The sequence below is a fragment of the Moraxella boevrei DSM 14165 genome, assembly GCF_000379845.1.
In the GTDB taxonomy this organism is placed as follows: domain Bacteria; phylum Pseudomonadota; class Gammaproteobacteria; order Pseudomonadales; family Moraxellaceae; genus Faucicola; species Faucicola boevrei.
In genome coordinates this window covers 1-57671 of record NZ_KB903808.1, presented here as the reverse complement: position 1 = coordinate 57671, position 57671 = coordinate 1, and the positions used below count along the sequence as shown (strand labels likewise).

The following is a 57671-nucleotide window of genomic DNA, read 5'->3' as shown; positions in this document are numbered from 1 at the left end:
AGAGCTTGATGATGGTTTGGCAAAGTTTGACGACATTGTGGAAAAAGGCGGTGAAGGCATTAACCGTTGGTATCAAGTCAAACTTAAAGAAGGGCGTAACCGTGAAGTACGTCGCCTATTTGAAAGCCAAGGACTAAAGGTCAGCCGACTATTACGAACCCGTTACGGCACGGTCAGCTTACCAAGAGAATTACGCACAGGTCGCTATATGGAACTTGACCGCAGTGAAATTGATAATCTTGCCAACCTTGTCAATCTACGCCCACGCCACGTAGCAGGGCTAAATACAGGGGCAAAACGCCGAAAAGAACGCCTAGAGAAAAAACCACTCAAAGCCCGCCGAGTTCACCGCTCACGTAAAGTGGATTAAAGCTTTTTTGCTAAAAATTGTTAAGGAAACATCATGATAACCGAGCTTCATATTAGCGACTTTATACCAAAACCTACCGATATTATTTGGGACGTGCGAGATGCCAAATCTTACCAAGAAGGGCATATTGAACACGCCAAAAATCAACCGTTGGACACGTTAAACACCGAACTTTTAGCAAATACAGACGGTACAATTTATGTGCTATGCGGTGGTGGTACAAAGGCAAGCAAGGCGGTTGCCTTGTTAAATGAACTTGACCCAAGTCGTGAAATCGTACATTTAATAGGTGGTACTCGTGGGGCAAAATCGGCAGGTATGACGATAATGGGTGAAAATCAGTAAAACATGAAAGATTTGTTAAGCCAGCTAAATTTACCCAAAAATCCAACCGATACGCCTGTTAATCTGATTTTGACAGGCGTCGCAGGTACAGGAAAAACCTATTTATTACAACAACTTGCCAAACAACACTATACTCAGACGATTGAACCGATGGATAAGCAAATTTTGTTAAATCGGTTAGTTGAGCCATTAAAATGGCAGGAAGTCATTTGTTTAATTTTTTTGCAACAAAAACAACAACAGAAAGAATTATTAAAAGTCAATGAAATTGTTAGCCATGTATTTTTTATGGCTAAAATAAATCTTTTGCAAAGAAAAGATGCCCTAGAGCAAACTGCTTGGGGAGCTTTACAAAAGTTTAGTAACCCACATTCTAAAACGGTTAAACAAAAAAACCGAGCCAGCCAAGCCTTTTTTGACAAAGATGCAGGTAGTCATTGGTTTTTACTTGATGAAAGTTTGCCTTTGTTAAACGATTTGCAAGGAAAACTGGACGATTATCAACACGCTATCCGTCAGCAACGGCAAATTGTGCAGAAAAACTACACTTTTGTTAGTTTTCATCAGGATTATAGTTACAATGAGTTTGTGGAAGGTATTCGCCCTGTCAATGACAATGGGCAGATGAGCTATGCCGTGGCAAAAGGGGCGTTTTTGCAGTTGTGCGAAAGGGCAAAAGACAACCCAAATCAGCGGTTTGCCATATTAATAGATGAAATTAACCGAGCCAATGTCAGCCGAGTGTTTGGCGAGTTGATGTCGATGATTGAGCCGAGCAAGCGAGCAGGTCAGCGTGATGAATTGGTGGTGAATTTGGCATATTCACATCAGGCGTTTAGCGTGCCGAGCAACGTGGATATTTTTGCGACTATGAACACGCAAGACCATTCGTTAGCCCCTTTGGATATGGCATTTCGGCGACGTTTTTACTTTATGGAATGTGAACCAAATTGCAAAATTTTAGACAAAATTTTGGTGGAAAATCAGTCGATAGACTTGCCAGTTTTGTTAAATAATTTAAACCAAAAAATTAGCCAAACTTTAGGAAAAAATAGCCGTCTGGGACACAGTTTTTTATTAAATGTAAACGACTTAGCAACACTTGCCGATAGATTTATCACATCTATCTTGCCACAAGTGTCAGAAAGTTGTCAACATAATGGGGCGATGCTACAGCAGATTTTTGGACAGGATTTGATAAAAATTTCACAAAATAGCCTAAGCAATTCTAATGGTTTACCGTATAATTCAATGTTTTCAGCCAATCAAGATTTTGAGATACAGGCAGATGTTTTGTTCAATATTGCGTTTTATCAAAGCATTTAATTCATGATGATAACCACCTTTGAACATGGCTGTTTAACCGAGCAAGATTTTGCGGTGGCAAGTGATTTTACTTGGCTAATGGAACAAGTTGAGCAAGATCTGCCGATTTTTAACGTGGTGCGAAAAAACGGAAAATGGCAAATCAAGGCCAAACATTACCTTGCTATGATAGGCTTGCCAAGCGGTCAGCAACTGCAAATTTTACCCAAAATTCATCATGAAAATTTAGCAGATACTGAAAAATATCTAAATTTAATGTTTCTTGATATTTTACAATCACAAACTTATGTCAATCCCAAAGTTTTACCCAATCTGACCCAAGCTAACCCAAATTTACTGTTAAAAAATCAACAAAATTTTAATTTTTTAAATATTTTACAACAACATTTTTACCAACTTTTTTTGACGTACCAAACTAATCAACAGTACCAACGGTTTGATGAAAATCAACCATTTTTACAAGGAAAATTGCTATTAAAACAACAGCTCCAATATAATCATCCGCAACATCACAAGTTTTTTAACCAAATTGAACAATTCGTCCAAGATACGGGTTGCAATCGATTGGTAAAAAGCACGGCAATTTTTTTACAATTAAATCAACTGGTTACGATGCAAAATTGGCAAAATTTAGCAAAAATTTCCAACTTGGCAAACTTATTTCAAGCCAGTTTTCAAGCAAAAATCGCTCAAGAATTAGCTTTATTAAATCCAATGCAACGCCAAATCAATGAAAAATTAATTAATTTTTGTTTATGGATTTGGCAAGCAAAAATTTATCAACAAAATTTTTCCAATAACTCACCAAATCAAAACCAATGGGCGTTGATGTGGGATATGAATGCGTTGTTTGAGTTGTGGTTATCGGTAAAATTACCGCAAGTTTTTGCTAAAACCGATAAAGATTTTGAAATTCTTTATCAACAAAATCAAGACTTTGTTTTTGATAATGAACAAAAATCGTTAAAAAACATCCGTCCAGATTTTGTCATAAAATCTGCCAAAAAAACCGTGGTGATAGATGCCAAATGGAAAAATGTGGTAAATTTTGAGCAAATCGCTATGACAGATTTGTATCAAATCATCGTATATGCTGAGCAGGTTGGGGCAGAGGAAGCGTGGCTTGTTTTCCCAACGGTAGAGCCTGGACGACAGGTGGAAGAATTTTTTGTCAAAAATCAGCAAATTCGCTTTTTTATCGTGCCGTTTGATGTGAATATGGGTCAGCTGAAAATTTAAAAATATTGAAGTTAATCTTGGGTTGCTAAGCTTAAGTAATGCTGATGCAATACAGCAAGTTGTGTGTATAGTTCGGCAACTGTGCCATTATTTACCACCACGTCATCGGCTTGTTGTAAGCGTTGTTCACGTGAGAGTTGATGATTCATGATAGCTTGGATTTGTTCAATCGTTTGCCCATCACGTTGGCTGGCTCGTTGGATTTGATTATTTTCGTCCGTATCAATCACCAAAACCCGTTGGCAAAGGCTTTTTAAACCATTTTCACCACCTTCTAATAACAAAGGCACTACCAAAATACAATAAGCGGTGGTGACTTGGGTGATTTGTTGTTTTGCTAACTCACGGATAGCAGGGTGGGTAATGTTTTGTAACGTGGTTAGAGCGTCTGGATACGTAAAAATGTAGTTACGTAAGGCTTTTCGGTTGAGTGAGCCATCGGTTTGAATGAGCCACTCACCAAAGGTATTGATAATTTGTTGTAGGGCAGGGCTGTCTTTTTCAACCACTTGGCGGGCTAAAATATCAGCATCAATAATGCCGATATTCTGTGTGGCAAACCAGTCACTTGCTTGGGTTTTGCCACTACCAATACCACCTGTTAACCCAATTACCAACATTTTAACCTGCCATACTGCCTAAATACCAGGTTAAAATTGGCTGACCGTATAACAACGCAACCATACCTGCCATGGCGATGTACGGCCCAAAGGCGAACGGTTTGCTTTCACCTGCACGTTTCATCAAAATCACGCCAACGATTGAGCCAATCATCGCGGATAAAAAGACAATTAATGGTAGTAGGCTTGGACCAAGCCATGCTCCAAGGGCGGCTAATAATTTAAAATCACCATAGCCCATACCATGTTTTTTTGTTACTAATAAAAATAGCTTGTAAACAATCCAAAGGCATAAAAAGCCAATCACATAGCCAAAAATTGCTTGGCTTGGGCTGGTAAAAATAGCAAAAGCATTGACAAATAAACCAAGTCCTGCCAAAGGCAAAGTCAGTCTATCAGGCAATAGCTGGGTGTCAAAGTCAATGCCTGTTAAAGCAATTAAAACCCAAGTTAAAACTAAACCACTAGCCCCTTGCCAAGTCACACCAAATTGTACAATCACCAAAACCGATAAAATCGCGGTAATAATCTCCACAAAAGGATAGCGAAAGCTAATAGGGTTTTTACAGCCACTGCATTTACCTTGTAAAAATAGCCAACTAAGCACAGGAACATTTTCATACCAGCGGATTTGATGATTACATTTTGGGCAGCGAGAAGGTGGAAAACTTAAGGTGATGGGAATGGGTGGTTCAACATTATCATTTGGGTGTAATAAATATTGGCATTCAGTTGTCCATTGCTGTTCAAGCATGAGCGGAGTACGGTGAATGACCACATTTAAAAAACTGCCAACACATAGGCCTAAAATAGCAAAAACAATCATCGCTGTAAGCGGTGATTGTTGTAATAATTGTATAAAAAAAAACGTATTCATTAAATAACAGAACCCATTTGGAAAATTGGTAAATACATCGCAACCACCAAGCCACCAATAACAATCCCCAAAAATGCCATAATCATCGGTTCCATAAGGCTAGTTAAACCATCGACAGCATTATCCACTTCATTTTCATAATAGGTGGCAACTTTATCGAGCATTTCTTCAAGACTACCTGCTTCTTCGCCAATCCCGACCATCTGAATCGCCATACTGGGGAATAGATTGGTAGAACGCATGGCAAATTGCATTTGTTGCCCTGTGGCGACATTCTCTTTAATTTGTTGGGTTGCATTATAATAAACCACATTGTTAGTGGCACCTGCTGTAGAGTCTAGAGCATCAATCAGCGGTACACCTGCAGCAAAGGTTGTTGATAAGGTACGAGAGAATCTTGCAATAATTGCCTGATACACAATATTACCAAAAATAGGCATTTTAAGTGCCAAACGGTCTAGAAAATCCCGAAAGGCTTTACTACGCTTTTTTGCTTCAGAAAAACTGATAGTTAGTCCAGCAATAGTAAATAATACTATCCACCACCATTTTTTCATCCATTCTGACATATTAACCACCATTTGGGTAAAAGCGGGCAATTCTGCACCAAAAGATTTAAAAACATCAGCAAAAACAGGCACAACTTTAACTAATAAGATTGTTGTTACAATAAATGCAACAGCAATAACCGCAATAGGATATTTCATGGCTTTTTTAATTTTCGCTTTTAGTAATTCACTTTTTTCTTTATAGGTCGCAACCCGCTCAAGCATGGTCTCTAACGCACCTGATTGTTCACCCGCTTCCACCAACGAACAAAACAAATCATCAAAATAACGTGGATGTTTACGTAAAGCAGAGGCGAAATTACTACCAGCTTCAATATCCGCTTTAATTTTTAATACCAATTCTTTCATATTAGGGTTTTCTAAAGCATCGGCGACAATCTCAAAAGATTGGGTTAATGGCACACCCGCTTTCATCATGGTGGCTAATTGACGCACAAAGATGGCAATATCAATCGCTTTAATCGCTTTACCCCCTTTAAACAAGGGTTTGGCTTTCTTCTTGATACTTTTAACTTGAATGCCCTGTTTACGCAGTTGGGCACGTGCTAGGTCAATATTACGGCTAGTTGCCTCACCTTTTACCTTTTCGCCACGTCTATTCGTGCCTTCATAGATAAAATCCTGTAATTGTTCGGTTTGGACTTTTGCCATACGGTTATCCTCAATGATTGGCGGTAGTTGATACCTATTTTTGTTGTTATTGGCTAATAAAAAATGTTTTGTTATTCACTTGTGACACGGTACATCTCTTGCACGCTGGTTAAGCCTTGCAAGACTTTCATAATACCTGAACGTCGTAAATCACGGAAACCTTGGGTCAAGGCAATATCTTTGATTTGAATGGCATTACCGTCTTCCATAATAATCCGTGAAATTTCTGGTGTGATTTTTAACACTTCATAGACACCGACACGCCCTTTGTAGCCTTCACGGCATTCAGAACAACCGACTGGTTCATAAATCACATTTTCAGGATTATCCAAATCTTCTTCGGTAAAGCCCATTTCTAATAAACTTTGACGTGGGGCTTCCGTTGGTTTTTTACACACTTTACACAAGCGACGTGCCAAACGCTGTGCGATGACCAAGTTGACGGAAGTGGCAATGTTAAACGATGCCACGCCCATATTTCTTAAACGTGTTAAGGTTTCAGGGGCAGAGTTGGTATGCAATGTTGATAATACCATGTGACCTGTTTGAGCGGCTTTAATCGCAATTTCGGCGGTTTCAAGGTCACGAATCTCACCCACCATGACGATGTCAGGGTCTTGACGCAAGAAGGCTTTCAACGCACTGGCAAATGTCAAACCCACTTTATTATTTACGTTGACTTGGTTAATCCCTTCAAGGTTAATCTCAACAGGGTCTTCGGCGGTAGAAATATTGGTTTCCACCGTATTTAAAATGTTTAAACCTGTATATAGCGAAACGGTTTTACCAGAACCTGTTGGACCAGTAATTAACAACATCCCTTGCGGTTTATCAAGGGCTTCCATAAATAATTTTTTCTGGTCAGGTTCATAGCCTAACGCATCAATGCCCAGCATTGCCGATGATGGGTCCAAGATACGCAGAACCAATTTTTCACCAAATAGGGTGGGACACGAGTTCACACGAAAGTCAATTGCCCGTTCTTTGGAGACTTTTAGCTTAATACGACCATCTTGCGGAATACGGCGTTCAGAAATATCCATTTGGGAAATCACTTTTAGACGGGCAGCGATTTTACTGGCTAACTGCATCGGTGGATTGGCAATTTTTTGTAACACGCCATCGACACGAAAACGTACCCGATACACCTTTTCATAAGGTTCAAAGTGTAAGTCCGATGCCCCCATACTAATGGCTTTAATCAGCATACTATTGACAAATTTTACCACAGGAGCATCATCTGTCGTATCTAGTGTGGTTTCACCACCACCATCATCAGGTTTATCTTCATCACCAAAATCAGCATCAAAATCGCCAAAACTATCCAAAGTTGATGCTGAAAACATCTTTTCAATCATGGATTTGATTTTACTATGTTCAGCAACGACAGTTTCCACCATGAGTCGTGTGCTAAATTTTAACGCATCTAAGGCATCCACACGGGTTGGGTCGCTCATCGCCACAAACAGACGATTGCCACGCTGAAAAACTGGCAAAATATCAAATTCACGGATGATTTTTTCTTCAACCGCATCTTTAGGAATATAATCAGGATTTAAGGCATCCAAATCTATCAGCGGATCGCCAAACTCACGGGCTATCAGCAAAGCCACACGGTCAGCACTCGCTACTTTGGAATCGACCAAATAGGCAATCAGATTTTTCTTTTCTTGTTGCGACTCAGTAATCGCTTTTTGCATGGCAGATTCGCTTACGATGTTCTCTTGAACTAATCGTAACGCAATGCCACCAAAATTTGGAAATGCAGACATAAATTTTCCACTTAAAATTTTGCTAAGGTAACTATCTTAACAGTTTAGCGTAAATCCACAAAAAAACAACGCTATTTGGATAAAATCCAAAATAGCACGATAAAATTACAATCTTACTTATTTTAACATAATAAAAACCAAATTTACCATGCAGAAACATTAAAAATTTGTTAAAAAAACACATCTATCGGCAAAACATAGGGCAAAATCCTGTCCATTTTTTTGTAAAACTGATGCAAAAACTCGCTCCCACGCAGGAATTTTTAATGCTTGACAAATTTTTTTAAAACTTTCGTGATGCGGTTTACCCAAACGCTGAAAGCTTTCACCTGCGACAATGGTTCTGGATTGATACGCATTATCTGGGTTCATCGCTTGCCAAAATAACGGCTGTTTTGTTGCCAAAGCCGTCACATAATCTGTATTTAACCGATACAAAGTGTGTTGATAACGCCGAATTTGTACGCCTTGCCATGCGATAATCGTTTGTTGGTCGCTATTTTTTGTTAAAATAAGTTGGTATATTTGCTCAATAATTTGCCGATTTGGGGCAAATGCTTTTTCTGCTTTTACCCAATAATGTAATAGTTGAAAAATACGAGGTTGGCTAAGTTTTTGTAATTTTTCAATATTTAAGCATTGTTGCTGACTTGTCCAACTAAAAGATTGACAAAAAGACAAATCTTGTTGATAAATTTCTTGTAAAATTTGTTCACTTTCTGCCAAGTTTTGACAAGTCCGAGCGATATTTTGACTAACTTGGTTAAAGCGTTGATTTAACACAGGAAAAACTTGATGGCGTAGCCAAGTACGTTGATTATTATTTTGCTCAGACTGATAAATATTTGTTGGGTCATCTACATAGGGAATTTGGTGCAACTTGACAAATTCATTAATCACATCACGGCTCACCGACAACAGCGGTCGCCACAGTCTAAGCGGTTTAGCAAAGGCGTGTTGCGTGCTAAATGCCGACATTCCTGATAGCCCTGTAATGCCTGTTCCTTGACAAAAGTTTGATAACACCGTTTCGGCTTGGTCTTGGGCGTGGTGGGCGGTGGCGATAATCGCATTGGTTTCGGTGAGTTCACAAAAGGCTTGATAACGAGCGGTTCTCGCTTGTTGCTCATTGACAAGCTTAGGATTTTGCCATGTTAAGCGTTGGCTTTGACAAAGGATTTGTTGTGATTGACAAAAATTCTCTACTATTATTTGCCAATCTTCATTGACCGCTTGTAATTGGTGGTTAATATGAATGGCATGAATGGGTAATTTTAGCAAATGACAGGCGTAGAGCAAGCACATAGAATCACGACCGCCACTGCAAGCGATATAAATCGGCTGATGTGGCGGAATATACTGACGATAACTTTGCCAAATGGTGTGTAACATTGGGTGCATGATAAAAACTTAAATTAGCAACAAATTGGATTATTTTAACAAAATAATCGCACGATTGTGTTAAAATAGCCGATTGATTGTATCCAATTCATTGGATTTATAGGAAAATTCATGTTAACTGCTGAAAAAATTGCCAAAAAAAACCACGCAGAAACCCAACTTTTACCGAGTTTTTTTGAAGATTTTGCTAAAAAAATCACGGTTTATCAAGATGATGATATTTGGGTGGTGGACAAACCGCATGGCTTGCTCAGCGTGGACGGACGTGAATTAAAGGTCAGTTTACAATCACGTTTGTTAAAAGTTGAGCCAAATTTAAAGCTCATTCATCGGCTAGATATGGACACGTCAGGGCTGATTATTTTTGCCAAAAATGCCGAAGCACAGAGCCATATTTGCAAACAATTTATCGACCGATTGCCACAAAAAGAATACCAAGCCTTGGTATTTGGCACGTTGCCACAGTCGGGCGAAGTCAGCGTGCCCGTCCGCTACGAGCCAAGTACTAAGCCACGTCATATTGTGGATATGAATTGGCATAAACACGCCTTGACTAAATTTGAAAGCCTGCACCACGAACTGCGTCAAGATGTGCCGATTACTCGCGTGGCGTTGCATCCCATCACAGGACGCAGTCATCAATTACGCGTGCATATGGTACATTTGGGTCATGTCATGTTGGGCGACCCAATTTATGCAGACGGCGTAGCGTTGGCGTTATCGCCAAGGCTTTGTCTGCACGCTCACAAATTACGCCTAAAACACCCAAATTCTGGTGTTTGGCTCAACTGGGAAAGCGATGTGCCATTTTGATTTTCTTACAAGATTGTTAAATAAAAAAGACCTATAGTAAGGTCTTTTTTAAAACACTTTTGCCATAATTTTTATCAAATTAAATTAAGGTTGGCTTACCACCACATTTTGGTCGGTGTTGATATAAATCTCTGATGGACCATCCACCACAAGGCGAACTTGGTTGTTATGCACTTGTTGTGATTTGTAGTAGGCATCTTGGGCTGGCGTGCAACCTAGGCAACGGTCTAAGGCTTGGATAGGCTCATCAATTAACACACGTTTAGAATTGGCAACATCACCTGTAAAAAAGGTAAAAGGCAAGCTGGCTACAAAAGCGGCAGTACCACCAACAACCGTGGCTAACTGTAAAGGTTTGCCACCAACGGTATCGGCAACCATTGAGCCATAAGTTGGACCAAAGTTATCCTCGTCAATCTCAGTCGCTGCAAAACTTGGGCTCACACACGCCACGCTTAACGCACCAACCATCGCCAATTTACGCAATGTTTTCATAACAAACTCCTAAAACTTGGACAAAAACCGATAAAAATAGGTTAGCCAATGAATGAATTAAAATTTAAAGCTACATTACACCAATTTTTACGCAATTTAGCAAGTAAAATTCTACATTTTTAGCATTTTTTTCGGATTAACGGTTAAATTTTGTTGTATGTTGGCAAAATACACGAGGTTAACTGATTAAATTAGTCGGCAAAGGTTGGCAGTTTGGACAAAACGTGCTGGCTCGTTGGGCAATTTTTACATTGTCAATCGGCGTTTGACAAATCGGACAAGGCTCGCCTTTATGTCCATACACGTTTAAAGTTTGTTGAAAATAACCTGTTTTGCCTGCACCCACGGTAAAATCTTTGAGCGTTGAGCCACCTTTTTTAATTGCTGTTTGTAAAATTTGGCGAATATGTTTTACCAAATCTGATAATTGTTGATAGTTTAACAAATGGGCAGGCGTCAATGGATGAATTTTGGACAAAAACAAGCTTTCTGTCGCATAAATATTGCCAACACCAACCACAATCGTTTGTTCCATAATCACCGCTTTAATCGGTCGGCTAATCGGTTGCTTGCGTTGATGAATGAGGTTGTATAGATAAACGGTGGTAAAATCATCACTGAGCGGTTCAACGCCCAAGTGATGAAGCAATTTATCGGCAAACATGTCATACCATAGCACCGCACCAAAACGACGTGGGTCATGATAATGCAACTGGGTAGTTTTTGCAAAATCATCAATAAAATCAATGATTAAATGGTCGTGTTTTCGCACGGCAAAATCATGGGGATGTTGTTGTAAACTACCTGACATGCCTAGATGAATAATTAATTTTTTTTCAATGCTTTTTTTAACAAAGGTTAAAATTAAATATTTTGCACGTCTTTCAACATGGTTTAATTCAAAACTTAGTAACGTTGCCAAATCGTCAGGCACTTGCCAACGTAGTTTGGGTTGAAAAATGCGAATATTGGCAACTTTTTGTCCAATTAAGGGCGTTAAACTCGTGGCAGTGGTCTGTACTTCGGGTAATTCTGGCATTGTTTGCGTTATCCTTTTTTCTGAACTTTTTTAACACCAATGGATTTGCTAGGTTAGGCATTTTTTGGGGAATTGGTAATGACCCGTCTGGCTAAAATAATGCCGTGTTGTTGTTCTAGTTTTGCCAAAAGCTTGGATAATTGCCCAAGCCCTGTTACTTCGATACTAAAGTTGAGTCTTGCAATATCTTCCACGTCGCTTAGGGTATCCACTCGGCGAATGTTGGCATTTTCTTGGTCCATGATATAGGTTAAATCTCGCAATAAACCTCGTCTGTCATAGGCTTCAAGGTAGATTTGTACCAGTTGTGATTTGCCTTTATTGCCATACCAAACGGCACTAATTGCCCGTTCTGGTTCTTTGTGGATAAGGCGTTCATATTCTGGGCAGTCCACGTGATGAATGCTCACGCCGTGCGACTGAGTGATAAATCCTGCAATTAGCTCACCTTGCACAGGGCTACAGCAACCTGCTAGTTTGATATCAATATTGTCCAAACCGTCTACTTCAATTTTATAAGCGTCCAGTTTGCCTGTGGCTTTTGGGTGTATACTAGGTACAAGCTCAGCTTCTACCACATCAGGTTCAAGGTCAAGATGACGGCTGATTTGGGCGGTTAAATCGGGTAGTTCCACATTACCATTGACCAAGCCAACTAAAATATCATCAGCGTTGCGTGCGTTAAAAAATTTCACATAATCATGTAAATCAATGCTGTTTGGATGCACGGATAAGCGTGATAATTCTTTGTTAAGAATGTGTTTACCTGTTTCAATGTTTTTATCACGGTCTTGTTTGTTAAACCATTGGCGTAATTTTGCCCTTGCTCGTGCGGTATTGATGTAACCGAGTGATGCCACCAGCCAATCACGGTTTGGCTCTCGTGATTGTTTGGTGATGATTTCTACTTGTTCGCCTGTTTTGGGTTGATAGGTGAGTGGCACATAGCGTTGATTAACACGAGCGGCTTGAGCACGGTTGCCAACTTGGGTATGCACATAATAGGCAAAATCCAGTACGGTTGAACCTTTTGGTAACTCAATGATATCGCCATCCTTACTAAATACATAAATCCGTTCAAACTCACTAAAATCCAAATCCGCATCTTCATCTTGAACGGATTGAGTTTGGATAGATTTTATCGGTTCGGTTTTGTTAATGTCATTTGGTTGAGTAACGTCTTTTGTATCTTGATTTAATAGAATTTGGCGTAATGAGCTGATTTTTTTGGTTAAATAATCATCTTGTTTGTTTTTTGTCCCTTCTTTATAACTGACGTGCGAACACACGCCAAGCTCGGCTTCATAGTGCATACCAAAGGTACGAATTTGCACTTCTAAGGACTTATTTTGTGCAATCACCGCTGTGTGTAGTGAACGATAGCCGTTCGGTTTTGGATTGGTAATATAATCATCAAACTGTTCAGGAATGTGTCGCCATAGCCCATGTACCAAGCCCATGACGTGATAACATTCTGCCGTTGTATTCACCAATACTCGCAATGCACGAATATCATATAACTGGTCAAATGACAACGATTTGAGCTTCATTTTACGATAAATAGAGTAAATATGTTTTACACGTCCAGAAATTTCACCTTGAATGCCATGTTCTGCTAAGGCTTGTTGTAATTGAGCGGACACATTTTGAATATAGCTTTCTCGCTCACTGCGTTTTTCATTAAGCAATTTGGCAATTTCTTTATAACGGTCAGGGGCAAGATAACGAAAGGATAAATCTTCTAACTCCCATTTTAATTGAGCAATACCCAACCGATGGGCAAGCGGTGCATAAATTGTCATAACCTCACGAGCCACACGCTGTTGACGTTCAGGCGTGGCAAAGGATAATTCACGCATCGCAAATGTACGCTCTGCTAGTTTTATCAGCACCACACGCACGTCATTAGTAACCGAAATTAGCATATTGTAAATCCCTGCTAAACGGTCTTTTTGGTTATTATTAAAATGGTCTTCTAAGCGTTTATTATTTTCAATCAAATCCGACAAACGTCCCATTTTTAGCGTTTCTTGTACCAAATCTGCCACTTCATTACCAAATTCTGCTCGGATTTGTCTTTCGCTCAACACGTCTTTTCGCACCGCACGGTACAGCATTGCTGACACTAACGCATCTTCATCTTGATACAAATATGCCAAAATATCCGCCATACCAACCCCTGTCAAAAAGGCATTGGAACGCTTTGAAGGTGTAGATAAATCTTGAGTCTTGAGTAGTTCGCAGGCTTTGATGAGCTTTGGTAGGCTCGGTTGATTGGCACGTTTTGCCATGGATTTTAACCATGCGTCCGTGTCTATTGTATGCTCATCAATGATTTTACTCGCTGAGTCCGAAATAATCGGCAAATCCGTATGACTAAAATGGTGTTGTGCGGTAATACTTGCTAGCATACTTGCACTATCATGGTTGGCATCTGAACCGTCTAACAACGGCAAACTTTCACGAATTTTTACCATCTTTTACTCCAACTTTTTATGCCAAAGTTATTGTTTTTATCAATTTTTAAACAACGTTTAAGGTTGTAAATACAACAATATTGCAACGATTAATTAACATTTTTCCACTATAATGAACAAGAGAACTGTCAATTTAAGTTTTGTCAATGACAACCTTTTTACTAGCAACAAGATGCCCTTAGTATAGGTTATTTTTATGAAATTACCACTATTTTTTGTTAAAAAAAACCACTATTTTTTAACGTTAACTATACCGTGTTTTTTGTTGACAGGTTGCGACAAAATCAAAGGTCTAATTCAAGCCGAAACGCCAACACCTACCTACACCGCCGAACAAATTGCTAAATTTATGCCAAACCGTCACCAAGACAAACAAGCGTGGGCAAATGATATTTATGCAATTTTTAACACCTTAGATATTGAACGCAATGCTAATAATATCTGCTCTGTGATTGCGGTGATTGACCAAGAGTCTAACTTTCAAGCCGACCCACCTGTCAAAAACTTAGGCAAAACTAGTTTAAACGCACTCAACGAAAAATTAGACGAAAAACTTGGCAAAAACATTGCCCCATTTTTTAGAAAAATGTTAAAAGAACAACCGAGCGTGCAAAATAGTTTTGAAAAACAAATTTTGGCGGTAAAAACTGAACAACAGTTAGATAAAATTTATTATCAAATGTTTCAATATTTTAGCGAAAAATATTATGCCAACAAAATTACCCAACTCACCAAACTCGTAGGCAAAGATATCGCCGAAAAGCTTGACCCGATTACCACGCTTGGCAGTATGCAGGTGCATATCAATTATGCCCGTGATAACCGCCGAAATGACGGCGACAATCAAACATTACGCCAAGATTTGTACAGTCAATATGGCGGGTTATATTACGGCATTCACCGCCTAATGCGATACCAAACCGACTATCAAAATCCGATTTATCGTTTTGCCGATTACAATTCAGGCATGTACTCTAGTCGTAATGCTGGCTTTCAAAAAATGCTCGCTGAATTAAGCAAGCAAAACATTGATTTTGACGGTGATTTGCTGATTTATAAAAGTGGCACAACTATCAGCGATATGCCTAGCCAAAGTGAAAAAGCCTTACAAAGTATGGCAAATCAAGGTTTTTTAAAACTAACGCCACGCCAAATTCGCAATGACTTAAGCAAAGAAAAATCACGAAAATTTGCCGATACCGAAACTTATCGCACCATTGCTAGCTTATATAAAATGAAAACAGACAAAGACCCAATTGGTGAAATGATGCCCCAAGTCGTCATTTCTGGGGCAAAACTCAGCAAAGACTACAACACCAAGTGGTACGCCGACAATGTTAACCGCCGTTATCAAGCCTGTATGCAAAAAATTTAAATCCTGTGTATAAATTGCATAAGTGATTGTTTATCAATGCAAAAATATAAAGTCCAAATTTTTAACCGATAAAAAAATGAAAAAAATAAAAAAAAGTGTTGACAACAAGGTGGGGCTACTATAAAATACGCACCACTTAAGCAACGATGTTGAATAAAACATCCTATAAAAATTCGGGGCGTAGCTCAGCTTGGTAGAGCACCTGGTTTGGGACCAGGGGGTCGTAGGTTCGAATCCTGTCGCCCCGACCATTTATTTAATTCATTTTAATAAATTAAATAAATAGAAGCCTTAAATGAAAAAGGCTTTTTTTATTGCTAAAATTTGCACCACTAGAGCGCCTGTAGCTCAGTTGGATAGAGCATCTGCCTTCTAAGCAGGTGGTCACAGGTTCGAATCCTGTCAGGCGCGCCATTTGCGTGTCAACACATATTATGGTGGATGTAGCTCAGTTGGTAGAGCCCTGGATTGTGATTCCAGTTGTCGCGGGTTCAAGTCCCGTCATTCACCCCATATTCTAAAAATCCTTTAATAGCCTATTCAGCGTGGTTGTTAAAGGATTTTTTATTGCGTCTAAATATTGCATTTAACAAAATTTTTGCGAAAGTTTTTAGCGTGTTTTTGCCAAAATATGCTATAATAAAGCGTTTTTTTACCATAAAATCAATCATAACATTGTCATTAACAATATAACGAATAGTATAATTTGGGTGATGTATGAACCAATCTAATCATGCTAAACAAACGTGGGTCGTGGCAAACTGGAAAATGAACCCTGTGTCATCGGCACAAGTTACTGATTTAATGCAAGGTCTGGCTCAAAATTTGCAACGACAAGAAATCATAGCGGATAATAGCCATGTGGTAATTGCCCCAAGTTTGGTGCATTTAAGCCAAGTGATTGATTTTGTTGATAATCATGCGTTGTCAATGCACATTTCTGCCCAAAATGTGTGTGCCAATCATGCCGAAAATGGGGCGTTTACAGGTGAAATTTCTGCATCTATGCTCAAAGAATTGGGGGTGAAATCGGTTATTATCGGACATTCGGAACGCCGTCAATATTATGGTGAAACAGATGAAAGTTTAACGGCTAAAATTCAAAATGCGTTTAACGCAAACTTGTCAGTGATTTATTGCATTGGTGAAACCAAAGATGAATACGATAATGGCGAAACTGAAACGGTTTTGCAACGTCAATTAGCGTTATTAGCAAGTTTTGCCAAAAATATTTCGTTAGTAGAAAATCCGAGTTTCCCAAAATTGATTGTTGCTTATGAGCCTGTTTGGGCAATTGGCACAGGCTTGACACCGACGTTTGATGAAGTTGCAAACGTGCATCATTTTATTAGTGAACTATTGTCTACGTTTAAAATGCCTGCACCGATTTTGTACGGTGGTAGCGTGAATGATAAAAATGCCAATGATTTGGCAAAAATCCCATTGGTGGACGGGGTGTTGGTGGGTGGGGCATCGCTAAAGGTGGACAGCTTTTGTGAAATTATTACCGCTTTTGCCAAAAAATAAGGTACAATAGACCTATTTATTTTGATTGAGTGAACTATGTATAACGTAATTTTAACACTTCATATCGTGGTGGCGATTGCCATGATCGGCTTGATTTTAATCCAACACGGCAAAGGGGCTGATGCGGGGGCTTCGTTTGGGGCAGGGACCTCGGGGACGGTGTTTGGGGCCTCAGGTTCGGCGAATTTTTTGACCAGAAGTACGGCGGTGTTGACAGCGATTTTCTTTGTTACGAGTATTACTCTTGCGGTGTTTGCCAAACAGCAAGCGATTGATAATCATACGTTAGATGTCAGTGGTGTGACAACGCCTACAACCACACTGCCTGCCCCGACTGCTCCTGCAAAATAGGAAAGCTGTAAATTTAGCTTGCTATTTTGATAGGATATGTTAGAATATTAAGCCTAATTTTTGCGAACGTGGTGGAATTGGTAGACACGCTATCTTGAGGGGGTAGTGCTTCACGGCGTGAGGGTTCAAGTCCCTCCGTTCGCACCAAATACGACTATTAATTCATTGAAAAATATACCTACTAGTAATCCTTATAATTTATGATATATCATAAATGTAATACTTTTTTTAAAAAGTCTAATAATAAATTTTAACCAATATTGAAAAAAGAAAAAACCATTTCTACGGAAGTGGTTTTTTTATGCCAAAAATTTACCAAATCAAACAATTTTACGAAAAAAAGCAAATATTCTTGTCAAAATGTGTTAGGATAAAACTTTTAACAAGATTGATAAAATGATGACGAATTTAAGTGTAAAATTTTGTGGCTTTACCCGAGCCGATGAGATAAAAAAAGCGGTAAGCCTTGGTGTAGATGCGATTGGTTTGGTGTTTTATCCGCCAAGCCCACGCCACGTCAGCTTTGATGAGGCGATGACTTTAGCAAAATCTGTCCCTGCTTTTACGAGCATTGTTGCTCTTGTGGTGAATATGCCAGAGCAGGATTTGGTAGCCTTGTCACATTATGTGCCGTTTGATGTGGTGCAGTTTCATGGCGATGAGTCTGCTCGTGAATGTGGGCTAATGGCTCAGCGTGTTTGCAAACGCTGGATAAAAGCCATTCGTGTTAAGCCTTGTGATGATAGCGACAGTATTTTAAATCAAATCCAAGCATTGGCAGATTGTGGGGCAAGTGGGGTGATTTTGGATACTTTTAACGACAAAACCTTTGGCGGTACAGGGCAAAGATTTGATTGGGATAAAATTCCTGACAATTCGCCATTGCCCATTTATTTGGCAGGCGGACTAAATTCTAATAACATTGGCGATGTTGTGGGTAATAAAAGTTTAATGAGCAAAATTAAAGGCGTTGATGTGAGTGGAGGGATTGAAAAAGAAAAGGGGGTGAAGTGCGGGGAGAGAATGTTTCAATTTATCAATAATTTGAGAATTTAAAATGAGTATAGGAATTATTCAATTTTGGAATGATGAAAAAGGTTTTGGTTTTATTAAATCTGATGATTTTGATAAAAAAATCTTTGTGCATATTTCCGATTTTCAAAATAAATATAAACGCCCAAATATTGGCGATGAAGTTGTATTTTTTGTTAAAGACACGCCAAAAGGAAAGCAAGCCTACAAGGTTAATTTTAAAAATGAACCACAAAAACCAATTCGCCAAAATTATCGCCAAGATGATGAGAATGGTGGTGGTACATTATCTAAAATTATTGGTGTATTTGTATTGGTCAGTATTGGATATTTCGTTTATGGGAATTTTATTAAAAGTACAGAACCTGAATTTACGCCCATTCAAACAGTTGTAAGTACACCAATTCAAAAACCAGCCCAAACAATTTCAAAGCCGAAAAAATCATATGTTTGTGACGGTCGTCAGCATTGTAGCCAAATGACCTCAAAAGAAGAAGCTCAATATTTCTTAAAGCATTGTCCAGATGTCAAAATGGACGGCGATAGGGACGGCGATGCGTGCGAAGATCAATTTGGTCGCAAAGGCTTATTTTAGGAGTATTACATATGAGCAAAGGCGTAATCAGTCGTTGGAATGGCGATAAAGGATTTGGTTTTATAAAATCTGATGAGTTTGAAAAAGAAGTTTTTGTGCATATTTCAGCATTTCCCAAAGGTTCTTTGCACCCAAGAATTTGGGATAGGGTAATATTTCAAACTAAGCGAACACCAAAAGGCATTAGTGTTGATAGGGTGCGTTATGACAATATCGACAGAGAGCCTAATCAATCAAATCGTAATAATTCAATTCAAGATTATGAAATTAATTTGGAATTGTTGCAAGATGATTAAGTAATCTAGAATAAATAACCTAGAAAAGGAAAAATCTATGAACATTCTAATCACAGGCGTAACATCAGGTTTTGGCAAACAAATTGCCATTGATTGTATTAAAAACGGCTTTACCGTTATTGGCACAGGTCGCCGTCAAAATAAACTTGATGAATTAAAAAACGAGCTTGGTGATAATTTTATTCCGCTGTGCTTTGATATTGGCGACATATCCGTCACAAAAATGGCTTTGCAAACTTTGCCTAATGACATTTTGGCAAATATTGATGTGCTTATCAATAATGCAGGATTGGCATTGGGTTTGGAATCTGCCGATAAAGCGGATATTAACGATTGGCAAACAATGATAAATACCAATACGCTTGGGCTTGTTAATATTACGCACGAGATTTTGCCATTTATGGTTGCCAAAAATGACGGCTATGTCATCAATATCTCATCAACGGCAGGCAATTATCCGTATTTTGGGGCGAATGTCTATGGGGCGACTAAGGCATTTGTTACGCAGTTTAGTCTAAATTTGCGAGCCGATTTGATTGGCAAAAAAGTGCGAGTTACCAACATAGAACCTGGTTTGTGCGGCGGCACAGAATTTAGTAACGTACGTTTTCATGGTGATGATGAGAAAGCGGGGAGGGTTTATGAAAATGTGGAATTTATTCGCCCCGAAGACATTAGTAATATGGTATTATGGCTTATCAATCAGCCCAAACATATTAACATTAACCGACTAGAAGTCATGCCAACCGCTCAGACCTTTGCAGGATTGACGGTGGTTAAAGATTTATAGGATTTTTTATGAAGACTTTGACTTTAACCGCAGAAAATCATATTGTAGATAGCATTTTGGCTGTGATTGCCAATTTCCCTAAAAAAGAGATTATCTCTGTTAAAACAAATGTGCAAGATGAATTGCAACCTTTACCAGAGGTTAACTCCATTGAAGATTTGGCAGGAATTTTGTCGCCTTATACTAATGGCTATATTTCTGATGAAGAAATGGATAATGCCATTACAGATGCCATTTGTGAAAGAGCAATGATGTCATGACTGATATTTATATTATTGACACCAATGTTTTAATGCGATATTTATTAAAAGATGATGACAATCAGTTTGTTATTGCAAAATCTTATTTAACCAATCCAAATTATCAGTTATATCTACCCATTCAGACATTGTGTGAAATGGTTTGGATTATGAAAAAGAAACTAAAATTTCCTAATGCTTATATTGTAAAAGTATTAAAGGGAATTTTGACACAATCCCATATTGATTTTGATAAAGAAGTGGTTAATTTTTCAATGGAATTTTTGAAAAATAATGGTGATTTTGCGGATGGTGTGATTGCTTATTCTACAACAAAATTTCAGCATTCTCATTTATTAACTTTTGACAAGAAGTTACATAAACTTTGTCAAAAATTTGATATAGCACATATTCCCTTAAACAAATAATTCAAAAGGCAAAAACTTATGACAGACTACACCCAATTCCCTAATACCACAGGGCATTTTGACATTCATGGCGGACGTTTTGTTTCCGAAACCTTGATGAGTGCGTTAGAAGAGCTAGAACGCATTTATTTATCGGTCAAAAATAACCCAGAATTTTGGAAAGAATATAATGACGATTTGGTGAATTATGTGGGTCGTCCCACACCTTTGTATTTTGCCAAACGCTTAACAGCAAAGACAGGCGGGGCAAAAATTTATCTTAAACGAGAAGATTTAAACCACACAGGCGCACACAAGGTCAATAACACCATTGGGCAAGCACTTTTGGCCAAACTGGTCGGTAAAAGGCGTATCATCGCTGAGACAGGGGCAGGGCAACACGGCGTGGCAACCGCTACGATTGCGGCACGGCTTGGACTAGAATGTGTGGTCTATATGGGGGCGGACGATGTAGAACGCCAAAAAATGAATGTCTATCGTATGAAACTTTTGGGGGCGACAGTCGTGCCTGTAACAAGTGGTTCTCGCACGCTCAAAGACGCGATGAATGAGGCGATGCGAGACTGGGTAACCAATGTGGACGACACTTATTATGTGATTGGCACGGTGGCAGGCCCGCACCCGTATCCGATGCTGGTGCGTGATTTTCAGGCGATTATTGGGCGTGAGGCTCGTTTGCAACACCTTGAATTTGAAGACAAATTGCCTGACGCACTGGTGGCGTGTGTAGGCGGTGGCTCAAATGCAATGGGGCTATTTTATGAGTTTTTGAACGATAAAGATGTGCAGATGTATGGCGTGGAAGCAGGCGGACACGGCATTGAGACGGGCAAGCATTCGGCTCCGTTAAATGCAGGGCGTGTGGGCGTGTTGCACGGCAATCGCACCTACCTTATGGCGGACGATGAAGGGCAAGTCATTGAAACGCATAGCATTTCTGCGGGGCTTGACTACCCAGGGGTCGGGCCTGAACACAGCTTTTTAAAGGATATGGGGCGTGTGCAGTATGTGGTGATTGACGATGATGAGGCGTTAGAAGCCTTTCGTATTTTGACCAAAACCGAAGGCATTATCCCTGCCCTAGAAAGCTCGCACGCTGTTGCCTATGGGCTAAAACTTGCCAAAACGCTCGGCAAGGACAAATCCATCATCATCAATTTATCAGGTCGCGGCGATAAAGATTTGCATACGGTGATGACAGTAGATGGGATTGAAATGGATTGATATTGAGGTAATAAGGGTTTGAAATGAATATCGAAAATCTAAATGAGCTAATCAATTTTTGTGAAAACAAAACAAATAATAGCTTTTTATTTGATTATAAATTTAAAGGATTAAATGTTAGAGGTATTTTCTTTGCTAATTCAAAATCAATCATTATTGGGCTTGAAAATTATAATTGTGCTTGGAGTATTAGTGTTAAAACTAGTAGAGAAAATTTAAATTATATAAATACATATATACCGAATTATATTTACAAAAAAATTTGTGAATCATTAAAAAATGATGAAAATTATACCAATGAGGCATTTTTTTTAGCATTGGTTGATTATTTATCACGCATAAGAACTCAAAATAATCTTGAAGGTGCAAATGATGATGAAATTGTGTCATTGTTAGAAAATACCAAATTTTCAACCGAAAGATATGGTAAAAACGATGTTGAAAGACCATTTTTTTATTATTGGAAACGAGTTAAGCCAAGTGCTAAATCTTTGAACAAGATAGAAGATGTATTTGGCTATGAAGTTAGGCAAGAGTGTTATAGACAGTGTATAACTGCTGCTTGGTCTACCAATCCAACCAGAAATTATTTAGAATTTCTAACCAGAAATGCAGGCGATGAATTTTATTTTAAAGAATAATAGGAAAAATTATGACCAGAATTGAAACCACTTTTACAACTTTAAAACAGCAAAACAAAAAAGCCCTAATCCCCTATATTATGGCAGGCGATCCAAATCCGACCGTCACGGTGGAGCTAATGCACGAGCTAGTATCGGCAGGGGCGGACATTATTGAGGTTGGCTTGCCATTTTCCGACCCTATGGCGGACGGGCAGGTCATCTCATTGGCTGGCGAGCGGGCGTTGGCGGGCGGTACAAGTACCACCCAAGCCGTGCAAATGGTGGGCGAATTTAGAAAATCCAACGCCACAACGCCAGTTCTGTTAATGGGCTATTTAAACCCTGTGGAGATTATTGGTTATGATAAGTTTCTGGCGTTGTGCGAGCAAAATGGCGTGGACGGCTTGCTACTCGTGGACTTACCGTCCAATGAAACGGACGATACGCTGTCCAAAAAACTTAGCGATAAGCATATCAATCAGATTTTTTTACTTGCCCCCACCACCCAAAAAGACCGCCGTCAAGCGGTATTAAAGCACGGTACAGGCTTTATTTATTATGTGTCAGTCAAGGGCGTAACAGGCTCAAAGGCGTTGGATACTGATGAAGTGGCAAGCCAAGTTCAAGCGATTAAGGCGGATACCGATCTGCCTGTTTGTGTGGGTTTTGGGATAAAAGACGGTGCAAGTGCAAAGGCGGTTGCCAAATTTGCAGATGGGGTAATTGTGGGTAGTGAACTGGTTAGGCATTTTGCTGATGTTGGTAATGACAGTAAAAAAATTGAACAGGCAAAAGTAAATATCGTGGCAAAAATGCGTGAGTTGAGAGAGGCGATTGATAATTTGTAATGACTTAAAATAGCAATTTTTATCAAAATCGGTTAAGATAAGCGATAAAATTTAGTTTATAACTGTAAACTTATTTTACCAAACAAGGATAAAATCATGACAAACGACGCAACGACCGATAGCCAACCGCAAAGCGACTTTGCCAATACATGGCTTAATCGCCCTTTACCGACCATTAAGCCAAAAAGCAAACAAATATTGACAGCCGTTGAAACCGAACCATCCACCCAATGCCCAAATTGCCACGCCATTAGCACCAATACGGTGTTAAATTTTAACAGTTTTGTCTGTCCTCATTGCGAAGAACACATGAGCATGACCGCAAGCAAACGCTTGGAATGGTTTTTTGACCAAATGGATAACGAGTTGGGCAAAGACTTGGTAACGGGTAATCCGCTAGGCTTTGTGGATAGCAAACCGTATCCAAAACGTCTTGCCGAAGCTGAGCAAAAAACAGGTAAAACCGAAGCCTTAATCGCCATGACAGGCAAATTAAAAAATTTGGACGTGGTGGCGTGTGCCTTTGATTTTGGGTTTATGGGTGGCTCAATGGGGTCAGTCGTGGGCGACCGTTTTGTGTTGGCAGGCGAGACCGCACTCAAAGAACGCAGCCCCCTTGTTTGCTTTGCCGCAAGTGGTGGGGCGAGAATGCAAGAAGGCTTGTTGTCGCTCATGCAAATGGCTCGCACATCGGCGGTAATTGAACGGCTCAAACAAGCTGGCGTGCCTTACATCGTGGTTTTGACCAATCCTGTGTACGGAGGCGTAACCGCAAGTCTTGCGATGCTTGGTGATATTCACATTGCCGAGCCAAAAGCGATGATTGGCTTTGCAGGCAAACGTGTGATTGAACAAACGGTGCGTGAAGTGCTAGATGAACCATTCCAACGAGCCGAATTTTTGGCGGAACATGGCGTGGTGGATATGGTGGTGCATCGTTTACAGCTAAAAGATACCATTTATCGGTTATTAGATAAATTAAGTTTTTATCGTAAATATGCTTAATAAAAAAGGTGTTAATCACGCTAATTAACACCTTTATTTGTAACAATTTACAAAGTTTGTAAATCTTCTTCTGCCAAAGCTTGCAGAACAACTTTATTTTGTTCAACGGCTTTGATAAATTTCACAATATTTGTATATTGGCTAAAATCCACTTGTTTGGCAGTCGCCCACCGCAAAATCACATACAAATACATATCAGCAACCGTAAACTCACCATTTAAAAAATCTTGATTTTCTAACTGTTGATTTGGGATTGTCAACAGATTTAAAAAATTGGTGGTTGCTTGTTGAATGGCTAATGGGTAGGCTGTCTCATCAGCAACCACTCTGGTAGGGTTAAAAATCGGTGCAAAAGATTTGTGCAAATCTGCATTCAAAAAACTTAACCAATATTGGGTTTTTGCTAATTTCTGATTATCGCCTGTGCCAAAAATTTTTGCATTGGGAAATTGTTTGTCCAAATAGCTCAAAATCGCCAAATTCTGCGACAAACTAAATTCCCCATCTTGCAAAACAGGCACAGAGCCTTGTGCGTTGATTACCAAAAATTCTGGGCTTGCTAGATTTTCACGGCTAACGCTGATGATTTCGTAGTTAATATTATCACTGTGTTTCGCCATAACTAAAGCGGTATGCGGTACAAGTGAGCAAGCCCCTTGTAAAATATAGAGTTTTAAGCTCATGATGATCTCCTTTTTTAATAAGATAATTTAATAAAGATAACTATTTTCAGCATTATTTGGCTTATTATGCACCGAAATTCTTTAATTGTGTTAAAAAAATGTGAGATATTTTGTAAAGATAGTTTGTAATACTTTTTCTGCAAATTTTTAAACCATTTATATTATGAAAATTTACGCAAAATATGCTTGCCATTCTCGGCGTAGCGGATAATCTTTGCGTAATTGGTCAAAATCTTTTCCTGACACATCAGGCGTTGCCACTGCTCGCAGTTTGGTATTATCTGCATAAATATTGTATATTTTATCAATATTATCTAATAACTGTTCTTTTTCATACTTATCCAAAGCTTGTAAGTTTTTGAATTTTTGATAAAAACTTTGTGAAAATTGATTTGAGAATAAAGATGTTTCTTTGGGTAGGAATTGCTCAAAATTCACGCTAATTGGTTGTTGTAAATGTTCACATAACGCATCGTAAATCATCTGTGTGCCACGCAATTTGCCTTCTAGCGTGTAGCCTGCAATGTGCGGTGTGGCTAGACGACAGTGGTGTAACAAAGTATCGCTGATTTGAGGTTCATGTTCAAAAACATCAAGCACCACGGTTTGCGGATTTGCCAAAATATCTGCCTGTGCCAACACTTCGCCACGAGCAGAGTTGACAATTAAGGTATGGGGCTGAATTTTTTGCCAATTTTGACTAGTCATCAAATACCGATAATGGGTCGGATAGGGGCTGTCATCGGCATGGGTTAACGGTACATGAAAGCTAATAACATCGCTTTGTCTTAATAATTTATCAAGATTTTGTTGATAATTTGCTTGCGTATCTTTTGCCAAAAAAGGATCAATGCCTAACACTTGCCAGCCCAATAATTGTGCATACCTTGCCAATGTTCCGCCAATATTGCCTAGCCCAACAATCCCCAATTTTATCGGCTGAAATAGATAATCAGGGTGCAAAGCCAAAATCGCCGTCAGCACATACTGGGCAACCGAATGTTTGCTACACCCTGACGCATTGGCAAAACGGATGCCACGCTGTAGCAAATAGTCACTTTCCACATGGTCAACGCCAATGGTCGCCGTACCGATAAATTTTACGTTGGTATTATTTGCTAACAAATTGGCGTTAATCGGTGTTACCGAGCGGATAAGTAACGCATCAGGCTGATAATTTGCCAACATTTCTGCGGTAATTTCTCGCCCTGCGACTGTTATTAACTCAATATTTTGCCCAAGCGTATTGGGATTAAAAAAATCGTGCAAATGAGCAATATTGTAATCAGCAATAATTTTCATCAAGGGTTCGCCTTAAATATTTAAAAAAAAGTTGGGTAATTTAAAAGAAAATTGTCATAAAAACCATAAATTTTGTAAAAATCTAGCAAAAATACTGTAATTTTTTTGCCATTTATGCCAAAATACGGTACTTTTGTCTTGATTTTCATGATTTGAAAAATTTTACATCGTTTTTTCGAATAATTTTATTAAAAATACAGAAAATAGGTGATTTTATGAGTGAACCGATTGTTGTAAATGGTTATTATACGCTGATTTTGGCGACGATTGTATTGCTATTGGGCAAATTTATGGTGAAACGCATCAAGTTTTTGTCAGATTTCAATATCCCTGAACCTGTCGCAGGTGGTTTGGTCGCTGCGGTGGTGGTTTATTGTTTAAATGTATTTGGTGGTTATAGCTTTAACTTTTATAAAGAGTTGCAAACAGCTTGTATGTTGATGTTTTTTGCCTCAATTGGGCTAAGTGCTGACTTTGGGCGTTTAAAAGCAGGTGGTACACCATTGATAATTTTTACCGTGTTGGTATCGGCATTTATCATTTTACAAAATGGCGTTGGCGTGGCGATGGCGTCCATGCTTGGGCTTGAGCCGTTAATGGGTTTGGTGACAGGTTCAATCACTTTGACAGGCGGTCATGGCACGGCAGGGGCATGGGGTCCAATTTTGGAAGAAAAATACGGCGTGGTTGGTGCGACAACGCTTGGGATTGCCTGTGCGACTTATGGTCTGGTAGCAGGTGGTCTTATCGGCGGTCCTGTGGCAAAACGCTTGGTGCAAAAACTTAATGTGCAACCGATGAGCGTTGAAGAAAAAACACAGATTAACAAAGAAAATCACTCGGACAATCTGTCTGTACCTGATAGCGAGATGTTTGAAAAACCAAGCCATGTGCGTCTGATTACCGCCAACTCAACCATTGAAACCTTGGCATTATTCGCAGCGACTTTGGTGTTTGCTGATTTTATGACAGGCGTTGCCAAAGGTACGGCGTTTGAATTACCAACCTTTGTTTGGGCGTTGGGTGCAGGTGTGGTACTACGTAATGTGTTAACCACGTTTTTTAAATTTGATATGTTTGACCGTGCGATTGACGTGTTTGGTAATGCTGCCTTGTCATTATTTTTGGCAATGGCGTTAATGTCGCTCAAACTATGGGAGTTGACTGACCTTGCTGGCCCTGTGCTAGTGATTTTGTTGGTGCAAACGGTGGCGATGATTTTGTTTGCTTATTTTGTTACCTTTAAAGTGATGGGTTCAAATTATGATTCAGCCGTCCTATCAGCAGGGCATTGCGGTTTTGGCTTGGGTGCAACGCCGACTGCGGTGGCAAATATGCAATCTATCACCGACCGTTACGGTGCATCACACAAGGCGTTCTTGATTGTGCCAATGGTGGGGGCGTTCTTTGTGGATATTGTTAATGCGACGGTATTACAATTGTTTACCACAATTTTATAAAAAATAAATTTAGTTATATTAAAAAAAAGGGTTTTTAATAAACCCTTTTTTTATGCCAATTTTTGCTAATTTTTGATAAGTTATTTCATTAAACTTGCCATAATTAACGCCAAAATTAGTACAACCGCTACCACACCACTAATCAGGTATAATTTACGCTCTTTGTCTTTATCGGTCGTGGATAGGCTAGAGGTTAGGCGAGCTTGGTTAGCTAATAATTGTTGTTGTAACTCAGGCGTTAGCACAACTTTTTGACTGTCGTTTGTCGTTGGGGTAGGCGAAGTGATTGGTATTTGTGTGGTTTGAATTAGGGGAGTTGATGATGGATTTGCCGTTGCCAAATGTGTACTTTTGCTTGTCATAGCTTCACGGATAATCGTTTCGCTTGGCGGTACGTTAGGTTTTGGTGTTGGTTGATTGATTGACTTAAATCTTGGATATAACCGATTTTCTAAGGCTTTATCTCGTTGCATTTGATTGATTTTTTCAGCGATAAGGGGTGGGGAAACCGTTAAATTTTGCCCTGATTGTTCCAAACCTTTTGCCAACCAATATTGATAAAACTTTTCGCCAAAGTCATCTTTCTTTTGCCAGAAAATACTCGGCAACGCCATAATTCGCCCTGTTTCTAGCGGATTGGCTTGTTGATTAATGATAATTGGTAACATCGGCAAGCTCATCATCGCATTGGGTAAATGCGGTCGCCAAACCCATACGCTACTGATTTTAAAAGAATTATTATTGTTGTTACTGCTCAAAGATGATGGATAAGCGTGGGCAAAAATCCGTGAACGCTCATCTTGCAAGTGCATGGCAAAAAAGGCTTGGTCAGGGGGTAATTGGTCTAATTGGGCAAAATCCTGCTGTGCCAACGCTCGTAACGGCTCGGCAAGGGCCAATAATTGCTCAACGGATGTTTGCCCTGTTGGGTCGTACAAAATCTCTGCGGTGTATAAGTTTTCGCTATTAAAGCCTTGCTGTTCGTCGGCTTGCGACAACGTTTTATCCGCCTGTAGTACCACGCCCCACACCACTTTGCCATAGCGATACAGTTGGGCGGTGGCTTGGGCTTGGCTAAGCAGTTCATCATTTAATAGTTGATGTGGGGCGAACACTTGCAAATAACCCCGCTCGGTGGGGTTGATATCGAGCACATATTTGGGCAAATCAAACCCCTGCCATTGTACCTGTGCCACGTCAAACTTGGGGGCTTTTACATTGACACCAATAGCCGATTGTGCTTTATTTGTCGGTACAAATAGTTCGATAGCGAGTTGATTTACAAGGGATTTTTGTTGGTTTTTTTGTTCAATCGGCGTTAACGCCCAATTATCATTCACCGTTGCCAACTTATCTAGCCAATAATCTGCCCATTGTGCGTTGAGCAATTTTATCGGTGCTAAGGCTTGGTATAATTGATAGAGAAAGGCTTGAATATAAACAAGATTTTCTTCATTTTCGTCTAAGTTATTTTCATCTAAGTTATTTTGATTGCTCACAAATGGAAAAATCGCAAAATCACCACCTAACCGATACGGAAACACCAATGCCAGTTGCAATGCAGGTTGCACACAGCGTAAATCCAAGCGTAACGCAGGCTGTCGCCCTGTCGGTAGGTTCGCCACCATTGGATAGCAACCAATCAATATCGGTGAAAGTTCTTGATATTCTTGCATCTTTTGGTGAAAGTCGCTCAAGACTTGGGCGTCATCACCTTGGTTTAACAGTTCAATTTTAGGTTGATAACAGTTATTTACCGACTTTTGTAAGCTAAAAATCAACGGTTTTGGCAATTTATGTTGGCTAATACTCGTCATTTGTTGACTTAAGATTTTTACCAAAGCGGTTAAACTTTGTTGCCAATTTGTCGGTAAATCGGTAATTTTTTGTGGATTTTTTCTAAATTGATTGTTTAATTTAGTTTGTGAAAAAACATGAAATTGACTGGCGTTTTGGGCGTGAATGTGTTGATAAAATGTGACGGTGGTACTTGGAAAATTGGGGGCAATGCCAAACAAATGATTGGTAATGACCAACATCGGCGTGCGATAATGATTTTCCATGAGTAATATAAAGTGATTTTCCAAACTGTCGCTAAAATCATCACCCAACAGCCCTGCCATTTGCTCAAAATTTGCCCATTTTACCGCTACATTTGCCAATCGGCTCGCCGTCATACCCACATAAAACCCGAGTAAATAACAAAATTTTTGGTAAGGTGGGTTTTTAATAAAATTTTGGTAATTAATTTGATGGTTAGCCAATTTTTGTTGGATATTGCTTAAAATTTTATCCAAATTTATCAAACTTTGTTCGCTATAATCAAAATTTAACCCTTGTAATTCGGCAAAAAAGCCAATCTGCGGGTCAAGTAATTTGCCCGTTTTGACTTTGGCAAGGTATTGATACGCCACATGGTTGGGTTCGCCAAACAGATGGACTTGGGTTTTTTCAAAAATCGCTGACTGCATGGCATGGATAAATTCGACTAATTCATTGTTTAGCTCATCGGTCGACGTATCTGGTAAGAGCAAGCGTTCCACCACGACGAGTGGTTGGCAGTACACATCACCGATTTTGGCAATCAGCGAATTACCAAAGTTTGGTTCTAGTTGAAAATTGGTGTTATGTCTTTGATTTTGCAAAGAAATTTGTTGCAAGGCTTCTGGATAATCATACCAGTGAATGGCTTGGTCGGTTTGGCGTGCCAAATATTCGCCCAAATAACTGGCAATCGCTACAAGCAACGCCTTTCCGCCTTGTTGTGTATAGATTTTGTTGGCGGTCATGCCTTTTTGTTGCAATAATTGACAAAATTTTTGCAAATGGGCTAGGCTCGTTGGGCTAAAATCAAAGTGGATTTTATGCAGTTGGGGTAACAAAAAAAACGCAAAACTCGGCGTTTGTTTATCGGTTAAACAAGCTAATAACGTGTAAATTTGGTTGCTAAGTTGATTGGTAATTTGGTTAGCTTGGTTGCTATTTGGGTTGTTTTGAACGTTGGTGGTTGACACGGTCTGCCCTTTTACGCTTTGCTTTTTGTATTTGTGTCATTTTACACAAAAACTTAGCATTGCACAAAATAAAAATAACAAAAGGTAAAAATAGTAAAAGGTAAAATAGTAAACGTGTCTTGAGCAAAAAACTGATAAAAAATAGAGAAACAATTTTTTGTAAATCGTGCATTTTGTTTGCTATTTGGGAGCGTATTTTTTACAATAGCAGTTTTGATTTTTTCCAAAAATTGTCCCCAAAAAAACGTCCGAACATTGCTATGAAAATCCCCAGTTATTACCGCCTGTTAATGGCAATTTTAAAACCGATGTATCAACTAAAGTTGGTATTTTCTAAAACCTTATCACAAGAAACCGAACAAAGGTTTGGTAAATCTTATCCGCCCATTCGCACCCAAAAACCGATAATTTGGTGTCATGCTGTGTCGCTTGGTGAAACCAATACTGCCGAGCCGATTTTGCGGGCGTTACTTGCCAAACAGTATGCGTTGTGGATTACCAACACCACGCATACAGGTTTTGCAAGGGTTGAACAATTATTTACCAATGAAATACAAAACGGTGATGTGTATCACAGTTTTGTGCCTGCTGATACTGAGAATATTGTGGCGAATTTTTTAAACCATGTCAATCCGATTGGGGCATTGTTTATTGAAACTGAATTATGGGCGACCACTTTATCCGCTTTGGAACAACGTCAGATTGCTAGTATTTTGGTGAATGGGCGTTTGTCGCAAAAATCGTTTCACGGTTATCAACGTTTTGCCAAATTAAGCGAAAGCATGATGGATAATATCAGCCTAATTATCGCTCAAGATGCTGACTCTGCCAAACGGTTTCGGCAGTTGGGGGCGACTAGCGACAAAATTCGCATTGCCAACTCGTTAAAATGGTCAAGCCAAATTAATCCTGTGATGTTAAGCCGTGCCAAGGCATTGGCGGAAAATTGGCAAATGGGAGAACGTACCGTAATCGTGGCAAGTAGCACCCACGCAGGGGAAGAAAGTCAAATTTTGACGACTTTTCAAGCATTAAATACGAAATTTTTGGCAAAAAAATTGCTGTTAATTATCGTGCCACGCCACCCAGAACGCTTTGATGAAGTGGCGACCTTAATCCAGCAAATGACTGGCAAATCCGCTGTTCGTCGTAGCCAAAACCAAGTGCCGAGCCTTGATGATAGTGTATATTTGGCGGATAGTATGGGTGAGCTTGGGATGTGGTATGCGTTGGCGGATATGGCGTTTGTCGGTGGTTCGTGGGTAGATGTGGGTGGGCATAATCCGATTGAGTCGGCAATTGTTGGCAAGCCTGTGATTATGGGGCAATATACCCAATCTTGTCAACAAGTCGTGGACAAATTACAAGCGGTCGGTGCGTTGGAGCAGGTGCAAAATGAGACGCAACTACAACAGGCGTTTGAACGTTGGTTACAAGATAATGAGTTGGCTCAGCAAGCAGGGCAGGCAGGGCAACAGCTTGCCGAGTCGTTCCAAGATGCGACCAATCAGCAGTTAGCCATGATAGAGCAATGTTTGGGCGATAACGAACAATACCGCATTGCCACCGAAGTGCGAATGTTGGATAATGCGAACCTTGATGACAATGCGAATGCTAAACGGCGTAAAATTTTGATTGATGATTTTGAGAATGAATGATTTTTAAGCCAAATATTTAACCATTTAATTTTTTCGCTGCATCCATCGCAAAATAGGTCAAGATACCGTCCGCCCCTGCTCGTCTAAAGCCTAACAAACTCTCCAAAATCACCGCATCAGTTAGCCAACCATTTTCAATAGCCGCCATGTGCATGGCATATTCGCCTGATACTTGATAAGCAAAAGTTGGTACGCCAAACGTGTCTTTGACTTCTCGCACCAAATCCAAATACGGCTGACCGGGTTTTACCATGACCATATCTGCCCCTTCTTGAATGTCTAATGCCACTTCATGCAACGCTTCTGCTCGGTTGGCAAAATCCATTTGGTATTGTTTTTTGTGTCCGCCTTTGAGATTACCGCTACTGCCGACCGCATCACGAAAAGGGCCGTAATACGCAGATGCATATTTGGCAGAATATGCCATGATTGCGGTATTGACAAAATTTTCGCTATCCAATGCTTGGCGAATTGCCCCAATCCGTCCGTCCATCATGTCGCTTGGTGAAATGATATCTGCTCCTGCTCGTGCGTGGCTAAGTGCTTGTTTTACCAACACATCAATGGTTTTATCATTGGTAACATAGCCTGTTTCGTCAAGCAAGCCGTCCTGTCCATGACTGGTATAAGGGTCTAAGGCAACGTCCGTCATAATCACCATTTCAGGCACGGCGTCTTTTAACGCTTTAATGGCGGTACAGGCAAGCCCGTTTTCATCATAGGCATTTTCGGCGGTTGGCGTTTTTAATTTGGGGTCAATCACAGGAAATAGGTCAATCGTGGTAACGCCAAGACTGAATAATTGTTTGGCATAATCAATTAACAAATCCACACTCATTCGCTCAATATTTGGCATACTGGCGATAGATTGACGCTCATTTTTGCCGTCTAAAATAAAGACAGGGGCAATCAAATGTTTAGGCTCAAGGTGGGTTTCTTGTACCATGCTTCGGATATTGTCGTTAAAACGCAAACGGCGTAGGCGAGTAGCAGGGAATGAGCGGTTAAAAATATATGACATCATTTTTCCTTATTAAACGTTGAATTTAAAAAAGATTAATAGTTCTAAGATTTTCGTAAATAAGCAATAGCATTTTAGCCAAACGCTTGTATAATATTGCCTATTGTACCATTAATTTGGTATTTATTATGCTAAAAAATATAGGAAAAACGATGTCAAAATTAACTACCGCTATTCATCAGATTGATTTTATTGATAAAAAAGACGAACACTCTGATATTGCCAATGAGCAGGAAATCAGCGAATGTTTACAACTACCTGCAAAACCTGTAATGACGTTAAATTTGAGTGAAAATTTGGACAAAATTGGCGAACAACTTGCCGAAATCATGAGTTGCAGTCCTTTTTTAAAATTAACCAACACTTGTTTTAATTTTGATAAAGGCGATAAAACTTTTACTGCTACGACCACCGCCACCCCAGATTTAATCGGTAATGCCAGTTATCAGATTTTACACGGTGGCGTGTCGGCAACCGTACTAGATACGCTTGGTGGATTGATTGCGATGTACGAGATTTTACGCCGTGAGCAGGATAGTTTTGATGAGCGAGTGGCAAAGGCGACTCGAGTGGCGACTGTGGATTTACGCATTGATTATTTGGCGGTAGGGCGTGGGGCGTTTTATGTGGCGACTGGCGAGATTATGCGTATGGGACGTAAGGGCTGTACGGTGCGAATGATGTTCGTTGATGACAATGATAAGCCGATTGCTCATGGCATTGCCAGTTATACGTTTTGATTTGACAAAAAATAAGCTGGATAGATATCCAACTTATTTTTATAAAAATTTAAATGACGGATAAATAACAGTTATTTATCCGCTTTTGCTCTTGTAACTTTTTCGTTAATCGGTGTTTCCAATATAACATCACGACTTGCTCCACCACCTAGCACTTGGTATAGCTCAATTTGGCTATTAATCAATGTTTGTTCGGCATTTAACAGACTTTGCTCAGCGTTAAACTGATTGCGTAACGCATCTAACACACCAAGATAATTGTCTAATCCTGCATTAAAACGAGCGTTGGCAATGTTAAAGTTTTTATTATTGGCTTGTTTCATGCTTTGATAGGCGTTGATTTGTTGGTTGATGGTGGCACGAGTAGCAAGTACGTCATTTACTTCTTTAAAGGCAGTCTGAATAGACTTTTCATACGCACTTAATGCAAGTTGCTCATTTACTTCGCTCACTTCGTATTGCACGCCAAGATTACGGTTAAAAATCGGTACGCTAATCGCTGGCGTGATGCCCCAGTTAAACGTGCCTGATGAGAATAAATCGCTCAAATCTGTACTTGCTGTACCTGTGGTTGCCGTCAAACTAATGTTTGGAAAAAAGTTGGCACGAGCGACAGCAATGTCTGCTCCACGGGCTTTGAGCGTATGCTCGGCACTACGTAAATCAGGGCGATAAAGTAACAAATCACTTGGCAAGCCTGTGCTAAAAATTTGGTTGTTGGTGATTTTTCGTACAGGGGTTTTTGGCAATAAGGCAGGGTCAAACGCCGTGCCGACTAATTGGCGTAATGCGTTTTGGTTTTGCAGTAGGGCAGTTTGGGCGGTGGCAATGGCAACTTTGGCAGAATCAACTAATGTTTGGGCTTGTACGCTGGTTAATTCTGAGTCCAAACCTGCTTTAAAACGTTGGCGGTTAATGCGTAATGATTCTTCGCGGTTTTTTAAAGTTTCAATGGCAAGTTGTAGTTTTGCTAAATTATAACTGTAGGCAACGTAGCTTTTGGCAACGGAGCTGATAATGGTGATTTGAGCGGTGTCTTTGGCAAAAGCGGTGGTAAGATAAGTTTGCAAGGCTGACGCTTTAGCGTTGGCAATTTTTCCCCAAAAATCAAACTCATATGCTGACATCGCAAGGTTCACCCGATAGCTTTCGCTTGGGTTTTTGTCTTGGGCTTCAGTTGCACCGTAGCCGATTGTGCCTGTTGTACCGACCGTTGGAATGTTGCTGTTATCGGTAATTTGGTAGGTGGCACGGGCTTTTTGAATGTTCAAAATCGCCGTGTCCATGTCTTTGTTATTTTCTAGGGCTAGGGCGATAAGCTGTTTTAGATTGGCATCGCTGTAAAAATCTTGCCAACGCTCGCTTGCGATACTCGGTAGGTTGGCACTGCTCGTGGTGGTGGTGTCGTACACGTTATATGGCGTATTGGTTGGGATGTTGGGTTGAGCGACAACAGGTTCGGTTTTGGCTTTTGGAATGGCTTGACAAGCGGTCAAACTAATTGCCAAAATGCTTAGGCTTGCAATTTTGAAGGGGTTTAAGGTTGTTATTTTCATAAAATTTTCCTGTAAACAAAGGGAAAAATATTGGGAAAATGGTTTAACAGATTAGTTTTATCAAACTGTCTGTTAAACCAATTTTAATTTTACTGATAAATAGCAATCAATATTAGCTTGAATGATTAATCGGTTCGTGTTTGGTTAGCAAGGTATTTTCGCTTGGTAACACCACGGTTTGGGTTCGCTGTGGATTGCCATTATTTGGATTACTATTATTTGAGTTATTGGGATGATTCAATTTACCTTTAAAAATTGAACGCACCCATACATAGAACATCGGAATAAAGAACACACCTAGTAACGTTGCGGTAATTACCCCACCCAGTACGCTCGTGCCAATCGCCGTTTGGCTACCAGAACCCGGCCCTGTGGCAAGAAATAACGGTACAACGCCCATACCAAACGCAAGCGATGTCATGATAATCGGACGTAGACGCTGACGGGCGGCGACCGTAACCGCATTGAACAGATTATGGCCTGCTTCTTGGCGTTCTTTGGCAAATTCAATAATCAAAATCGCATTTTTTGCCGATAGACCGACCACGGTGAGTAAGCCCACTTGTAAATAAATATCATTTGAAAAACCACGCAAACTGGTGAATAACATCGCACCCAATACCCCAAGTGGCACAACGAGCATCACCGCAAACGGAATTGACCAACTTTCGTACAACGCTGCCAAACATAAGAAGACGATTAACAACGACAAAGCGTATAACATCGGAGCTTGAGCACCTGATTTTTTCTCTTCTAAAGAAAGTCCAGTCCATTCAAAACCGATGCCTTCTGGCAGTTTGGCAATCATGGCTTCCATCGCTGTCATGGCTTGACCACTACTTAAACCTGGGGCTGGACTACCTTGAATGTTCATTGATGATAAGCTGTTGTAACGGTTTAAACTTGGGCTACCGTATTGCCACTCACCTGTGGCAAATGAGCTAAACGGTATCATCTGACCTTGATTGTTACGCACATACCACTTGTTAATATCGTCAGATGTAGTACGGCTGTCAGGCTCGCCTTGCATATAGACTTTTTTGATACGACCACGATCCATAAAGTCATTGATATAGCTACTCCCCCAAGCGGTTGATAACAAGCTATTAATCACTGATGGGTCAACGCCCATACTTGCCGCCATATCGTAGTTGACATTGACTTTATATTGTGGCGAATCTTCCAAGCCGTTTGGACGTACGCCGACCACTTCTTTACTTTGACTTGCCATGCCAAGTAGCATATTACGAGCTTCAAGCAAAGCATCGTGTCCAAGCCCCGTTTGGTCTTGTAATTGTAAGTTAAAACCTGTGGCATTACCAAGTTCAGTAATTGCAGGGGGTACAATTGCATAAACCGAGGCTTCGTTGACTTGGGTCATAAAATAACCCATGGCACGCCCTGCAATCGCTTGGGCTTTATTTTCTGCTCCTGTACGATTTTCCCAATCGGATAATTTTACAAATGCCAAGCCCATATTTTGCCCTTGACCTGCAAAACTAAAGCCATTAACACCAAGCACAGATACCACGTTGTCTTTTTCTTGGGTTCTAAAATAATTGTCAACTTTGTTTAACACTGCTTGGGTTTGTTGTTGGCTAGAACCTGCTGGCAATTGCACTAATGCAATCATAATGCCTTGGTCTTCGTCTGGTAAAAACGAACTTGGAATACGGGTAAACAAAAATCCCATAATCGTAATGATAATTGCATAGCCAATCACATAGAGCGATTTGGCTTTGGTGCTTTTGCCAACAAAATTTTCATAACCATGGCTTACACGGTTAAAGGTGCGATTAAACCAACCAAAAAAGCCTGTTTTTTCTTCGCCGTGATGTTTTGACCGTTTTAAAATGGTTGCACATAGGGCAGGGGTAAACACCAACGCCACAAATGCCGATAACAACATACAGGTAATCAAGGTTACCGAAAACTGACGGTAAATCACCCCTGTTGAGCCACCAAAGAATGCCATCGGTACGAATACTGCGGATAACACTACTGCAATCCCAATCACCGCACGGCTAACTTCGTCCATAGATTGGCGAGTGGCATCTACCACGCTCATGTGTGGATTTTCTTCGAGTACCCGTTCCACGTTTTCCACGACGACAATCGCATCGTCCACCAGTAGACCAATTGCCAACACAAGGGCAAACATGGTCAAAATATTAATACTAAAGCCCAATGCCAACAGAATAGAGAACGTCCCCAAAATAACCACAGGCACAGCAAGCGTTGGAATAATCGTCGCACGCCAGCTTTGCAAAAAGATAAACATCACCACGAATACCAATGCAATCGCTTCTAGCAAGGTTTTAATCACTTGCTCAATCGATAAACGTACGAACGGTGTGGTATCATAGGGGGTTACTACTTTTAAACCCTTTGGAAAATTGCGAGAAAGTTCATCAATTTTGGCTTGAACCGCTTCACGTGTGTCTAACGCATTCGCCCCTGTTGCTAGGGAAATACCCAGAGCCGCAGTTTCTTTACCATTATAAGTTGAAATAATGTTATAACGCTCACTACCTAATTCAACGGTCGCTACATCGCCAAGGCGTACCCGTGAACCGTCAGTATTGGATTTTAGCAAAATATTGCGAAACTGTTCGGGCGTTTGCATATAGCTTTGTACGGATACAGTCGCATTGATAACGTTACGATCGCTGTTGGTTGGCATTTCGCCTAATTGACCAGCAGAAACTTGGGCGTTTTGGGTACGTACCGCCGTTGCCACATCAGATGGCATCAAGCTATAGGCTTTGAGTTTGGCAGGATCAAGCCAAATCCGCATAGAGTAAGACGCACCCCACAAGGTGATATCGCCCACACCTTCCACACGGCTCATTGGGTCAATGATGTTAGAGGATACATAGTCAGAAATATCCGAACGGCTCATACTGCCGTCTTCAGATACAAATGCAAATGCCGCCAAAAAGCCAGTTGATGACTTATTGACGTTCACGCCCATACGTTGTACGGTTTCTGGCAATGATGTCATTGCTGATTGTAGTTTATTTTGTACTTGAACTTGGGCAGTATCTGGGTTTGTCCCATTTTCAAAGGTGAGCGTAACTTGAGCTGAACCTGCTGATGAACTGGTGGACGACATATACATCAAGCCGTCAAGCCCTTTCATTTGTTGTTCAATCACCTGCGTCACTGAGTCTTCAATGGTTTTTGCCGATGCCCCAGGATAGGCGGCACGGATACTTACCGTTGGCGGTGCAATTTTTGGGTATTGCTCAATGGAAAGCTTAAAAATAGACAGTACCCCAGCCAGCATGATTATCATTGCGATAACCCATGCAAAAATAGGGCGGTCAATAAAATAACGTGACATTCAAATCCCCTAAATTATGGTTGTTGTGCTGATGCAGGCTGGCTTGCATGAACAGATTTTGGCGTACTGGCAGTTTCACTCGCCGTTGATGCAGATGCCGTCGGTGCATTAGTTGGAGCATTGCCAATCGCCCCTGACATTGCTCCTTGGGTAGGTGCAGGCGTGGCAGGTGTCGCTGATGCGGTATAAGGGGCAACATTGACTTGTTGCTCAGGCTTGACCTTTGCACCGCCTGTAATTACCACGTTGTCACCTTGTTGCAGACCGCCTGTTACCACCCATTGACCTTCATAAGTACCTTGTACTTGCACAGGGCGGACTTGGATTTTTTTGTTGACATCCACGATATACACGGTAGTGTCGCCTTTTGGCGTACGGGTAATCGCTGATTGTGGTAGCAATACCGCACTGTTCATCACACCTTGGATAAGCTCCGCACTCACCATCATGCCTGGTAACAATACATAGTCATCATTGTTAAACACCGCACGTAAATTCACTGTGCCTGTATTTGGGTCCACTTTGGCTTCTTCAAAACGTAACTGCCCAATCGCAGGATAAACTGAACCATCAGGCAGTTTTAACCGCACACGCACGCTATTGGCTTCGCTGACATTTCCGCTCGCAAATTGCTGACGCAATGCCAACAATTCTGCTGATGATTGGCTAATATCCACGTATATCGGATTTAGCTGTGAAATCGTGGTGAGCTGAGTTTGGGCAGTAGTCGCAAGCGAACCGACATCCGCACTCGCCAAACTCGTGATCCCACTAATCGGTGCGACAACACGCGTACGGTTATAATTTAGCTGATTGTTGTTAACGGTTTGTTGGGCAGCAGCAGCATTGGCTTTGGCGGCGTTGATTTGAGCTTGAGCTGCTTCAACCGCTGAACGAGCAGTTTGCACATTGGCAACCCCAATGTCATATTCTTGTTTAGAAATTGCATTACTATTTTTTAGTGTTTCTAAACGATTAAGGTTTTGCATTGCCAAATTTAGGTTAGCTTGCTGGGTTTTTAAGGTTGCTTGAGCGGTGGCAATCGATGCAACTGCTTGGTTGTAAGTTGCTTTACTGCCTGCCAAACCACTTGCATAATTGTCGGCATTGATTTGGTAAAGGGCTTGACCTTGTTTCACAAAACTGCCTTCACGGAACAATTGTTTATCAATAATCCCTGTAATCTGTGGTAATACCACGGCTTCTTGATACGGTACAGTTTTGCCCGAAAGTTCTTTGACTAACGGCACGGCTTGAAATTGCACTGGCATGACGTTTACAGTGGTTGGTGGCATTTGTTGTTGGGCAGCCGCTTGCTGTCCCGCCTTGTCCGCCTTGCTACAGCCGACCAACGTCACAGAGCCTGCCAATGCCAGCATCAGCAAAAATGGGTATTTCATAATGACCTCATGGATAATATAGCTCTTTTAAATAAGAAGTTTAAAAAAAGCCATAAATTTGTATGATTAAAGATGAAGAAAAATTTACAAAGCTATACAAAATTGTGATATTTATTTAAAATTTTACTATTTTATAAAAAAATGTTGCCTGATAAAACCAACAATATTAAACAAACAATTTAATAACAAACAAATTAAAAAAAAATGTATACTTAATTCATTATTTTTTGTTAAAATTGTTCAATATATCTCTTGTGAAATTCAAGACCCTTCGCAGTGAGCTTATAGAACTGTAACGGTTTTCCTTATACTTTGATAAGCTCAGTATAAACGGAAAACCTACTTTCACAAGAACTCTAATAAAATCATTTGTCGAGTACAACATGGATTTACGAATTATCAAAACCCATAAAGCCATTCGTTATGCCTTTATTGAGCTATTAAGCGAACAAAACTATGATGACATCACCATTCAAGACATTTTGGATAAAGCATTGGTAAACCGAGCCACTTTTTATAAATATTACACAGGCAAAAGTGATTTAGCAGGGCAAATGATTGACGAATTTCGCCAACAAGTAGAAAAAATCTTGTCTGATAGACTAAATATTGATGACAAATCCCTAGAAATGAGTATGCACTGTCATGGACAGCGAATGTTTGAACTAAGAAAACAAATGCTTGCTTTGTGGAAAATCCGCACCAAACGGCATAATTTATATCAAGATATGTTTGATATGAGCAAACAAAATTTTATTGAATTGGCAAAACAACAAAACAAAACTAACAACACCATCCATAACCTAGACTATCAAGCCACCATGATGGCAACACTCATGATGGCAAGTATTCAGTACTATTTTGAACGAGACCAACCTTTTCCCAAAAATTTTCACGATGACTGGGAAAATATGATTCATATTGTTAAAATTTAATGCAAAAAATTTCATCAAAAATTATCAACTTCTTCTTGCATATAAGTTAAGATCATATCAATATTGGGCAACACTTTGGCACATGCCACGATACAAAATTCAATGTTATCTTGATAAGTGCAAAAAGTAATATTCATCGCTTGGTCGTTTAGCACCACTGATGCAGGATAAATTGCTTGTAATTTTGCACCTTGCCAATACAGCGGTTTTTTGGTGGCAGGTACGTTAGAAATGATTAAGTTAAAACCACGATATTCAGGTATAATACCCGTTAACACTTGTAAACCTGCTCGGCTATATACGATACCACTATACAAAATAGAACTGGCTTGGTTCATGCGAGAAAAGCGATTTTTACTGTTTTTAGTGCTGGCGTGAATGGTGTGTAAACGTTGAATGGGGTCGTGGATATGGGTGGCAAGGTTGGCTAAGATAAAGGTGATTTGGTTGCCGACGTTGTAATTTTTTTGTTGAGTATCACGTAAAGACAATGGCACAAATCCTACCAGTGGTTTTTTTGGCAGGGCGTGTTGGTCGTTTAAATATCGGCGAATAGCGCCTGAACAGACTGCTAACACCACGTCATTAAAGGTTACGTCATGGGTTTTGGCAATTTGTTGAAACCGTGAAAACGAGAATGATGCTATCGCAATACGTCGTGAGCTAGAAATCGGTTGATTAAGCAAACTATCAGGAGCTTGCGTCGTGGTGACATAATCTTTGTTAAAACGTTCGTAAATATTTTTTAATAATTCACGTCCAACGGGCGGTAAGGCACGCGTTTGTTCTTTGATAATTTGCCAAGCGGATTTGTGTGGCGGTATTAGGGCATCTAATTGATGGCGATGCCGTGTCATCAATGCCCACAGTGGTAAATTGGTTTTTTCAGTGGGCGATTGCGAGAGCATTTTTTTTACCAACTGTAACGCCGCCACACCGTCAATCATGGCATGGTGGATTTTAAAGTATAGTCCAAAACGATTACCGTCCAAGCCTTCAATCACATGGCATTCCCACATGGGTTTTGATTTGTCCAGCAGGTTACCATGTTCCTTAGAAACATAGTTGAGTAACTCAGTGATACCTGCAGGTTTTGGCAAGGCAATATGACGAAAATGGTGTGACACGTCAAAATTTTTATCCGTTTGCCAAAATAGCCAACGGTGCAAGACTTGATTAAACGGAAAACTTGGCGGAATTTGACTAGTTCGCATCAAATCAACCAATTCGCTGACAAAATTATCTTTGGCATCACTTGGCAATTCAAACAAAAACAATCCCCCAATGTGCATGGGCTGATTGCGATTTTCTAATAACAAAAATAGTTGGTCAACGGCGGTTAATAGACGCATGAATTTGCCTTAAATTTTTATCTTTTATAACACTATTTTTTAAAAATTAACGGAAAAAATAGCCCGTTTGTGGCGAGCTTGCTTGAGCCATATAACGAGATGGCATACGCCCTGCCAAAAATGCTTCTCGTCCTGCCATCACAGCGTGTTTCATCGCACTTGCCATTAACACAGGGTTTTTCGCATGGGCGATTGCGGTATTCATCAACACGCCATCACAGCCCAGCTCCATAGCAATACTGGCATCAGATGCCGTGCCAACACCTGCATCTACCAGTACAGGAACTTTTGTTTGTTCAATGATTAAGCTTAAGGTATGGCGATTTAAAATCCCCAAGCCAGAACCAATCAAACTCCCCAATGGCATAATCGCCACACAGCCCATACTTTCTAACTCTTTGGCAACAATGGGATCATCTGATGTATAAACCATCACGTCAAAACCGTCATCAATCAAGGTGCGACATGCTTTTACCGTTTCAATCACATTGGGATATAGATTTTTGTCATCGCCCAAGACTTCTAATTTTACCAAATTATGACCGTCCAAAAGCTCACGAGCCAACTGGCAAGTTCTGACGGCACTGTCTGCATCAAAACAACCTGCGGTATTGGGTAAAATGGTATATTTTTCAGGGGAGATCACATCTAACAAGTTTGGCTCATTTTTGTTTTGACCGATATTGGTACGGCGAATGGCAACCGTTACAATTTCGGCCCCTGATGTAGCGATTGCTTCGCCTGTTTGGGATAAATCTTGATATTTGCCTGTGCCGACCAATAAGCGTGAATGAAAAGTGCGTGAACCAATGGTTAATAAATCATTTTGGGTATTCATATATCACATTATCCTAGCCAATAAAAATTGCTTTAGTATAGCAAATTATTCACATAAATATGTTAAAATAATGCAAAATTTCATCAAGGTTGATTGAAAATGTCAAAAAAACCGCAAATTCCCGTTTTGCCACAATTTAAACAAAAATTAACCCACGAGCAAAAAATTCGCTTAAATCGCTTGATTGACGAGTTTAGCAAACTGGGTGAGACTTTAAATATCCAATATTTTTATCATGACAGTTTGGTCAATAACACCCCTTTACACAATCCCAAAAACTACCCACTCGTTGATTATATCAAGCAATTTAACTTAAGCCCTGATGATTTGCCGATTTTTGCGGTAATGGTTAGTTCGGATAAACTGCATTTTGCCAATGATGACCGCTATTTTGTACCACTGCATAGTGTTTGTGCGATTGCTGATTTACAAGTTGCTGGTAGCGAAACGTTAATTATCAATGAGTTATACCGTTGCCATACCTATGATAATGACTATTTATCCGAGCTTGCCCCATTTTGTTTGGCAAAATTTGGACGTGAAGCCTTTGATAATTTTGTCAATGCCTCTAACCAACTTGATGATCCTTTTGCTAAAAGCATTTTTCAAGAAACTTTTAAAATCATCGCCCAAACTCAACCCAAAAATCGTGAACCAGCCATTGATGTCTTGGTAAAGTCATTACAAGATTTTGCAAATCATGATAAAACTTATAATTCTTTTTTAATTAGTAGCTTAGTAGATTTAAAAGCAAATGAGTATTCACCCTTTATCAAACAAGCCTTTGATGCCGATTGTGTTGATTTGTCCGTGCAAGGTGATTATGAAGAAGTGGAAATTCTGTTTGGTATTCGCCAACAACGCAGTACGCCCAGACCCGAATTTTGGGGAAATGATGACGAATGGCAAGCATTACGAGCATTATTTCAAACAGAACAAGAGTTACCTGAACCAATCTTGCTAAATCAAGCCATTCAACAACTAACAAAATAAATCATTATGCTAAATCCAGTCGCCTTGCCTTACAGTTTTGCCAAACGTCATCAAATTTTGTTAAATTATGCCGAATTTGACCTACCGCCAAGCCTAATTATCACCGATAGCACGCCCATGACCGCTATCAATGAAGCCAATCGTTTTGCCAGTAGTCAGGGCATTGCCTTGCCGTTAGTCATTGAGATGGTAAATGTGGAAGACTTTGACAAACGTCTCGCCAGCACTTATGCAGGCAACACAGGCGAAAGCCAACATATCGCACAAGGGCTAGAAGACCACCCAGATTTGGCAAGCCTTGCCGACAGCGTGCCTGAAACCGAAGATTTGATGGACCAAGAAGATGATGCACCGATTATCCGCTTAATCAATGCATTACTCTCCGAAGCCATTCGCCTAAATGCGTCAGATATCCATATTGAAACCTTTGAAAAACGCCTATCTGTGCGTTTTCGGGTGGACGGACAATTAAAAGAAATCGTCAGCCCAAAACGTGAACTTGCTCCCCTGCTCGTCTCTCGTATCAAAGTCATGGCAAAACTGGACATCGCCGAAAAACGTGTACCGCAAGACGGTCGTATCTCACTTCGCCTTGCAGGGCGAGAAGTGGACGTACGTGTTTCTACTTTGCCGTCAAACTTTGGCGAACGTGTGGTCATGCGTCTTTTAGATAAACAAGCAGGACGGCTTAATATGACTTATTTGGGTTTGTCTGATGATGATTTTGCCACCTTAAAATATCTGATTCATCGTCCGCATGGCATTATTTTGGTAACAGGACCAACAGGCTCGGGCAAAACCACCACACTTTATGCCAGTTTATCTGAATTAAACGACAATACTCGCAATATTTTAACCGCAGAAGACCCCATAGAATTTCAGCTTGACGGCATTGGACAAACCCAAGTCAATAACAAAGTGGATATGACCTTTGCCAGAAGCCTAAAAGCCATGCTCCGCCAAGACCCTGATGTGGTCATGGTTGGGGAAATCCGTGATTTGGAAACCGCCGAAATCGCCGTACAAGCATCCTTAACAGGGCATTTGGTACTCTCCACCTTACACACCAACACCGCCATCGGTGCAGTAACCCGCCTTGCTGATATGGGCGTTGAGCCGTTTTTGTTATCATCATCACTGATTGGCGTGGTCGCACAGCGTTTGGTTCGCACACTTTGTCCGCATTGTCATACATGGACGGGCATTGATGATTTTTCTGCCAATATTTTTAAAGAAGTTGGGCTATCCACAGACAAATTACCAAAACCCGTTGGCTGTGAAAAGTGCAACCATTCAGGCTTTAAAGGGCGAACCGCTATCTATGAAGTTGTACCGATTGATGACAAATTACGCCAGCTGATTCACGCCCAAGTTGCCGAGTTTGAACTGGAAAAATACGCTCGTACCAAATCGCCATCTATCCGTACAGACGGTTTAAAAAAAGTACTGCAAGGTAAAACCACATTGGAAGAAGTATTAAGAGTGAGTAAAGAGACGGATTAATCATGTTAAAAAAACTACCTTTTTTAAACCTTATTGATATCGCTATTTTAACAATCATTTTTTTTGGTGAAGCGATTTTTAATTCAGCCTATGGTTTTTTGGAGCTGACGACCAACAATCAAGTCGCCCCAGAGACACTGGTTTTTGATGATACAATAAATTTAATGGGCATTGCCAAAGAAAGTATTACCTTAGTAATCGCTTTTATTTATTTAGCTTTTAGAAAATTTGATTTTAGTCAATTTAACTTAAAAATCCGCCGTAACTTTTTGCTAAAAACGCTGATGTACTTTGTTATCGCAGGCACAGTTGCTAGCAGTTATGAATATTTACAAATGTGGCTATTTCCCAATTTATATCCACCTTTGGGGAATACTGGCTCGGAGCAAGTATATTCTTTCAACGAACATTTTTCCCAATTTTCGCCGTCTTTACTGGCGTTTTCGTTGTTAAATGGTTTTTTTGAAGAATTGTATTTTTTGGGCATTATCTTTGCGGTACAAAGAAAATATTTGCCTTTTGCCCTGATGTTTAGTTTGCTGATTCGTTTTTCTTTTCATACCTATCAAGGCATTGGTGGTGCGTTGGTGATTACCACGCTTGGGATTTCGTTTTCGTTATTACGCTTAAAATACGATGATTTGCCTGCTTTTATGTTAGCTCACAGTTTTTTTGATATTTTGGGCCTTGGTTTGCCGTTGTATTTGTTGGATTTAGAATAAGTTTAATTCTTTTAAAGACTTTGTTTCGTTATTTCCCACAATAATATGGTCTATCAAGGTGACATCTATCAATTCACACGCCTGAAATAAGTTTTTGGTCAATTCAAGGTCATCTTTTGACGGTATGGCAGATGTGTTTGGGTGATTGTGGGTGATAATCAGTTGCCCTGCTCCATATTGCAAAGTTTTTCTTAATACTTCTTTGATACAGACTGAACAAGATGAAATACCACCTGTAAATAATATTTCAAAGTGAATTAATTTTAACTCATTGGTTAAAAATAGTACCGCAAAAACTTCTCGGCGTAAATGGCGTAATTGGGTGGTTAGGTAATCTTTGACAAGTTGGCTAGAGTTTAATACTGGGGTTTGTTGCATTTGGCTTGCCAAGTAGCGTTTTGCCATTTCCAGACTGGCTAAAATTTGGGTATATTTGGCAATACCAACGCCATTGTAAGACATGACGTCATCAGGCGGTGCAGAAAAGATATTTGCCAAACTGCCAAATGTTTCAATTAATTCTCTGGCTAATTCAATGGCAGATTTTTGTTTCGTGCCTGTGCGTAAAAATATGGCTAAAAGTTCGCTGTCAGATAGGCTTTCTGCTCCTTTTAACAGCAGTTTTTCTCGTGGGCGTTCGTCAATTTGCCAGTCTTTGATTGCCATTTTTTTTGTCAATTTTTTGAAAAAACTAGGGTGTTGAGTATTTGATCTACTCCCACCACCAAAGCTATATCTACAGTATTAGAAATTTAATACAGTCCTTAAACTAAAATAAACAAATCAAATCACTTATTTTTTCAATTATATCAATAAATTATATTTTTGTAAATTACTTTGATATTGGTAAGGGAAGGTTTATGGTAATTTTTAAGCTTGGAGAATATTCTGCTTAAGGTATGGGAATCTTTGCAACCCATAGCATAAATTATCACGTTTCAGTATGCCGCTATTGTTCAATAGTATCGACATGAGGGTACTTTTTTTACACATAAGAAGTCTTGCTACATCAGCTAATGCCTGTTGGCATCTATTATTGCTTGCATTGATATCAACGTCACGGCTTATATTGGATATTGTTAAATAAAAATGCTTTTTAAGGTTTTTCGTTCGTATTGAGCTTGTCAAATTATAAGAAAAACTGCCAGATGTCAAAAAGCTCAATGAGAACAGCTTTTTTTAATATACTTCAAATTAACAATCCCCCAAGTCTCAGACCATGATAGAAAACACCTTAAATCTGCTGTTTGCTAAATGGAATGGGAGATTGAGTATACTATAGTTACAATACTAGGATTTACACAAAATAAAAGTGGTTATCATATAACCCGTGGATTACAGATTAACATAAAGAATGCACAAATCATAAGCTTATATTTTTTTCCAATTCTAAACCACTTTCTTTAATAAGTGTTAGGTAAGCCATTAAAAATTTATATTTAGCCTCTGCAAGTTTTTGCTCTGCCTCTGTTACCCCTTGTCTAGCCCGTATTACTTCTAAATGATTTCTCATACCATATATTTTTCCTGTTTCAGTTGATTTGAGTTGGAGTTGCCTGCTTTTAAATACACGTTCTTGTGCAAGAATTTGATGGTACATAGTATTACTTTCAGTATAGGCTTGACGTATCGCCAATTTAATTTGTCTCTCTATAGCGACTAGTTGAGCACGAGTTGCCTCATATTGATTAATTGCTTCATTTATTTTACTACTTAGATCCCCACCTGTAAACAAAGGAATATTAACCTGTAATTGTATTGTAGTGTTTCTTTCTTTACCACGAACTTTATAATTATTAGAAGATGATGTATCTTGATTATCTTGATATTTGATTTGTCCTTTGAGTGTAGGCAAACGACTATTTTTAGCAGCTTTGAGAGCTTCTTCTTGGCTGTTAACAGTATATTTTTGTGCTAAATATTTATGATTGTTTTCTAAAGCAATCAACTGCCATTCATCTAAGCTATATTTTTTAACCTGTAAAAGATAATTATCAATTTGATTAAGGATAGAAATAGGCTCAATTTGTTTACTATCTAACCCTGTATAGTTATTAAGCTGATTTTCTAAAATTTGTCTTTTTGCAATTGCAGCAATTTCTTGTGCTACGGCACTATCATAACCTGCTTGAGCTTCATGTATATCTAGTGCTGTGGCAGCACCTTTATCAAATAATGCCTGAGCATGCTTGAGTTGTTGTTCATAAGATATCTTTTCTGCTGTGTAAGCAATAATTGTTTCGTTACTGAGTAACAGGTTAAAATAGTTTTCTGCCACATTGTATAATAGTTGCTCTTTAGCATTGTTATAATTTTTCTCAGCTGCTTTACTATTATAGATACTTTGATGATATTTGGCAATTTCATTTCCATTAAATAAAGTTTGACTAAGTTGTAAATCCCAACCATAATTTTCTTTAATAGGGGTTGAAGAATGAGGTTGATTCTGATAATGGATATTCCCTGAAAGATGTGGATAGAAAACTGATTTGGCCTGCTGTTGTTTTTCTTGAATAACATTTTTTTGATAAAATGCTTCTTGATAATCCGCAGAATTTTTTTGTGCGGCAACCCACGCTTCTTGTAAATTAAATGCATAAATAGGAGAACTATTCACAAAAAAGAATAAATAGATACACCTTTTAATTTTTATATTTCTCATAGTTTCTAAAATTTATTAGGTTATTTTTAATGGTTCTTATTATAACATCTAAGCTTATCAAATTAAATAAAAGCACAGGAAAAATTAACGCTCACGAAAGCTTTCATCAATTTTTGTCTGTAATGGGCTTAATATATAATCTAAAACACGACGTTTACCTGTTTTAATTTCAGCAGTAACATTCATTCCTGGCGTTAAGTTGATTGTTACTCCATCTATATTTAATGTGCTTTTATCAAGAGAAACAAGTGCAGTATACACTAGACCTAAATGTTGGTGTTCTATAGCATCATGACTAATACTTTTTATTTTACCTGTTAAATAACCATAACGTGTATAAGGAAAACTCTCGATTTTGATGATAACATTCTGCCCAACTTTTACAAAGCCGATATCTTTATTTAGCACTAATATCTCTACTTCCACTTGATTATCGTTAGGTGCCACAACCATAATTTTTTGTGCTGCTTGTACAACTCCACCTAAAGTATAAGCTGTTAGCTCTTGTATAGTACCATTAACAGGTGATTTAATACTCAGCAATTTCTGTCGCTGCTTAGCTTTATTAGTTTGACCAGTATATTGATTAATCTGTTCATTGGTTTGGCGTAAAGATTCTAATGTATCACGTTTTAGATTTTGAGTATGTAACATACGGTTCTGTTCAGCTTGCATGATTGCAGCCTGTATTTTTTGAATCTGACTACGTGTACTTTGTAAATCATTTTGATTACTAAGTAATTTGCTTTCTTGTTCTAGATAAGCATGCTCAGATATAAAATTTTCTGCTTTGAGACTCCGATAATCATCAGTCTTTTGATGTTCAATTGCACCAACTGAAACCAACTTTTGTTCTTGGGATCGAGCAGATTGTAATTCTGCTTGATGTCCTTTTAAGGTTAATTTTAGTTGTTCATCTTGTGCTAACCATGCTTGATATTGATTTTGGGCTAAAGTTTGAGCTTCATTAATTTCCGATTCTGAAATATTTAAAGACTTTGCATATGCTACATCAATCTGAGGATTAATACGGTGATTTAATGCTGATAAAATTGCTTCAAGGCGTAGCTTAGATAATTGCGCTGCTCGAAGGGCTTTCTCGGACTGAGCAACATCACTATCTGAACCGATTCCCACTAAATCTACTAATATTTCACCTTGTTGAACATTTTGACCATCACGTACATAAACTGCTTTAACTATCGCTGTTTCCAAAGATTGAATAGTCTTGCTACGGCTACCTGAAGAAATTTTACCTGAAGCTGTAGCAACAATGTCAATCTGTCCAACCCAAGACCATAATAAAGCAAATAGAGCAAATATCATGATTATTCTAGCTGTCCATTTAGAGAAACTGGATACAGGTGTATCAGTGAGTTCCAAATGTGCAGGGAGAAAAGCGAGCTCTTCTTTAGTACGTTTAGGCGGATTTAGTTGGTCTCGAACTGCCCATGTATTGCGCCAAACGGTTATATAGCGAATAAAAAAATCTTTAAGTGCTTGTATAAACATGAATTATTTCCCTTGGTTATTTAAATAACAGCATTAATAGCACAAGTTTATCCATTCTGCAAATCATATAAATAACGATAGTAACCATCTTCTTTTTGCAACAATTCTTGATGTGTGCCTTGCTCTACAATTTTCCCCTTGTCCATTGCAATAATGCGATGTGCCATTTTTACGGTAGATAAGCGATGTGCAATAATCAACACTGTTCTACCTTGGCAAATTGCCTGCATATTTTGCATAATAGCCCTTTCCGACTCATAGTCTAATGCACTGGTTGCTTCATCAAAAATCAAAATACGTGGATTGGTAATTAAAGCACGTGCAATAGCAATACGTTGGCGTTGTCCACCTGATAAACCTGCACCTTGTTCTCCAACAATCGTATCATAACCTTCAGGCAATTCCATAATAAAGTCATGTGCTCCAGACATCTTAGCAGCCTGGATAATAAATTCTAACGCCATACCTGTATCAGTTAAGGCAATATTATCTCGAATACTACGATTGAGTAGCACATTTTCCTGTAAAACAACACCTACTTGGCGACGTAACCAAGCGGGATCAGCTAATGCCAAATCGTTTCCATCAACTAATATTCTCCCATTTTCTGGCACATATAAACGTTGCACTAATTTTGTCAATGTCGATTTACCTGAACCAGAGCGTCCTACAATACCCAGTATTTCTCCAGCGTTAATATGTAAATTCAAGCCCTGTAAGATTAAATGCCCATCTATTTTATAACGAAAATCAACATCTTTAAATGTAATATCACCCTTAATATCAGGTAGGGCTAGACGAGATGTAGAATGCTCGGTTGGAGTGTTTAAAATATCACCCAGTCGTGCCACTGAAATTCCTACCTGTTGAAAATCTTGCCATAATTGTGCCAAACGAATAACAGGAGCTGCCACCTGACCTGCTAGCATATTAAATGCTATTAATTGACCTACTGATAGTTTACCCTCAATTACCAATTTTGCACCAATCCATAAAGTTGCTACAATAACTAATTTTTGAATAAGTTGCACTCCTTGTTGTCCAACCATTGCCAACTTAGCTACCCGAAAACTGGAAACAACATAAGCTGCTAATTGATTATCCCAACGGCGGGTCATTTGAGGTTCAACCGCCATTGCCTTTACCGTACCAACCGCAGTAATACTTTCCACCAAAAAGGATTGATTATCTGCATTGCGTGCAAATTGATCATTTAGTCGCATACGTAAAATTGGGCTAATAAAGGCAGACCAAAACGCATATATTGGTAATGATGCCAAAACTACCAGTGTTAAAGTAGGGCTGTAATACCACATTACAAACAAAAATATAAAAGAAAACACCAAATCTAAAACTGAAGTAAGAGCTTGACCAGTTAAGAAATTGCGGATATGTTCCAGCTCCCGTATGCGTGCAACCGTATCACCCACCCTTCTGCTTTCAAAATAAGCAAGTGGTAAAGCGAGTAGATGACGAAATAATCGTGCTCCTAGCTCTACATCAATCCGAGAGGTTGTATGAGCAAAAATATAAGTGCGTAGACCACTTAAAATGACTTCAAATAAACTTACTACCAATAAGGCAATCGCTACCACATCCAGAGTAGAAAAACCACGATGTACCAACACCTTATCCATAACAACCTGAAAAAACAATGGTGTAATCAAAGCAAAAATTTGCAGTACCACTGAAATAACGATGACTTCAAAAAAAATATAACGATATTTGATTACCGCAGGAATAAACCAAGTAAAATCAAATTTAGCTAATGAACCCAATATTGATGCACGAGAAGTTACCAATATTAACTTACCAGAATATCGTTCAGAGAACTCTCTTGCATCTAATATTATGGGACGATTCTCAATCAAATCGTAGATGAGATATTTTGTAGCGGATCCTGTGCCATCAATTTTAGTTAGTATGAAATGGCAGTTTGAATTCTTATCTAAATCAGGGGGGGTATCGCACCATACCAAAACAGGAAGTGTTATCATTGACAATCGATCTAAAGGTTGTTTTACAGCTTTTACCTTTAATTCTAATTTCTTTGCTGCCAACATCCATTCAATTTCATTCAGGTCTCCTGTCGTATTATCGGAAAACTGATGAATAATATCTGCTGGATTCGCAGAAATACCATAGTATTGGGCAAGAATAACTAAGGCAGACAGAGCAGGTTGTTGAACATAATCTATCATAACTAGAGTACTACTGAGGATTCATAAATTAAGTCTAATTAAAAAAGTATCACCACTCGTATCATTAGTTTCATAATCTAAAACTAATGATACGAGTGGTGATATTGTCTCTTAAATTAAACCACTAAGCACTTGGAGCCAAAATTCCTTGAGTTGGTTGTGTAATTGGCTGTAAGGCGTTAGAACTCACACTATTTGCTGTACCAAATAGTGCCATTGACCCAACTAGCTTATTTAAGCTACTTGCAATGTCCGAGGCAGATAATTTTTGGCTCTTATTCTCATCAGCAAGCTTTTTCAATTCTTGAGATGTAATTACTGTACCATCTTTCTTATCTTGCAAAATTTTATCAATTTGATCGGAAGTGATATAACTACCATCTTTACCAATTAGTTGCTCAATTTTATGATCTGTTTTATTACTTTGATAATTTTGTAAATTTGATGTTATGTACCATCTTGGTATGTTAATATTACCTGAATGATCATTTCGTTTAACTATAATACCCTCTTTGGTACGTTCAATCATAATATCAGATATATTTGCATCTGCAAATGCTAATTTATCATTGCCCGTGCCATCGTACAAAGTATCATTACCATCACCTTTCCGAAAGATATAGACATCATTACCAGCACCACCATTTAATACATCATCGCCAGCACCGCCATCAAGTAGATCATTTCCATCATCACCTAAAAGTTGATCTGCACCTTTGCCACCAAATAAACGGTCATCGCCAGCACCGCCATCAAGTATATCATCTCCATCTCCACCGTGGAAGATATCAGTGAATTTGGAGCCCTTGAAGTTATCATTAAATTGAGAGCCAATTATTTCTTCTACGGATTTTAATTGATCAGTAGACTTATACCCATATCCAACTTGTCTCAATTCATAATTACGATACTCAAGAGTCTCTGTGCGTTTACCTACCGTAGTATCTTGGCGTTTCACAACTTCATGATAAATATCACCTTTAGCCACTGTACGATTAACGATATAGCTGCCCATTTCAGTTGCATGTGTGCCGTCTACGATAATATTACCCAAGCCACCATCTTTGCTATATAAAACACGATCGTATCCATCTCCACCGTCCACATTCATTTTACCTTGCCCAGCAAAGATATCATCGTTACCAGCACCAGCATTTACAATCAGCTCAATTTCCTCTACAGTTTCCTGCTCATTAATACGCTGAATAACTTTAGAGAAGTCTAATTTAGAGCTTGCATCACCATCAGTGATCTGCCAATTTTTAACACGCTCAAATTTCAATTTATTGATATAAGAATATTTACCATTACTTATGCGTTCGCGAGATTCTTTACCTGCACTTAATAATGGTGAAGTAAAGTGTAATGCTTGAGTTTTCTTGCCATCTGAATTACTGATGTCTACAATTCCAGTCTTGGCATCTAATGTAATATTAACACCGGCCTCCACTTTTTTACCATCTTCAAAAGCATCTACATAAGCTTTTCCGCTCTCAACTTTCTCTCCCAACTTGGTAATACCTGCCAACTCACCGATATTATTATCCCAGCGTTGTTGTGTAATAGCAATAACACGCTCAGCTTCCAACTCTTTATTCAGCTCAGACAAAAATTGTAAGTTATTAGCCAAATAAGCAGCATAACGAGAGTCATAACCTTTATCAAAATAGTTCTGACCACCATTTTGCTTTTCCCACTCTAGAATTCTACCTTGCAAACGATTCGCAACACTTTCAAACATTGCTTGCTTAGATGCCTCTAGAATACCAGAGATTAATCCCGTTACTCCAGCGACCAATAGGGCAATAGGTGCACCAACAGCAGATCCTACAGCGGCGGCAGAAACACCCGCAGAAACTGCACCTAATGCCGTATTAATTGTAGTTAACGAAGCTTCAATAGTGCCTGCACCACGCTGATATTCAGCCAGTAGATGGTCTCCATCATAGCCGAATTTTTGGAATTGTTTTGCAAATTCATCAAGAGCATTGGCATGGTTAAATTTATCCGCCGCATTCACAAATGCCAAAGGACTAATTGCCAACATAATTGATGAGGTGATTAAAGCAGCAACTGCGCCGGTAGTTGATAGACCAGCAGCAACGCGTTGTGCTAAGACATATGAAGAAATTGCTTTTGTTACATTACCAACAACTTGATTGCTTAACTCAAAACCTGCAGCCACTTTTTTACCAGTTGATGCATCTTTATCCGCCAAAACAAAACCTGAAGAAATACCTGATAACAAACCAGTAATCACTTCCAAACCAACACTGGTTTTAGAGAAATTTAAGTTTTGCAACTTATTTCCTAAGCCAGAGAAACCCTTAGCCTGCGATATAGTGGAGCCTAGCTTTGCCAGCTGTGCAGAAAATGCCTCAACTGTTTGAACGCTACTAGATAGGTTGCCAACCACTTCATTGATCAATTCAATACTGGCTTTCGCTAAATCAGTAGGTGCAGCATCGCCTTGCTTGATCAAAGAATCAAGTTCCATGCCCGCTAAAGCAGTACCCAAGAAAGAACTGAGGGTTGCCAACACACTACTTGCCTCTCCTAATTGATGATCAATATTCTCTGCACTTTTCAGCCCTTGTGCCAACTTATTGGCAGAATGTTTTTTTAAGAGTTCATCTAGTTTTGTTGCAGAGATAGCAACACCAGTTTGTGTAAGAGAGAGTAGCTGATTTGCCGTATCAATAGATTTTTTTGCTGTTTCAGTGTGATTAGGCTCTTCTGCCAAACGAGCAATTCCTAACTCATCGGCAGCTTTGATGAAGTTATTTAAGCTCCCTTCCTTTTGCGGATCATAGTCCTTAGGAATGGCCAAATAAAGACTTTTTAGTCCAGACTTAGTGGAGCTTAAACCGGCTTGAATATTAGTTTTAATTACATTTATTTTAGACATGGCTATTTACCCTAATTGTTTTGAAAAGGTTTGAATTAATTATCTTTAGATATAATAAAATTATTCTGAGTTGATAGTTTGCTCATCAGATCTTCGTGGTATTGTGCAAACATTTTTGAGGCCAACTTTGGATCAACAGATTTTCCATGGAATTCAGTTATCTTACCATGCGACGAATTTTCTTCCACACGGATAGCTCTAAACAATTCATCTGCAAACAACTCTCTCATGTGTTTTGTCAGTCTCAGACTATCGCCAAATGGGGTAATCCAGTCAATAAACCAGTTTCGATTACCCGACTGCCAATCTTCCAACTTAAGAGAAGTAACATCGTTAATATATTTAACCTCATTTTCCAAACTAAGCTTAGCCCAACTACAATATGCTACAGGCATATTATCTCTTCTTAGCAGTACATACTGCTTCGTTTCAATTGCTGGAATAACATTTGTTGTTAAGAGAGAAAGCGTCCAATTCTTATGCAAATTAGAATTGGCCCACAGCCAAGTAATCGCTCCAAGTTCTGTGAAATTATCATTCATTGGTATTCAACTCTCTAAGCTAAGTTTTTGAATTAAGTGACTCAAGTAAATATAAAATTTATATGTTAACACACGATTTAATACAATAATTTATACAGTATGATAATCAACATTTAATTACATATAATAATATAGCAACAAGAAAAAATCAACTCATATAGTATAATCATACTACAAATTTTCACATAGAACTGCTTAGCTTTATTAATTAGCATAGGCTTTCGTAAAAACAATTAAAATTATAGATCCATCACTAAGCTTTGTTAAATGTGCCAAGGTATGGTACTTCCAAGCTAAAAAATTGTAAGTCCTATCAACCTATTAAAACTTGAATCTTATAACATAACTTAAACAATTTATTTTATCACCAGACTATAAATTTAAAATAAATAATTTATCATATATTTATTAAAAATAAGGAGTATCGGGATCCTTATTAATTATAATAAATTAGTGAAATTATTTATAGGGCAGTTGAACACTCACAGCTGCAACCATAGATAGGCAAAGGCTAAAGCGACATTATTTTCAAAGTTTCTTTTTAACTTATCAAAGCGTGTGGCAATAGCCCGATAATTTTTTATCTTACAAAAAGTATTTTCAACCAAATGCCGAAACTTATATAAATACCAATCCATATGCTCATTGGTCTGTTTACTATTTGACTTGCGTGGAATATTAGCATGAATGGCTTTATCTGTCTGTAGTGGCATAATAAACCTAGACAGCTGATAAGAGATTATAATAGCCCAAACGGAGGCATAATCTCATGACAAAAGTACGTAAAACATACACACCCGAATTCAAATTAGAAATGATAAAACTCATAGAAGAACAAGGGCAAAAACCAAGTAATGTTGCAACCCAATATGAAATAGCCGAATCCACACTCGAAAACTGGCTAACCCGTTATCGCAGAGAAAAACGAGGCAACCCCATAACCAAAGGCAACGCTCTAACTGAAGAACAACGAGAAATCCAGCGACTAAAAAAAGA

At 39.2% G+C, this 57671-nt stretch carries 49 protein-coding genes, 4 tRNA genes and 1 pseudogene (1 of these 54 running past the window's edge); 30 read left to right on the top strand and 24 right to left on the bottom strand.

From position 1 onward, the window contains the following. The 4 genes in view from rluB to A3G3_RS0110065 are tightly spaced (at most 33 nt apart) and all read left to right on the top strand, a layout consistent with a single transcriptional unit that may run on beyond the window. A protein-coding gene (rluB, locus tag A3G3_RS0110080) for a 23S rRNA pseudouridine(2605) synthase RluB (RefSeq protein ID WP_019520393.1) crosses the window boundary here: on the top strand, window positions 1-370 show its 3' portion. The gene continues 476 nt to the left of window position 1, outside the view; the window shows 370 of its 846 coding nt (coding positions 477-846); the start codon falls outside the window, past its left edge; it ends in the stop codon at window positions 368-370. A gap of 33 nt (window positions 371-403) precedes the next feature. After that, a complete protein-coding gene (locus A3G3_RS0110075; protein ID WP_019520392.1) occupies window positions 404-715 on the top strand; it encodes a rhodanese-like domain-containing protein in 312 nt (103 codons plus the stop codon). Window positions 716-718: 3 nt separating this feature from the next. Further along, a complete protein-coding gene (locus tag A3G3_RS0110070; protein ID WP_019520391.1) occupies window positions 719-2041 on the top strand; it encodes an McrB family protein in 1323 nt (440 codons plus the stop codon). 3 nt (window positions 2042-2044) lie between these two features. Then, complete coding sequence (locus A3G3_RS0110065) at window positions 2045-3280, top strand: 5-methylcytosine restriction system specificity protein McrC (RefSeq protein WP_019520390.1); 1236 nt, start codon at window positions 2045-2047, stop codon at window positions 3278-3280. Window positions 3281-3291: 11 nt separating this feature from the next. Here the strand turns inward: A3G3_RS0110065 and coaE are convergent, their stop codons facing one another. The 5 genes from coaE to tilS form a co-directional block, all read right to left on the bottom strand. After that, complete coding sequence (gene coaE / locus A3G3_RS0110060) at window positions 3292-3900, bottom strand: dephospho-CoA kinase (protein ID WP_019520389.1); 609 nt, start codon at window positions 3898-3900, stop codon at window positions 3292-3294. A gap of 1 nt (window position 3901) precedes the next feature. Then, on the bottom strand, window positions 3902-4777 hold the full coding sequence (locus tag A3G3_RS0110055; protein WP_019520388.1) for a prepilin peptidase: 876 nt from the start codon (window positions 4775-4777) through the stop codon (window positions 3902-3904). Continuing rightward, window positions 4777-5997, bottom strand: coding sequence for a type II secretion system F family protein (locus A3G3_RS0110050; RefSeq protein WP_019520387.1), 1221 nt, complete (start codon window positions 5995-5997; stop codon window positions 4777-4779). The genes A3G3_RS0110055 and A3G3_RS0110050 overlap by 1 nt, the downstream gene beginning before the upstream one ends. A gap of 71 nt (window positions 5998-6068) precedes the next feature. Then, window positions 6069-7769: a type IV-A pilus assembly ATPase PilB gene (gene pilB / locus A3G3_RS0110045; protein ID WP_019520386.1), complete on the bottom strand. Its 1701-nt coding sequence runs from the start codon at window positions 7767-7769 to the stop codon at window positions 6069-6071. 159 nt (window positions 7770-7928) lie between these two features. Further along, the gene (tilS, locus tag A3G3_RS0110040) at window positions 7929-9170 is read right to left on the bottom strand and encodes a tRNA lysidine(34) synthetase TilS (protein WP_019520385.1); all 1242 of its coding nucleotides are present in this window, start codon (window positions 9168-9170) and stop codon (window positions 7929-7931) included. 111 nt (window positions 9171-9281) lie between these two features. Here tilS and A3G3_RS0110035 point away from each other — a divergent pair, with 111 nt between their 5' ends. Continuing rightward, on the top strand, window positions 9282-9983 hold the full coding sequence (locus A3G3_RS0110035) for an RluA family pseudouridine synthase (protein WP_019520384.1): 702 nt from the start codon (window positions 9282-9284) through the stop codon (window positions 9981-9983). 84 nt (window positions 9984-10067) lie between these two features. Here the strand turns inward: A3G3_RS0110035 and A3G3_RS0110030 are convergent, their stop codons facing one another. The 3 genes from A3G3_RS0110030 to A3G3_RS0110020 form a co-directional block, all read right to left on the bottom strand. Continuing rightward, window positions 10068-10478, bottom strand: coding sequence for a hypothetical protein (locus A3G3_RS0110030; protein ID WP_019520383.1), 411 nt, complete (start codon window positions 10476-10478; stop codon window positions 10068-10070). A gap of 178 nt (window positions 10479-10656) precedes the next feature. After that, window positions 10657-11517: a bifunctional DNA-formamidopyrimidine glycosylase/DNA-(apurinic or apyrimidinic site) lyase gene (gene mutM, locus A3G3_RS0110025; RefSeq protein WP_019520382.1), complete on the bottom strand. Its 861-nt coding sequence runs from the start codon at window positions 11515-11517 to the stop codon at window positions 10657-10659. 53 nt (window positions 11518-11570) lie between these two features. Further along, the gene (locus tag A3G3_RS0110020; protein ID WP_019520381.1) at window positions 11571-13994 is read right to left on the bottom strand and encodes a RelA/SpoT family protein; all 2424 of its coding nucleotides are present in this window, start codon (window positions 13992-13994) and stop codon (window positions 11571-11573) included. Between the two features lie 196 nt (window positions 13995-14190). On the opposite strand from A3G3_RS0110020, the gene A3G3_RS0110015 reads away from it, so the two are divergent. From A3G3_RS0110015 to accD, 17 genes are all read left to right on the top strand, one after another. Further along, on the top strand, window positions 14191-15369 hold the full coding sequence (locus tag A3G3_RS0110015; protein WP_019520380.1) for a DUF1615 family protein: 1179 nt from the start codon (window positions 14191-14193) through the stop codon (window positions 15367-15369). A 174-nt stretch (window positions 15370-15543) separates the two neighbouring features. Then, window positions 15544-15620: transfer RNA gene (locus A3G3_RS0110010), tRNA-Pro, on the top strand. A gap of 86 nt (window positions 15621-15706) precedes the next feature. Next, window positions 15707-15783 (top strand) — tRNA-Arg (locus tag A3G3_RS0110005). Between the two features lie 23 nt (window positions 15784-15806). Next, window positions 15807-15882, top strand: a tRNA-His gene (locus A3G3_RS0110000). Between the two features lie 204 nt (window positions 15883-16086). Beyond that, complete coding sequence (gene tpiA / locus A3G3_RS0109990; RefSeq protein WP_019520378.1) at window positions 16087-16896, top strand: triose-phosphate isomerase; 810 nt, start codon at window positions 16087-16089, stop codon at window positions 16894-16896. A gap of 36 nt (window positions 16897-16932) precedes the next feature. Continuing rightward, complete coding sequence (secG, locus tag A3G3_RS0109985) at window positions 16933-17247, top strand: preprotein translocase subunit SecG (protein ID WP_019520377.1); 315 nt, start codon at window positions 16933-16935, stop codon at window positions 17245-17247. Between the two features lie 62 nt (window positions 17248-17309). Continuing rightward, window positions 17310-17394: transfer RNA gene (locus A3G3_RS0109980), tRNA-Leu, on the top strand. Between the two features lie 249 nt (window positions 17395-17643). Beyond that, on the top strand, window positions 17644-18303 hold the full coding sequence (locus A3G3_RS0109975; protein WP_019520376.1) for a phosphoribosylanthranilate isomerase: 660 nt from the start codon (window positions 17644-17646) through the stop codon (window positions 18301-18303). Window position 18304: 1 nt separating this feature from the next. After that, entirely contained in the window at window positions 18305-18874 is a 570-nt protein-coding gene (locus tag A3G3_RS0109970; RefSeq protein WP_019520375.1) for a cold shock domain-containing protein, read from the top strand. Window positions 18875-18885: 11 nt separating this feature from the next. Further along, on the top strand, window positions 18886-19170 hold the full coding sequence (locus A3G3_RS14100; RefSeq protein WP_019520374.1) for a cold-shock protein: 285 nt from the start codon (window positions 18886-18888) through the stop codon (window positions 19168-19170). Between the two features lie 37 nt (window positions 19171-19207). After that, window positions 19208-19960, top strand: a complete 753-nt coding sequence (locus tag A3G3_RS0109960) for an SDR family NAD(P)-dependent oxidoreductase (protein WP_019520373.1) — start codon at window positions 19208-19210, stop codon at window positions 19958-19960. 8 nt (window positions 19961-19968) lie between these two features. Beyond that, window positions 19969-20220, top strand: a complete 252-nt coding sequence (locus tag A3G3_RS0109955) for a hypothetical protein (protein WP_019520372.1) — start codon at window positions 19969-19971, stop codon at window positions 20218-20220. Continuing rightward, window positions 20217-20627, top strand: a complete 411-nt coding sequence (locus A3G3_RS0109950) for a type II toxin-antitoxin system VapC family toxin (RefSeq protein WP_019520371.1) — start codon at window positions 20217-20219, stop codon at window positions 20625-20627. Before A3G3_RS0109955 ends, A3G3_RS0109950 begins: the two co-directional genes overlap by 4 nt. An 18-nt stretch (window positions 20628-20645) precedes the next feature. Beyond that, complete coding sequence (trpB, locus tag A3G3_RS0109945; RefSeq protein WP_019520370.1) at window positions 20646-21851, top strand: tryptophan synthase subunit beta; 1206 nt, start codon at window positions 20646-20648, stop codon at window positions 21849-21851. 23 nt (window positions 21852-21874) lie between these two features. Beyond that, on the top strand, window positions 21875-22492 hold the full coding sequence (locus A3G3_RS0109940) for a hypothetical protein (RefSeq protein ID WP_019520369.1): 618 nt from the start codon (window positions 21875-21877) through the stop codon (window positions 22490-22492). An 11-nt stretch (window positions 22493-22503) separates the two neighbouring features. Continuing rightward, entirely contained in the window at window positions 22504-23322 is an 819-nt protein-coding gene (trpA, locus tag A3G3_RS0109935) for a tryptophan synthase subunit alpha (RefSeq protein ID WP_019520368.1), read from the top strand. A gap of 96 nt (window positions 23323-23418) precedes the next feature. Next, window positions 23419-24327 carry an acetyl-CoA carboxylase, carboxyltransferase subunit beta gene (accD, locus tag A3G3_RS0109930; protein WP_019520367.1) on the top strand — a complete coding sequence of 303 codons (909 nt, stop codon included), beginning with the start codon at window positions 23419-23421 and terminating at the stop codon, window positions 24325-24327. Between the two features lie 47 nt (window positions 24328-24374). Here accD and A3G3_RS0109925 read toward each other — a convergent pair whose 3' ends face one another. Continuing rightward, window positions 24375-25010 (bottom strand): glutathione S-transferase family protein, encoded by a 636-nt coding sequence (locus tag A3G3_RS0109925; protein WP_019520366.1) that lies wholly within the window; start codon window positions 25008-25010, stop codon window positions 24375-24377. 171 nt (window positions 25011-25181) lie between these two features. Further along, window positions 25182-26312 (bottom strand): 4-phosphoerythronate dehydrogenase, encoded by a 1131-nt coding sequence (locus A3G3_RS0109920; protein ID WP_019520365.1) that lies wholly within the window; start codon window positions 26310-26312, stop codon window positions 25182-25184. A 215-nt stretch (window positions 26313-26527) separates the two neighbouring features. Between A3G3_RS0109920 and gltS the strand changes: the two genes are divergently transcribed. Then, on the top strand, window positions 26528-27772 hold the full coding sequence (gene gltS, locus A3G3_RS0109910; protein ID WP_019520363.1) for a sodium/glutamate symporter: 1245 nt from the start codon (window positions 26528-26530) through the stop codon (window positions 27770-27772). Window positions 27773-27852: 80 nt separating this feature from the next. On the opposite strand, the gene A3G3_RS0109905 is transcribed toward gltS, so the two are convergent. After that, on the bottom strand, window positions 27853-30786 hold the full coding sequence (locus tag A3G3_RS0109905; protein WP_019520362.1) for a hypothetical protein: 2934 nt from the start codon (window positions 30784-30786) through the stop codon (window positions 27853-27855). Between the two features lie 260 nt (window positions 30787-31046). On the opposite strand from A3G3_RS0109905, the gene A3G3_RS0109895 reads away from it, so the two are divergent. After that, window positions 31047-32444, top strand: a complete 1398-nt coding sequence (locus A3G3_RS0109895) for a 3-deoxy-D-manno-octulosonic acid transferase (RefSeq protein ID WP_156802152.1) — start codon at window positions 31047-31049, stop codon at window positions 32442-32444. Window positions 32445-32460: 16 nt separating this feature from the next. Here A3G3_RS0109895 and hemB read toward each other — a convergent pair whose 3' ends face one another. After that, window positions 32461-33465, bottom strand: a complete 1005-nt coding sequence (hemB, locus tag A3G3_RS0109890) for a porphobilinogen synthase (RefSeq protein ID WP_019520359.1) — start codon at window positions 33463-33465, stop codon at window positions 32461-32463. Between the two features lie 152 nt (window positions 33466-33617). On the opposite strand from hemB, the gene A3G3_RS0109885 reads away from it, so the two are divergent. Further along, window positions 33618-34205, top strand: coding sequence for a thioesterase family protein (locus A3G3_RS0109885; RefSeq protein WP_019520358.1), 588 nt, complete (start codon window positions 33618-33620; stop codon window positions 34203-34205). Between the two features lie 71 nt (window positions 34206-34276). Here A3G3_RS0109885 and A3G3_RS13640 read toward each other — a convergent pair whose 3' ends face one another. From A3G3_RS13640 to A3G3_RS0109870, 3 genes are all read right to left on the bottom strand, one after another. Next, on the bottom strand, window positions 34277-35761 hold the full coding sequence (locus tag A3G3_RS13640) for an efflux transporter outer membrane subunit (RefSeq protein WP_019520357.1): 1485 nt from the start codon (window positions 35759-35761) through the stop codon (window positions 34277-34279). A 112-nt stretch (window positions 35762-35873) separates the two neighbouring features. Continuing rightward, complete coding sequence (locus A3G3_RS0109875; protein ID WP_019520356.1) at window positions 35874-39107, bottom strand: efflux RND transporter permease subunit; 3234 nt, start codon at window positions 39105-39107, stop codon at window positions 35874-35876. A gap of 14 nt (window positions 39108-39121) precedes the next feature. Continuing rightward, complete coding sequence (locus A3G3_RS0109870) at window positions 39122-40507, bottom strand: efflux RND transporter periplasmic adaptor subunit (protein ID WP_019520355.1); 1386 nt, start codon at window positions 40505-40507, stop codon at window positions 39122-39124. Window positions 40508-40890: 383 nt separating this feature from the next. Between A3G3_RS0109870 and A3G3_RS0109865 the strand changes: the two genes are divergently transcribed. Further along, window positions 40891-41442, top strand: coding sequence for a TetR/AcrR family transcriptional regulator (locus A3G3_RS0109865; RefSeq protein ID WP_019520354.1), 552 nt, complete (start codon window positions 40891-40893; stop codon window positions 41440-41442). Window positions 41443-41456: 14 nt separating this feature from the next. Here A3G3_RS0109865 and A3G3_RS0109860 read toward each other — a convergent pair whose 3' ends face one another. Both A3G3_RS0109860 and A3G3_RS0109855 read right to left on the bottom strand, forming a co-directional pair. After that, window positions 41457-42794 (bottom strand): WS/DGAT/MGAT family O-acyltransferase, encoded by a 1338-nt coding sequence (locus A3G3_RS0109860; protein WP_019520353.1) that lies wholly within the window; start codon window positions 42792-42794, stop codon window positions 41457-41459. A 46-nt stretch (window positions 42795-42840) separates the two neighbouring features. Further along, a complete protein-coding gene (locus tag A3G3_RS0109855) occupies window positions 42841-43632 on the bottom strand; it encodes a thiazole synthase (RefSeq protein ID WP_019520352.1) in 792 nt (263 codons plus the stop codon). 99 nt (window positions 43633-43731) lie between these two features. On the opposite strand from A3G3_RS0109855, the gene A3G3_RS0109850 reads away from it, so the two are divergent. The 3 genes from A3G3_RS0109850 to A3G3_RS0109840 are packed head-to-tail and all read left to right on the top strand — an operon-like array spanning window position 43732 to window position 46850. Then, the gene (locus A3G3_RS0109850; RefSeq protein ID WP_019520351.1) at window positions 43732-44625 is read left to right on the top strand and encodes a hypothetical protein; all 894 of its coding nucleotides are present in this window, start codon (window positions 43732-43734) and stop codon (window positions 44623-44625) included. A gap of 6 nt (window positions 44626-44631) precedes the next feature. Then, complete coding sequence (gspE, locus tag A3G3_RS0109845) at window positions 44632-46128, top strand: type II secretion system ATPase GspE (protein WP_019520350.1); 1497 nt, start codon at window positions 44632-44634, stop codon at window positions 46126-46128. A gap of 2 nt (window positions 46129-46130) precedes the next feature. Next, on the top strand, window positions 46131-46850 hold the full coding sequence (locus A3G3_RS0109840; protein WP_019520349.1) for a CPBP family glutamic-type intramembrane protease: 720 nt from the start codon (window positions 46131-46133) through the stop codon (window positions 46848-46850). Here the strand turns inward: A3G3_RS0109840 and radC are convergent. The 7 genes and pseudogenes from radC to A3G3_RS0109805 form a co-directional block, all read right to left on the bottom strand. After that, window positions 46842-47516 (bottom strand): RadC family protein, encoded by a 675-nt coding sequence (gene radC, locus A3G3_RS0109835; RefSeq protein ID WP_019520348.1) that lies wholly within the window; start codon window positions 47514-47516, stop codon window positions 46842-46844. The genes A3G3_RS0109840 and radC overlap by 9 nt on opposite strands. Before the next feature lie 697 nt (window positions 47517-48213). Then, window positions 48214-49512 (bottom strand): TolC family protein, encoded by a 1299-nt coding sequence (locus tag A3G3_RS0109830; protein ID WP_019520347.1) that lies wholly within the window; start codon window positions 49510-49512, stop codon window positions 48214-48216. Between the two features lie 84 nt (window positions 49513-49596). Continuing rightward, window positions 49597-51024: an HlyD family type I secretion periplasmic adaptor subunit gene (locus A3G3_RS0109825; RefSeq protein WP_019520346.1), complete on the bottom strand. Its 1428-nt coding sequence runs from the start codon at window positions 51022-51024 to the stop codon at window positions 49597-49599. Window positions 51025-51071: 47 nt separating this feature from the next. After that, the gene (locus tag A3G3_RS0109820; RefSeq protein WP_026212977.1) at window positions 51072-53225 is read right to left on the bottom strand and encodes a type I secretion system permease/ATPase; all 2154 of its coding nucleotides are present in this window, start codon (window positions 53223-53225) and stop codon (window positions 51072-51074) included. Between the two features lie 124 nt (window positions 53226-53349). Then, a complete protein-coding gene (locus A3G3_RS0109815) occupies window positions 53350-56133 on the bottom strand; it encodes an RTX family hemolysin (RefSeq protein ID WP_019520344.1) in 2784 nt (927 codons plus the stop codon). A gap of 35 nt (window positions 56134-56168) precedes the next feature. Beyond that, entirely contained in the window at window positions 56169-56675 is a 507-nt protein-coding gene (locus tag A3G3_RS0109810) for a toxin-activating lysine-acyltransferase (RefSeq protein ID WP_019520343.1), read from the bottom strand. Window positions 56676-57157: 482 nt separating this feature from the next. After that, window positions 57158-57358 (bottom strand): annotated as a pseudogene (locus A3G3_RS0109805) (transposase); the annotation flags it as partial. 86 nt (window positions 57359-57444) lie between these two features. On the opposite strand from A3G3_RS0109805, the gene A3G3_RS0109800 reads away from it, so the two are divergent. Then, a partial coding sequence (locus A3G3_RS0109800) for a transposase (RefSeq protein WP_019518991.1) occupies window positions 57445-57671 on the top strand: 227 nt, incomplete at its 3' end.

Bases quoted from the DNA above. Each gene is read 5' to 3' on its own strand.
- A3G3_RS0110020 (WP_019520381.1), bottom strand. From the start codon at position 13,994: ATGGTAAAAATTCGTGAAAGTTTGCCGTTGTTAGACGGTTCAGATGCC.
- A3G3_RS0109955 (WP_019520372.1), top strand. From the start codon at position 19,969: ATGAAGACTTTGACTTTAACCGCAGAAAATCATATTGTAGATAGCATT.
- A3G3_RS0110030 (WP_019520383.1), bottom strand. From the start codon at position 10,478: ATGAAAACATTGCGTAAATTGGCGATGGTTGGTGCGTTAAGCGTGGCG.
- A3G3_RS13640 (WP_019520357.1), bottom strand. From the start codon at position 35,761: ATGAAAATAACAACCTTAAACCCCTTCAAAATTGCAAGCCTAAGCATT.
- A3G3_RS0109815 (WP_019520344.1), bottom strand. From the start codon at position 56,133: ATGTCTAAAATAAATGTAATTAAAACTAATATTCAAGCCGGTTTAAGC.
- A3G3_RS0109840 (WP_019520349.1), top strand. From the start codon at position 46,131: ATGTTAAAAAAACTACCTTTTTTAAACCTTATTGATATCGCTATTTTA.
- A3G3_RS0109950 (WP_019520371.1), top strand. From the start codon at position 20,217: ATGACTGATATTTATATTATTGACACCAATGTTTTAATGCGATATTTA.
- gltS (WP_019520363.1), top strand. From the start codon at position 26,528: ATGAGTGAACCGATTGTTGTAAATGGTTATTATACGCTGATTTTGGCG.
- gspE (WP_019520350.1), top strand. From the start codon at position 44,632: ATGCTAAATCCAGTCGCCTTGCCTTACAGTTTTGCCAAACGTCATCAA.
- tilS (WP_019520385.1), bottom strand. From the start codon at position 9,170: ATGCACCCAATGTTACACACCATTTGGCAAAGTTATCGTCAGTATATT.
- A3G3_RS0109875 (WP_019520356.1), bottom strand. From the start codon at position 39,107: ATGTCACGTTATTTTATTGACCGCCCTATTTTTGCATGGGTTATCGCA.
- hemB (WP_019520359.1), bottom strand. From the start codon at position 33,465: ATGTCATATATTTTTAACCGCTCATTCCCTGCTACTCGCCTACGCCGT.
- A3G3_RS0109830 (WP_019520347.1), bottom strand. From the start codon at position 49,512: ATGAGAAATATAAAAATTAAAAGGTGTATCTATTTATTCTTTTTTGTG.
- coaE (WP_019520389.1), bottom strand. From the start codon at position 3,900: ATGTTGGTAATTGGGTTAACAGGTGGTATTGGTAGTGGCAAAACCCAA.
- A3G3_RS0109855 (WP_019520352.1), bottom strand. From the start codon at position 43,632: ATGAATACCCAAAATGATTTATTAACCATTGGTTCACGCACTTTTCAT.
- A3G3_RS0109895 (WP_156802152.1), top strand. From the start codon at position 31,047: ATGAAAATCCCCAGTTATTACCGCCTGTTAATGGCAATTTTAAAACCG.
- A3G3_RS0109920 (WP_019520365.1), bottom strand. From the start codon at position 26,312: ATGAAAATTATTGCTGATTACAATATTGCTCATTTGCACGATTTTTTT.
- A3G3_RS0109850 (WP_019520351.1), top strand. From the start codon at position 43,732: ATGTCAAAAAAACCGCAAATTCCCGTTTTGCCACAATTTAAACAAAAA.
- A3G3_RS0109860 (WP_019520353.1), bottom strand. From the start codon at position 42,794: ATGCGTCTATTAACCGCCGTTGACCAACTATTTTTGTTATTAGAAAAT.
- A3G3_RS0110070 (WP_019520391.1), top strand. From the start codon at position 719: ATGAAAGATTTGTTAAGCCAGCTAAATTTACCCAAAAATCCAACCGAT.
- A3G3_RS0109825 (WP_019520346.1), bottom strand. From the start codon at position 51,024: ATGTTTATACAAGCACTTAAAGATTTTTTTATTCGCTATATAACCGTT.
- A3G3_RS0110065 (WP_019520390.1), top strand. From the start codon at position 2,045: ATGATGATAACCACCTTTGAACATGGCTGTTTAACCGAGCAAGATTTT.
- A3G3_RS0109810 (WP_019520343.1), bottom strand. From the start codon at position 56,675: ATGAATGATAATTTCACAGAACTTGGAGCGATTACTTGGCTGTGGGCC.
- tpiA (WP_019520378.1), top strand. From the start codon at position 16,087: ATGAACCAATCTAATCATGCTAAACAAACGTGGGTCGTGGCAAACTGG.
- A3G3_RS0109820 (WP_026212977.1), bottom strand. From the start codon at position 53,225: ATGATAGATTATGTTCAACAACCTGCTCTGTCTGCCTTAGTTATTCTT.
- radC (WP_019520348.1), bottom strand. From the start codon at position 47,516: ATGGCAATCAAAGACTGGCAAATTGACGAACGCCCACGAGAAAAACTG.
- A3G3_RS14100 (WP_019520374.1), top strand. From the start codon at position 18,886: ATGAGCAAAGGCGTAATCAGTCGTTGGAATGGCGATAAAGGATTTGGT.
- A3G3_RS0109870 (WP_019520355.1), bottom strand. From the start codon at position 40,507: ATGAAATACCCATTTTTGCTGATGCTGGCATTGGCAGGCTCTGTGACG.
- A3G3_RS0109865 (WP_019520354.1), top strand. From the start codon at position 40,891: ATGGATTTACGAATTATCAAAACCCATAAAGCCATTCGTTATGCCTTT.
- mutM (WP_019520382.1), bottom strand. From the start codon at position 11,517: ATGCCAGAATTACCCGAAGTACAGACCACTGCCACGAGTTTAACGCCC.
- A3G3_RS0109960 (WP_019520373.1), top strand. From the start codon at position 19,208: ATGAACATTCTAATCACAGGCGTAACATCAGGTTTTGGCAAACAAATT.
- A3G3_RS0109925 (WP_019520366.1), bottom strand. From the start codon at position 25,010: ATGAGCTTAAAACTCTATATTTTACAAGGGGCTTGCTCACTTGTACCG.
- A3G3_RS0110050 (WP_019520387.1), bottom strand. From the start codon at position 5,997: ATGGCAAAAGTCCAAACCGAACAATTACAGGATTTTATCTATGAAGGC.
- A3G3_RS0110055 (WP_019520388.1), bottom strand. From the start codon at position 4,777: ATGAATACGTTTTTTTTTATACAATTATTACAACAATCACCGCTTACA.
- A3G3_RS0109970 (WP_019520375.1), top strand. From the start codon at position 18,305: ATGAGTATAGGAATTATTCAATTTTGGAATGATGAAAAAGGTTTTGGT.
- A3G3_RS0110075 (WP_019520392.1), top strand. From the start codon at position 404: ATGATAACCGAGCTTCATATTAGCGACTTTATACCAAAACCTACCGAT.
- A3G3_RS0110015 (WP_019520380.1), top strand. From the start codon at position 14,191: ATGAAATTACCACTATTTTTTGTTAAAAAAAACCACTATTTTTTAACG.
- secG (WP_019520377.1), top strand. From the start codon at position 16,933: ATGTATAACGTAATTTTAACACTTCATATCGTGGTGGCGATTGCCATG.
- accD (WP_019520367.1), top strand. From the start codon at position 23,419: ATGACAAACGACGCAACGACCGATAGCCAACCGCAAAGCGACTTTGCC.
- trpA (WP_019520368.1), top strand. From the start codon at position 22,504: ATGACCAGAATTGAAACCACTTTTACAACTTTAAAACAGCAAAACAAA.
- A3G3_RS0110035 (WP_019520384.1), top strand. From the start codon at position 9,282: ATGTTAACTGCTGAAAAAATTGCCAAAAAAAACCACGCAGAAACCCAA.
- pilB (WP_019520386.1), bottom strand. From the start codon at position 7,769: ATGTCTGCATTTCCAAATTTTGGTGGCATTGCGTTACGATTAGTTCAA.
- A3G3_RS0109940 (WP_019520369.1), top strand. From the start codon at position 21,875: ATGAATATCGAAAATCTAAATGAGCTAATCAATTTTTGTGAAAACAAA.
- A3G3_RS0109885 (WP_019520358.1), top strand. From the start codon at position 33,618: ATGTCAAAATTAACTACCGCTATTCATCAGATTGATTTTATTGATAAA.
- trpB (WP_019520370.1), top strand. From the start codon at position 20,646: ATGACAGACTACACCCAATTCCCTAATACCACAGGGCATTTTGACATT.
- A3G3_RS0109975 (WP_019520376.1), top strand. From the start codon at position 17,644: ATGATGACGAATTTAAGTGTAAAATTTTGTGGCTTTACCCGAGCCGAT.